A 57,671-nucleotide genomic window follows, 5' to 3' on the forward strand; every position below is an offset into this window, starting at 1 on the left:
GTCTCCTATCGGCGGGCGGGGCGCCTGGCCGAGGCGATTGACCTCCTAACGAAGGTGGTCGACGACTTCGTGCGACTCCTCGGTGAGGAGCACCCAAGCACCCTGATCGCCCGCACGAATCTCGCTGTCTCCTATCGGCGGGCGGGGCGCCTGGCCGAGGCGATTGACCTCCTAACGAAGGTGGTCGACGACTTCGTGCGACTCCTCGGTGAGGAGCACCCGAGCACATTGACCGCCCGGGCAAACCTGGCGGCCTCCTATCGCCAGGCGGGGCGCACTGCCGAGGCGATTGATCTCCTCACCAGAGTGACTGCCGACAGTACTCGGCTGCTGGGCGGTGACCACCCCAACACGGTGGCGGCGGCTGGCGCTCTGCGGGAATGGAGAGGCGAGGCCTGACGCCTGCTGTTCATTCAAAGGATACGGGCTCCTCAGCCGGAGGCCGTTGTGCGCATTGGTTGTGCTCGACTGGCACTAATCTCTACGCTGCCACGGTTCGTTCAGAGGCAGATAGCTAATCGGATGTCGACGACCGTTGCAGCACAGCGGGTACAAAAACAGCAGGCCGGGCGGATCGTTTCCAGCCGCTCGATCCTCGGTCGAGATCCGGCCCGCCGGTGAGGGCAGCCGCCTGCTCAGGACCAACGCACTGGCCCTGCCCGGCATCGCGGCACCAGTGTGGTTGCTCGATCCGGTCGTCGCCGCCTGGAAACGTGACGAGGAGGAACGCGTTTTCGGCTCGGGCTTCTATCACGTACTCCCGCAGGTACCAGTCTCCAAACAAGGCGTTGCAGGAAGGGCAACTAAAGGCGGTGTAGGAACCTCTGGCGGTCGCGCTGTAGCGGGATCCGAGGTTAGCGAGCGGCACGCCCACACGATCCGCCTCCATCGCCACGCGACGACGCACGTCGGGCCGGGCTTCCGGGCGGTCCTGTGCCCAGATCAACGCATGGCGTGTCTCGGCTCTCGTTCCGCACGGTCCGTCGATGACCTCCCGTTCCACCTCCCAGAACAGCGAGACACCGCTGCACCGATAGCAGGGATACTCGAAACAGGACACCTGCGTGATGGCCGGCTGGCCGGTCGCCACGTGGATACGAAAATCGATCCGGCCGGTGAGCAGACCGATGACGGCGTCGGCCAACGGCATCGCGGTGCCGTTGACGACTGTGGTGACGCTGTCGGCAGCGAAGGCGGTGTGGAACACGGGCAGGCCACGTCGTGGAAGCGGGACGCTGCGCTCGTACCGGGTAAACCACACGCCGTGGACGCCGTCGGCGGCATACCGTTCCTGACGGTGTTCGAACTGGTCCCCGGTCTGCGCGCTCCACTGGACTTCGAAGGCGAACTTACTGATTCCCCTGCTGGCCAGAACGTCGGCGACCCAACCGTTCCCGCGCGCCTCCGGTTCGGCGTCCCACTCGGCTGTTCGAGCGGCCTGCACGATGATGTTCTTGGCGCAAAGGTGCTGACCGGTTTCGACTGGATGGCTCGCGCAGTCGCTCGCTGCCCTGTGCGCAAAATGCCGCACACCGAGCTTGCTCGTGCGCAGGTACGCCACAGCGCCACAGTGCGGCAGCCGCACGGAACACCGGCCCGCCCGAACGTCCGTTCGTAGCGACTGCCATTGCTCGTCGGAGAGCAACGTGCTGACTGTCCGTACGCCATCGACCATCGCGAGAAGAGGCACAGGTACATGCTCAGTGCCGGGTGCGACAGTTCGGTAATGCTGTGCCCAGCGGTTGTGGTAGCCCTCACCGGCAACCATTGGCAGGGCACGGGCGGCGTCTGGAGCCCCGCTCGCCGCGACCACGTCCTGTCACGACGACCCAACGGCAACCCTCGGGATGGCCGATCCCTCGGCTCGTCAGCGTTGGTTGATGAGCAGGGACGGACCGAGGGCGTGGGCAACTTGAAGCGCTTGACACAGCTCTCTCGCGACTCCCCAAGCACCTATGGAAGCGGCGACGACCGCGGAGTGCCACACCGCAACGCATCGGACGCCAATAGCGGCGCGACAGGCTCGCCGCTGTCGACGCTCTTCTGGACATCGCCGTGATGTCACTGGCCGCGGGTCGCTTCCGGCGCGGGCAAAGTGTCGCCGGCGCTACGCAGCGGCGAACTCGTTTGCCGATACGGTGAGCTGTCCGGATGATGCGACTGCCAACCCGTCAGCAGTGCAGGAGGCACGGTGCGCGCCACGCTGATGGATCGTGCGGACGGCGATCAGATCGACCTCATCCTGACGCATCCGGCGCACCAGGAGACCCTGCGCGCATTGATCGATCTGATCCGGACATTACGCGCCTGCCGCTCTGCCGAGGAGTTGTACCACTTCCAGAGTCGGCTCCGTGGCATGGTCCTCGACACCGAGCAGCGTCGTTCCGCGATCAGCCGGCAGATCAAACGACTGGATAGGCACCGCAACCTCACCGCTGACGCACCCGAACTCGGCACAGCCCTCGACCGCACCGACCGGGAATCCTGGATATTGGAGAGCGACGTCTACGAGCGGATCTGGCGCCAGTTCAAGTCGATCGCGGACGCACTCGCCTGGAAAGTCTTCGGCTACCAGCGCAACATCATCGTGGCGCTGTCGCGCGCCGACGCCCCCGGCCCGATGTACGGCAAGACCGGCCTGGCCGCAGAGCTGGAGGTCATCGAGACCGCGTGGCGCGAGAGCCAAGAGTTCGTGCTGCACCACGACCTGACCAACGTCATCCGTGTCGGCGACGTCACCGTCCTCGACCGTGACGGCTGGGCCTGGCTCCGCGAGATCAAGACCAACCAGCGGTATCGAGTTCCTGCCCAGGAGCGGCTGCTGGCCGACACCTCGCAGGTCCTCGCCGACGAGACCGGCAAGTTGCCCAGCGGCTACACACCGGTGCGCACCACCATCGACTACCGCACCGACCTGGCGGGCCTGCATGACATCCTCGACTTGGCGCATGCGCGGACGGGTATCGCCGGAGGCGTGGTCTCGTCCGGCCGCGCGGTCGTGGCGGCCAGTCAGTTCACCGCCGCCGGCCGGTACACCGCTGAGGAGTTCGGCACCCGATTCAGCGCCGAACTCGCCCGGGTCCGCCGCCGTATCGGCGCCGACGACCCTGGGCACACGCTGACACTGCTGAGTATAGACCAAGCCGGTCGTACTCTCGTGCGTCCACCCTGGGCGATCTACCCGATCAAAGCCGAGGTCGCGGCCAGCCTCATCGCCGACGGCATGTTCTTCGCCGTCTGCATGAACCCAAACAAGATCATCGAATCGCTGGCCAAGGCTGGTGTCGAAGCGTCCTGGCTACAACGCCTCGACGGCACCGAGGACCCCTCGAAGCCGTTGTTGAACGTCGCCGTACGGTCGGGCAACCGGCTCTGGTCGACATCCCTGAACTTCGCCGCGATCGCGGAGCTGATGCTCGAGCTGATCAATCTCCGCACCTGGAGCCAGCAGGTCGCCGCGATGCTCAACGGCGAGTTCGCTGCCGGCACGCGGCCCTGGCCGTGCTTCGCCAGGGAGGCCAGAGTCTGGGCCTGATTGCCCGGACGCCAGCTGTTTCGCTCGGTGCCATCGCCCGGCGGATCGGATCGGCTCGCGAGATGGCAATGGCACCGTCAGACAAGGTTAGGCCGTAGTGATCAACTCTGAGCGTCTGTTCTCGGCGCTGCCGGTCAGCAGGGTGAACTCGTACTCTCCCTCGCCCTCGGGCGTCATCGCGTAGCCGGAGTACGCGCCGGTGAGCGCGGGTGGGGGCGGGTGGGGGCGTCGCAACGGTGTGACGTGAGATGTACGTCCAGGCGTTGTCGACCAGCCGTACGCAGGCGACGTCGTGGGCCTTGGCGCAGTTATCGGCACCACTCTGGCGTCCGCTGGCGACCACCCCCACCCCCTTCCAGGCGCCGGTGGACTGGACTGAAGCTTGGCGAGAAGCACCCGAACATCGGACCGTTTGTGCGACGGTTGTTTACCACCAGCGGTGCCTGACCTTGATCTCGCGTACGGGTATCTCGGAGGGGTGTAGGGGGCGTTCGACGACGGGGCGGGTCGTGTGGGGTGTGATGCGGTCGCGTTCGTGTTCCTCGGCGAAGCGGGCGGCCTGTTCGTGTTCGCCGAGGTTGTCCAGGGCCTTGAGGAGGTCGGTTACCAGGATGTCGAGGCGGTGGGTTTCGGCTTCGGCGGCGAGGAACCGTTCGTGGTGGGTGACTGCCCGGTGGCCGCACCACTGGCGTAGTAGTTCGTGGCGGGGCCGGTCGTGGCGACGGTACCAGTCGTACTCCCATTGCGGTAAGGTCGACCGGTTGTCGCGGCCGAGTTGGTGGGCGCCGCCGAACTTGCACTTGTTGCGGGACTGGGCTTCCTGCTCGATGACGAGGTCGAGGACCTGGGTCGGACGGGCGTGGCAGGCGGCCTCGACCAGTTGGAGGGTGCCGGCCGGTGAGAGGATGGTCCGGCCGTCGTGGTCGAACCATTCAGCTGAGGCGAGGATGTCGTCGACCGGGCCGCCGATGATCTCGCTCAGCCGGGCCCTGTCGCGGATATCGGTGGCGCATGACACCGGGGACCAGAGCAGCTCGGCTACGTCATCGCTGATCAAGAGGCCGAAGATCTCCTCGACGCAGGCTTCCTCTGTGTGATCGAGGCTCAGGTCGTCGATGCGTTGCCAGTTCGCCATCAGCGCGTCGAAGGTTCCGACCTCGTTCCACGGCACCCGCAGCCGCGAACCGGGGACCTTCTCCACCCGTTCGTCGGGGTCGTCGAGGAATCTGATCTCGAGGCGGGCGCTGGTCTTCTTCGGCTCGACGGCCAGGATGCGGACGCGTTCGGACGGTCCGTGGTCCGACTGCCGGTACGCCCATTCGTCGCCGACGGTGAAGCGGGAGGGGTCGATTCTCATCCAGCCGTCCTTCGGGTAAGCGTCGCTTGTTGCGTGATACGGGGTCGTGGTGGCGGTTCGCGCCGCGATGGGGCAGGTTCCGGCGCAGCTCGTGCGCATCCGGCCGGTGTGTGGTGGTGGTTGAGGTATGGACGCACTTCAGGCGCCGCGGTCGAGCAGCCCGTGGTGCCACGATTCGGCCTGTCGGCGGATGCCGGCGTGGGCCCGCCGGTCGTGATCAGGGCGGTGCTCCTTGCGTGGTCCGTGAGGGCTCCAGTCACTGAGGAACGGGCGCAGGTCGTCGGGTCCGGGTTCGGGGTTGTAGTTGATGTCAGCTAGCACGCGGGGATTGCGGATGGGGTCGATCCGGTCGGCGGCGGCCCTGCCCCACGCGGCCCAGCTGGCGAGGTACCCGCCGGTGCCGGTCCGCCCCTCGGCCGTTTGTTCAAGGGCGGTGCAGAACGCGCGGATGTCAGCTGCGGTGGTCCATGCCTGGTAGGCGTTGCGGAAGGTTTCCGCGCGGATGGTGTCGGCGGCCCGGACGCGGGCGTCGGCCATCGCGGCGTGCCATTGCGCGAGGGTGGCCTCCTCCTGCCGTCTGCGCTCGGCCGCGGCTTCCTCCTGCCGCCGCCGGTGTTCGGCCGCGGCTTTCTCCCGCGCGGCTTCGGCTGCCCGTCGTTGCTGTTCGTCGGCGGTGACGCCAGCCTCGAACCCTTGGATGATCTGCGTTACGCGCTGTTCCAGACGTACGCGTGCGGTGTCGGTCCAGGTGTCCCGGTTGTCGTGTCCGGCCCGGGCGATCTCCAAGCGGAGCCTGCCGGAGCCGACGAAGTCGAACTCCGCGGGTTTCATCCACGGCCGCAGGCGCATCACTTTCAGCTCCTCGGCTGTGGGTTCGTGCGGGACCTGGTCGCGTTCCTCGGTCAGGGTGACCGTGCGTCGGACCTGCCCGGCCTGGAGGAACACCCGCGGGTGTTTCGCCTTGGTGTTGACCCCGAGCCGGTGCCCACGCCGGGCCGCCTCGCCGGCGAAGTGCCGGATCAGCAGCAACGCCCGGGGCAGTAGGTCCGGGCTGACGGCGAGGTTGGTGGGATCGGCTTCGAGGGCGCTGAACGCTAGGTGGGGGTCGGTGGTGACACGTCGGGTGTTGAGCCGGATCCGGTTCCAGTCGGTTTCGTCCGGACCGGCATCGGTGTACAGGCGGATGACGATGTCGCCGACGTCGCGGCCAGTGTGGCGCAGATGGTGACCCGATGGCACAAGTCCCTGCTGCTTGACCGCGTGAATGATCCGGCGGTACTGGGCACGCGTTCCAGTGTCGGGACTCTCGATACGAACCGTGCCGCCCTCGTGCTGTAGGCGGTCGAGCAGTTCGCGAGCCGATCGCAGCAGGTCCTCCGACGAAGCGCCGCCGGAGATGCCGCCAGGTGCCGGCGTCTCGGACCGCGGGAGGGAAGCACGGTGGTCGGGATGATCGGGATGGTGGCCATGCTCAAGGTAGAAGCGACCGGCATCGGTCGAGCACGCCCTCCACACCCCTGCCTTGCGTGTCACCGTCACCAGATTCCGGTCCTGCAGCGCACGCGCCGACCGCCGGTACTCGACGCCGTCCGGGCCGCTGAGGTCATCACCGCCGTGGATCCGGCGAAGCAGGTCGAGCTGCCGCTCATTGAGCGAATCCCATCGCTGCACCACGCAACAGTAAGGGGGCACGGCGTACTCGACGGAGCTGGACACGGCCGTAGGTGGCAGCCCGGCCAAAAATGGATCGAAGTGTCGGCTCCGCCTGAAAGCTGACCCGTGGTTTCGGAACCCGCCTGGAACAGAGGGGGGCCAAGTTTGAGCCAGCGTTCGCACCGCTATTGGACGTAGTGGGTTCGGACGATGAACGGACGTCCCTTGATCTCGAAGTTGACGGCGGAGCACGCGAATGCTTGGAGGCGCTCGAGTTCCCCGAGTCTCGCGACGTCCACGAGGGCAGCGGCGGTGACGACCTTCATCTCAAGGTGGTCAGCAACAGCCGCCATGTCGAGCGGGTCGGTGGGGGTGAGGCCGAGTTGGGCTCGCAGCTCGAGCGCGCGCCGCTCGGCGGCGGCCTTGAATCCCCAGGGCAGTGTCACAGTTCCCCTGCGTCCACCTGTCGTTCAAGTTCTCGCGCATGTCGGTCAGGAGGGAGGCCAGGCGGTGCGGGACTTTGGTCTATGAACTCAGTCAACGCCAGCTGCTGACCGTTGTGATGGCAACCACCCGTTGACGTCCACGACCATCTCAGGGTCACTCAACTCGCGACACCTCGCCCTCAACCGCGCCCGCAGTTGAGGCGGTTGAGGTATGTCGACGCGTCGGGGCCTCGGCCATTGTCGGCACCCTCCCCTATCTTGAGTCTCACAGGACGTAAGGAGCCCAAATGTCGATCTCCGCGGTAGAGCGCCGCAACTGGACAAATCAAGGCGCGCAAGACGCGGCCCAGCGGACGTACAGCTCGGTCAAGGCAGCACTCGATCGCTCTCCTGCTCTCTCCCGTCTTGACTGGGAGGCCTTCCTCCAGGGCTCCTATGCCAACCACACCAACACCCGCGGTGACTCTGACGTCGACGTGGTGGTCATGCTCAAGTCGAGCTTCACGCCCGACACTCGTCGACTGCCGCCAGCAGACCAGGTCCGCTACGAGCAACATAGAGTGGCGGCGACTGTCACCTCCGACGACTTCCGCGGCCTCGTCCATCAAGCGTTAGACGACTATTACGGCTCCCAGCGGGTCCAGCCGAAGGACAAGTGCCTACGGGTCGACAAGGCCCCCGGCTACGTTGACGCCGACGTCGTGCCCGCGCTCCAGCACCGGTTGTACAACTCATACCCGCAGTTCGGTCAAGCCTCGTGGATCGAAGGCATCGCAATCCACCCCCTCAGTGGCGGGCGGATCGTCAACTTCCCCAAGCAACATCGCCTGAACGGGGAAGCAAAGAATGGGCGCTGCAGCAGCAGGTACAAGCCGACTGTGCGGCAGATCAAGCGACTGCGCCGCCGCGCGGTAGACCTTGGCCTGATCAGCAAGGACATCGCCCCTGGTTATCTCATCGAATGCTTGGTCTACAACGTGCCCGACAACCTCTTCGGGTACGACGACTCGGCCCGGATGTCTACCGTCCTGAAATGGCTGCACGCCCTCACCCCGGAGGACCTTCGGACGCAGTGCAAGTCCTGCGACGAGGTACACCACTTGTTCATCGACGACCCCGGCGATCACGACGAGTACAGTACCGAGAGGATGCTCGACGCCCTGTGGAAGCTGCTGTAGCCATGCACGCATACAGCAGCAGTGACAGCCGAACCTCGGCACTTGGCACCATCGCCTTTTGGGCCGTTCTTACGGCCATGGCAACTAACGCGACGGGCGCTGCGCTCGGCCTCGGCCCCCCGTGGCTCATCAGCGCTCCAACAATCGCGGCGGCGTACGGGCTGTTATACCGGGCGGTAGATACTCATGCCTGGCGATGGCCAGTCTTACACCGACTCGGTGTCATCCAAGTGCCCATCTTGCAGGGCGTATACGAAGGCCACCTTGTCTCATCGTATAAGCAGACCACCTTGCCGGTACGGGTCTGCATCGACCAAACCTGGACTCGCATAGCTGTCCGCTTCGACGTTCTTGAACCCGCCTCGTCTACTTCCTACTCCATCACGGCAGGCCTCGGCATGGACGGGCATAACCATGCTCGCCTCACCTACACATACCGCAATCAGACACGGCCTGGTGTCGCGGAGGCAGACATGAATGACCACGATGGCACCGCCGAGGTCGTTCTCGACACCTCGACCGGCAAGATGGCCGGTAGGTACTTCAACTTCCGAGGCCGTCAGGGAACATTGGCTCTCGCCCGCGTCTAAGAAGGTGCTCGTAACTGAGTGAAAGCCTTTCCCGAGATCCACCACCTGACGAGCTGCGCGAGGGCAGAGCAGCGTCGGAGGAAAGACGCGCCTGAGGCATGCGGAATGCGATCGAAAAATACGGACACAATTGACGGGCCCGCCGGCGCCTGACTGTGAGCCAAACGACTGGGCGGCCATTCGATTCACGCCGCGGGCGCTACTCGCTCCCGGCCCCCTAGGGCAAGCCATGTCGTCCCCGGAAATGGCCAGGCGGCCCGCCCCCTCGCGAACGACCTTAACTCTCGACTCCTTGCTAACCCTATCACTGTCTAGTCGCTCGCTCCACCCCTCCTACATTCATAGACATCGAGCTCCCAGAGTCGGAACCGATCGTTAATGCCTACGAATTGGATCACGATCGATTCAGGAAAACATCCAACTCTCCTAAGGAATAGACCGGCGGAAGATCGAACGCAGCATCCGAAAAGAAGTTGTCGGACAGATATGGCGCGAAGGGTAGCACCACAGCCCCCATAATATTCGAGTACTTGGAAAAGTTGAAGTTGTCTCCCACTGGATCCGACCTAAACTGGTTGATCAGCAACCCCCATTCCTTCGCGGCCTTGAGAACGTTGCTTTCCACATTGCGAACAGCGTTGTATCCACCCCGGGCGTATTCCCATGTGAATGGAAAGCTTTTTACGCTCACCAGTAGCAAGCTGCTGCCATTCTCTCCCAATGCATCGACGTCTGTCACGGCTCGCCCTGAACGGGTCAGGGTTCGCCCTCTGGCACTCTTTGCATCCGGCGAGGGCGCCCAGGGTGACGCGCTAATCACGGATTGGACGGCGTCTTCAAAGTGGCTTGCCCGGACATTCACGACTGGCCCATCCTTTTGCGTTAGGCCGAAATCTGAATACAAGTCCAAGAGGACGTAACACGATTCGAGGTCAATATAAACGGCGTCAGATGTAAATCGGAGAGGAGACCCAGTGCTCGTCGGCCACGTGCTGCCGAACTGGCACATGAGGGAGATTCCCTCAACTGGACTTAGGGGCCAGTCTTCCAGATTGAACAACCTGGCGAGAAAGTCCCGGTCCAATTCAATCGATCGCCCGAACATCTCGGTGAAGCCCTTGCGCTTCCCCACCACGTATCCTGTCCGCAGAAGTGTGGGAAAAAATCCGTCCGTCACCTCCTGACTGGCAATCCTCCGCGCCAAACGCATCAGCAACACCAAGTAAAGGTACTCAGGGCGCCACCAGTCTGGCCGTCTGCCGTAAAGCTCGGCTACACGTTCAATTGATAGCTCAACCGGCACCCACCTTGCAAACACCCACAGGCCGGCACTAGCCTTCATCGGTTCCGCTCCGCTTGCGGCAACCGCAGGGCTATTGCTGCTTAGTTGGACCCAACGTCCGCCAGGCAGGACTCTGGCACCTATTACAGTGCCTGCGCCTACCTTTTCAACCTCCTCGACCAATACTGTGCCGGCCCTGCCAGCGGAGCGGGGCGTCGGCAAACTGCGGCGTTCCTCGTAACGCTTTACGGATGCGTTGATCTCCGGGGAGGCCTTGATCAAGGGCATCTGTTCCTTGCGAAGTAGAACAGCGGCTCCCTTGCCGCACATTCGATACATGGCATGCAACCTTGAGAGAATAATTGCAGCTGCAATAAATCGAGCCACTGACTCAACTTGCCCTTTTTCCAGCACTGGCGGCGAGAGGGCTCGGCCGAAGCTTGGCGTTACCGGCGCCCCATACTTGCTGCTGAATACCTCAGCGAGGTGCCTTCGCTCATGACAGGAGCCTAGGCTTGACCCCAGAAAGCAGTGCTCTGGAACTCGCCGGAGAGCCCAGAGCCACGAGGCGGCCGACAAGGCTTCTGCGTACCGCATGACTGCTTTCTCATGACAGTTGATGGCGGCGCGAAGAACGACCTCCGCCCGAGGCCCCGCCACTTCCCTTTCTCCCTCACGCCAGAAGGCACCCCTCCATAGATCAGCTTCTGCAGTCTGCGTCGTTTGCTCATAACACGCAGGGCGCACCTCCTCGAAGCGACTGACGAAGAGTTCGGTATCCGAGTCGAAAAGGATGCCTGGCGAGTCCATGCTTGACACCTAACGGGAGGGAATTGGCTTTTGTGAGTTATGCGCGGGTGCTGGTGTGGCCGGCTGCCAGGAGAAAGGTACCCGGTCGCGCTGGATCGGGCCGGCCCCCGGCAGAGCGGTCAGGGAAAGCCGAAGTGAGCAGTTGGGGAATCTCGAAGGCCGGGTGTCATTGGGGGTGGCGAGGTGTCAGAGGTTACGGTCGAGGCCAATTGGGAGGCCGCTGCCACGGACTGAGCGAGACATGGCCGGTGTCGATGCCGAGCCGCAGGCGCCCGTCCTGAGGGAGGCCGAGTAGCCGCGTGTGGACTGCCTCGCCGGTCGTCCGATTTCATCAATACCTCATTGGGCGAGTTCTCTGGGCGGGCCATCACCACTCGGCACGCGCAGCCAAACTCGCCACGCTGCTGGTCCAAGCTCTCCCGGCACCGTAAGCAAGCACGGCAACTTCGCCGGATCCCGGCAAGGACGCGTCGGACCGACGGAGCCCAGCCTTAGCAGGACTTACGCCCGGTCTGCTGATCTCCGGCAAGCGAGCACAGCAACGCGCCTATACGACCCACTAATGTGAAAGCAGAATAGGAACCCGCAGGTAGTGGGCCTCTGCGTACAGATAGAGCGTCGTCTTAGGAAACCGATGCTCTATCCCCTGAGCTACGGGGGCGCGAGCGCCTAGTCTAGCGACCTTGAGTTCACCTGGGGTGGCAGGGAGTGGCCCGCGTTCAGCCACGTTCCCCGGACCGCCGTTCTCCCAGCCCAGGGCCACAGATCGAGTCTCCATGTGACTTCGGATGATCTTGGTGGGCAGGGTGGAGCGGCCGGCGCGATGGGCCGCGTCGGTGGATAACGTGCTGGTTCAGGCTGCGGTGCGGATCGCTGATCCCGGTCGGGTGAAGGTCTTGCCGTCGCGGATGAGCGCCCAGAGGACGTCGACGCGGCGTCGGGCGAGGGCGAGTATGGCTTGCCGGTGGTTCTTTCCTTCGGCGCGTTTCTTCTCGTAGTAGGCGCGGAATATGGGGCGTTCTCTGGCGGCGTTGAACGCGGCCATCCACGAGGTCTGAGCGGTAGCCGGTCAGCACGGTCAGCTCGGCCAGGAGCCGGTCAGACGGTTCCAGGACGGGGATGTCGGGGCGCATGCGGATGGTCTGGGCGATGACGACCGCGTCGCGGGCGTCGGTCTTGTTCTCGCCGGCGAACGCGGCGGCCATGCGGAACGCGACGGTGCCGGAGACGTAGCGGACCTGCACCTGGCGCCACCACAGCAGGGTCAGCAGCAGCGCCGACAGGCCGGTGGTGACATCCACCGCCCAGCACACCGGCCGGCTATACGTCGACACCTCGGCCATGACGGTGAGGAGGGGTCTCGTCGTTGGCGACCCGGCGGGAGTAGACCAGCCGGCCGTCGCCATCGACGGTGGCGACGTGGTGGTGGGTTTTGCCGATGTCCACGCCGATCCACAGCCTTGCCACCCTCGCGCTCCCCTTCGTTGATGAGTTCTCTCTGTCGGGCCGTCGTCTGTGGGGTCGGGTTTGCCGGCACCTTCTCACGAGGCGAACGCACGTCGCGGGTCTCCATCAGTGGTCTACCGAATCTCGCAGACGACGAAGCGGTGGGTGGCATCTCCTACCGTGAGCCAAGCGATCTCGACGAAACACACGCAGCCATCCCCACTCCCGGCCCCGCGGGCACGGCGACCCCAGCCTCCCCCTGTCGCGGGCCAGCGCCCCGGACACGATGTGCGAGGCCTGGGCGGCATCTGGTTCACGCGACATCGTGACGACCACCACGTTCGGACAACTCTCCTCTGACGGAAGAGTAGGGTCGGTGCCGGTCGTCCCGGTGGTGGCCGGGTGGCTGCTGCGGCAGCCCAGACCGAGTCCAAGTGATGAGGTCTTCAGCAGGCAGGACCGCTGTTGCTGGTCGTGGTAGCCGCGCCCCGTTGGTGTGGGGCTGGACCTGTGCGCGTCCGCGTGACGCCCCGAGTGGAAATGGCTGTATGTCTTCTGTGCTGTCCGCGGTCTCCCGGCCGCGTCTGTCCCGTCCGTCCTGGCTGTCGCCGAGGGTGTTCCGCACCGAGGTCCTGGCTGGCCTGGTCGTCGCCCTGGCGTTGATCCCGGAAGCGATCTCCTTCTCGATCCTGGCGGGAGTCGACCCGCGGGTGGGGCTGTTCGCCTCGTTCACCATGGCCGTCACGATCGCGATCTGCGGTGGCCGGCCGGCGATGATCTCCGCCGCGACCGGGGCCATTGCCCTGGTGGTGGCGCCGCTGACCAAGGAGCACGGACTGGACTACCTGATCGCGGCGGTGATCCTCGGCGGCGCGATCCAGGTCCTGCTGGCGGTGCTCGGGGTGGCGAAGCTGATGCGGTTCATCCCGCGCAGCGTCATGGTCGGCTTCGTCAACGCCCTGGCAATCCTGATCTTCGCCGCCCAGGTTCCGCACCTGCTCGGCGTGCCGTGGCTGGTCTACCCGCTGGTCGCCGTCGCTCTGGCGATCATGGTGGGTCTTCCTCGGCTTACCCGCGCGGTTCCGGCGCCGCTGGTCGCAATCGTGGTGCTGACCGTGGTCACCGTCTTCGCCAGCGTGGCGGTGCCGACCGTCGGCGACGAGGGTGCCCTGCCGGACAGCCTGCCCACCATGGGCCTGCCGCAGATTCCGTGGACCCTGGACACCCTCACCCTGATCGCCCCCTACGCCCTGGGGATCGCGCTGGTCGGGCTGATGGAGTCGCTGATGACCGCAAAGCTGGTCGACGACATCACCGACACGCCCTCCAGCAAAACCCGCGAGTCCTGGGGGCAGGGTGTCGCCAACATCGTCACCGGGTTCTTCGGCGGCATGGGCGGCTGCGCGATGATCGGCCAGACGATGATCAACGTGAAGGCGTCTGGCGCCCGCACCCGGCTGTCGACGTTCCTCGCGGGTGTGTTCCTGCTGGTCCTGGTCGTGGCGCTCGGCGGCGTGGTCGCGGTGATCCCGATGGCCGCGCTGGTCGCCGTGATGATCATCGTGGCGGTGTCCACGTTCGACTGGCACTCCGTCGCCCCGGCCACCCTCAAGCGGATGCCGTACGGCGAGACGATCGTCATGCTTGCCACCGTCGCCACCACCCTGGCCACCCACAACCTGGCCATCGGCGTCGTCGCCGGCGTACTCACCGCCATGGTGATCTTCGCCCGGCGGGTCGCCCACCTGGTCGAGGTCACCAGCGTCCTCGACCCTGACGGCGGCACCCGCATCTACTCCGTACACGGGGAGCTCTTCTTCGCCTCCAGCAACGACCTCGTCGGGCAGTTCGACTACGCGAACGACCCGAAGAACGTGGTCATCGACATGACCCACGCCCACGTCTGGGACGCCTCCTCCGTCGCCGCCCTCGACGCCATCACCACCAAGTACGCCAGCCGGGGCAAAACCGTCGAGATCATCGAACTCAACCCGCCCAGCGCCCGCATCCACGACACCCTCGCCGGGCAACTCGGCGTCGGCCACTGATGGCCGCCGCCACCAGCCGGGACACCGGGCCGGAGCAGCACGCCTGCGGCGCGGTCACCGGCCGCCTCATGCAGATCGGCGAAGCCGCCGAACGGGTCGGACTCAGCATCCGCACGATCCGCCACTACGAAGAAGCCGGCCTGATCGTCCCCTCCGCCCGCAGCGAGGGCGGCTTCCGCCTCTACACCGAACCCGACCTCGACCGCCTCGCCGTCGTCAAACGCATGAAACCCCTCGGATTCACCCTCGACGAGATGCGCGACCTGCTCGCCGTCCTCGACGCCCTCGACACCGCCACCGGCACCGACCGCGCTGAACTGCTCGACCGGCTCGCCATGTTCCACACCGCCGCCACCACCCGCGTCACCGCACTGCGCGACCAACTCGCCATGGCCGAGGGCTTCGCTGACACCCTCTGCAGCAAACTCGACCACCACGGCGGCCCGGCGGGCTGACCACCGCCCCGGCCGACCACTCCTGAGCCGCGGTCCCGCGGTGCGGGGTCATCGGTCGGCGTCGGCGACCGTGCTGAGGCCGGGGTGGGCGGCGGTACGTGTCATGACCGCAATCAGCACGGTCGCCACCGCTACGTGCAGGGCACCGAGGATGACCCGGGTCGCGACGTCCATACCGGGAGTCGCGAGCGGCGCGAAGGACACCAGCAGGACCCCGAGCGCGGTGATTGTCCAGACGAGCCGGGCGGACCGGGGCAGCACCCGCTCCAGGAGTGCGAGCAGCGCCCAGCCGGCCAGGGCGGCGGCAAGAGCGACGATCACGACGGGAGCGAGACCGATCTCCAGCCTTTCCCGCCCGGGTGGCCCACCGGTGACGGTGAGGCGGTGCCCCAGCAGCGGGACGGCGACTGTCCAGAGGGCGGCAGCCACGCCAACGGCCCCGGCAACACCCCAGATCCGGCGGCTGCGGTTCATGTGGCAGCCGACGCCGGACCGACCACGCCATGCAGGAACACGTCAACCAGCGTCTCGACCGGAATCTCCGCACTGCCGTGCCCTCCTCGACGGGCCATGAGAATGCCGAGGAAAATGACGGCGAGCTGTTCGATCGGCAGTCGCAGCGCGGCCCGGTCGGGTTCGAGCAGCCGGATCACCGCTTGGTGAGTGCGCTCGGCCGCCGCTGCCCGACCGCCAGTCGCACTGCTGCCAGCCGACCCACGCCGCCCTCCTCGGCGGCCACTGGTTTGCAGCGCCCCAATCACCGCGCCCATCCGATCCAGGTAGGCATGCAGGGTCGCTGCCGCCTCGGTCAACCTGGCGGCCAAGGGCTGATCCAACGGCACCGCGTCGAGTTCGGCCAGAACGTGTTTGTTACGCAGGGCAGCCGACACACACGCGTCCAACAGCTCGTCTTTGTCGGCGAAGGCCCGAAAGACGGTCGCCTCACCGATCCCGGCCGCTTTCGCTATCTGCAGGGTGGTCACCGCCGAGCCGTGCTCGACCAGCAGCGGCAGCGCCGCAGCCACGATCATCTCGCGTCGATCTTCCGCACTCATCCCCGGCGCTCTGCGCCGGCTGGGCGTCTCAGTCATGCTAATCAACCTACGGAGTGAGTACTCACTCCGTCAACGGGGTTATTGCAAGAGATCGAGCGCGAGGCCACCGACTACTGGCACCCTCCTCGCCGGATCGGCCGCTCAGGCCCGCCAAGCCGCCTCGACGAAGTCCCCCGCCCAACTGGCGAGCCAGATGACGGCGCGCCAGGGACCGAGCGAGGTGTCCATACGTCCGCTACCGCACCTTGGACTCAGGCCGAGCCTCATGACTGAGAGATCCGATCAGACACACCTCTGCCGCACCGCCCCCTGGCACCTGCCTGCGGTCGGCACCAAAGGCCCACTCGGGCAGTCTCGACTCGTCGCCCGAGTAGGCACGATGCCGCACCTGCTGATCTTCAACAAGCGATCACACCGACAGCGCGGTGCGACCAGGACGCGAAGATATAAAATGGAGAACCGCAGGTCGTCGGCCTTTGGATACGGGCGGAGCGTCCGGTTAGGAAGCCGGTGCTCTATCCCCTGAGCTACGAGGGCGCGAGGGGACAGTCTCGCGACCTTGGGGTTCACCTGGGGTGGCAGGGAGTGGCCCACGTGCACCCGCGTTCCTGGGACCACCGTTCTCCCAGCCCAGAACCACAGCGCGAGCACACGGACCCCGGTTTGCGACCGGCGGTCGGCCACGCGACCCCGCATTGGCATGGGTTGGCCTGGGCTGGCACCCACCGGGAGAGCGCACCGCGCACACCATCGAAGATCACGGTGTCGCGTCCCCGGGTCCAGCACCCACCGGCCGGCGGTAGCGCGGTTCGACGGCATCCCGATCATCAGCCGGTTTAATGACGTTCATTTTCGACTCGAACCCACGACACGAGGGGGGTCAACATTCGGCTGGAAATGTGGCGAAGTTGACCGGCGTTGATATTGGCGTCACCGCCGGATATAATCTGCTTCGGGCATGGAATTACTAAGGTAAGCCTCCCCTTACTTCGAAGTTCCTCTTTCGTCCGGCGGCTCGTCTGTCTATGATGGTGCCAGCCGACGGGGGATCAGGTCGGTTGATATGGACGCCGCCAGCCACGGCGGCAAGGATGCCATAGGAGACCTGAATGCTAAGCGGGGTGACCTATCCGCGATCGCGCGTATGGGATCAGCAAAGTATCGAAGAAGACGACTGGCTTGTGTCCGTACCCTCTGCAATTGTCGATGATCTGCTCGACATTCAGAAAGAGGTCGAAGCTCACGGCGTCGACGCGGCGCGTGTTCCGGAAGACAAGTTGCAGCGCGTTGGAAGCTTCCTACGCGGGGTCGCAGACGAACGGGTGCTCTCGGGACGTGGTTTTGCCGTTCTCCGAGGATGGCCGATTTCCGGAATCGAGGACATCGACGCGGGCGTCATCAAAACGGTCAGTCCATTGTTGGGCCCGGTTTTCGAACAGCCGACGGCCCGGGACGGGGCCATTGGCACGATCTCGCAAGCGATGACCGCGAAAGTCTTGGCCACCGTTCGTAGTGGCGCTGAGCCCGCACCCGAGCCAAGCCTCTCTGTCGAAGCGCAGCCCATGCACACGGACAATGCCAGCGCGCAGGAAGGCGAGGTGCCCGGCGGTCGGCCGGACATCGGCATCCTCGGGCTGCTCTGCATGAAGCAGGCGCCAGACGGCGGCAGGTCGGTACTTGCCAGCGCACCCGCCGTCTACGAATGGCTGGCAGCTAACCGCCCCGATTATCTCCGCATTCTGTGCGAGAAGAGGTGGTGGGGCGGCCGGCCGACGGCAGCCCTGAAAGACGGCCCGTTCGTCGAAGACTCCGTCTTCAGAAGCTATTCCGGCAAACTGGTGGCTCGCTTCAGCATCGGGGCGCTCGACCGTGGGCGAGACTTCCACCCCGGGTCCGTGACGGCGGGGGATCAGGAACTGATCCGCGGCCTCCCCAAGGTGATCGAGGACGCCGGGCTCGCGACGGAACTGAGACTTCAGGCAGGGGACCTGTTCCTCCTCGACAACACGTCGATCTTCCACGGCCGGACAGGCTTCGTCGACAGCCCCAACCCCGAAGAGCGGCGCCATCTCCTGCGGTTGTGGATCAAGCACCAGGAGTGACGCACGGTCGGTGCGCTGTCCAATGTCGCCGCACCCTCCGGGGATGGCTTCACCCACCGACGCCCTCGGGCTGAGGCTGCCGGGCCCGTCAACGCAAGGGCCCGGTCTCATCTCAGGTTGATCCAAGGGCCGTCGAGCCGCTCACGCGAAGTCGCCGACAAGATCGCGCAGGAAGTGGCATCGGCCAACTCGCCTTGGCGGGTCAGCGCGAATTGGACGTGCCACCCACCTGGTGGGGCCGAGCCTGCCTTATCAGCGGCCGGTGATCCGGCGCCTACGTCTGCCCAGACGTTTTCATAGCGTTCCTGCCGAAGATTGGCAGGAGGTGTACCACCGTACAGTCCGGCCAGTGCGACGACGACGTCGCCGCAATTCCCGAAACCACCGAAGGATGGAGATTTTGGTGACCTTCGAGAATATGACCAAGGTGCTTGCAATCTGCAAGCCCCAGCTTCCGCAGGGGCTCCGGCGCCCGCAGTCCGGGAGAATCTGACATGACCGACGAAAACATCACCCCTCCCCGCACCTGGGAGGACTCGGAGACCCATTACCTAAAGGCGCTCCAAGGCGAATGGTACCGCCTCGTCGTCAAACTCCAGGACTGCGTCACCTCAGCCACGGTTGAATTCTGGAGTGCGCGCGGAGTCCGTTTCGGGCACCTCCCGGTCACGACCGGGTCGATCTCGTCACCGATGGGCCTGGGTAGTGATTCGACCCCCGTGTCGGTGTCGATGTTCGATGTGCGTACGTACCTCGCCGATTCCATGCAGTTCGGGCTCGAATACCTCTGCCGCCTCAGCGAGGCGGGTGCCTATTACATGATGCCGTCCTTCCGGGGGGAGGCCTCCGACTCGACCCACCTGTGCCAGTTCTTCCACAGCGAGGCGGAGATTCCCGGAACCCTCGCCGACACTCAGGTTCTCGTCGAGGAATACATTCGGCACATCCTCCTGCGCCTTCGCAGCGAGTGCGGCCCGGATATCGCTAGGGCCAGCGGATCTCTGGACCACTTCGCCCGTCTCGATGATCCAACGCCTTTCCGCAGTCTCACCCTCGATCAGGCGATCGACATGCTCGACGGCGACCCGGAACTGGTCAAAACCGATCCGGACCTTGGCTTCCGGGGGCTCACCCGCGCCGGCGAGCGCAAGCTCATGGAACTGTGTGGCGAGTTCGTCTGGATCACCCATTTCGACGAGCGCTCCGTGCCGTTCTACCAGGCGAACGACGGCGAGGGACACGCGCTCAACGGCGATCTGCTCTTCGGCCCCGGCGAAGTCGTCGGTGCCGGTGAGCGCCACGTCGACGGCGAATCGGTACGGGCGGCGCTGCGCCTGCACGAGGTACCTGAGACCGAGTACGGGTGGTATGTCGCGATGAAGGACACCGCGCCGATGCTGACCAGCGGCTTCGGCCTCGGGGTCGAACGACTGCTCATGTGGGTCACCCAGCAGACGGACATCCGCGACTTCCAGGTATTCGTCCGTGAGAACGGCGTTGCCATCCTCCCCTGACTGTCCCCAGCCGACCAACCACCATCGAGGATGAATCGAGGTGCCGCCGTGGCCACGCTGAACACTTCCGGGTCGGCCGGCGATCGAGCACGCGCACGGACTCCAGAGTGGATGGCGCAGTGAAGCTTCCTCATCTGGTGGTCGTCTTCGACGGCGGATCCGCATCGCCTCTCGAGCTCCTGTCGAACGCCGAGGGTACGGCGGAGCTGTCGTTCGCGGTGCCGAAGGGCTCCGACGAGGTCGCGGCTCATCTCGACCTGCTACACGAGATCGCTCTGGTTCACGAGTTCACCCCGGGTGACCCGCTCGCCCTGCTGGATGTGATCGGCCAGCCGGACGGCGTCGTGTCGTTCGCCGACCCCGGCATCGCTCCGGCGGCCCAGCTGGCCGAGGCGCTGTCGCTCCCTTCGGTCGGGACGTCGGCCGCGCGGCTCCTGCGGGACAAGTTCCTGCAGCGCTCACGCCTGCGCGCAAAGGGCGCGCGTGGTCCCGATTTTCTTGTCCCGGTCGACGGCGTCTCGTCGCCAGGACTCGACAGCATCGGGTTCCCGGCCATCATCAAGCCGAGGGCCGGCTACGGCAGCCGGCACACCTATCGGGTCGCGGACCCGGGCTCACTGCGTCCGCTCCTCGACAGTCTGGCCGCCCAGGGGCTGCCCGGTGAGTCCTTCATCCTGGAATCGATCCTCCAGGGTGACACCACGGTCGCCGGAGCGGAGTGGGGCGACTACATCTCCGTCGAGTCGGCCGTGATCGAAGGCTCGCCGACGCACGTGGGCGTCTCCGGGCGGTTCCCCATCACGCCCCCGTTCCGGGAGACGGGCATGGTCTTCCCCGACAATCTCCCCGACACCGTCAGGGCCGACGCGTACGCCGAGGCGACGAAGGCGATCGAAGCCCTCGGTGTGGAGAACGGTCTCTGCCACACCGAACTCAAGCTCACGCCCGATGGCCCCGTCATCATCGAGGTCAACGGCCGGCTGGGCGGACTCGTCGACAGCCTGCTCTGTCAGCGCAGTCCCGGAGCGCTCGTCCGGGCCGGGTATGCCATCGCGCTGGGCCGCTCCGACGAGGCGCGGAACGAACTGGCATCGATCGGCTCCGACTCCGTCAGCTATCACATCTCCCTCTATCCCGAGTTGGAGGGGACCATCGCCGGCATCCGGGGGATCGAGGAGATGGCGCGGCACCCCGGAGTCGAATCGATCCGGGTGCTCAAACATCCGGGAGATGTCGTGTCGGTCGGCATGGGGACCTTTGGCGAGACCGTCCTCCTGCTCGGCGCTGCGGCAACCCACGACGACGTACTGCGGATTCTTCAGGCGTCGCGCACGACGATCCGGATCGCGACGGCATGACCGGCCCGGAGCGAGAGCCAGAAGAGGCCGACGTCGCCAAGGAGATCTCAGAGGCTGCAGGTCGACGCCAATCCGACCTTGACGGATTTCGGCGAGGCGACCGAGGCGCCGCAGTACTCCGGCTGGATTCCCCCGGACTGGCAGCCCACCAGCACCGATCACATCGCCTTTCAACCAGACATTCCTGAGATCGAAACGAGGGAGCGCCCGTGGTAGACCACAGATCGACACGCCCGGCCGTTGACACAGCGCCACCGCCGTCACCGCAGACCCTTGTCGAGCTCGTGTCCGCGACCGCCGCTGCCTATCCCGACCACAGCGCGTGCCGAGACGACCAGATGGATTTCACCTACCGCGAGCTCGACCGGCTCTCGACCGACCTCGCGCTGGCCCTCGTGGAGGCCGGCGCCGAGCCGGGCGATCGTATCGGTCTGCTTCTCGAGCGTTCGGCCATCGTTCCGGTCGCGCTGCTCGCCGTCCTCAAGGCCCGAGGCGTCTACGTGTGCGCAGACCCACGGGACCCCGACCAACGTCGCAAGGAGATGTTCTCCCGGGCCGGGGTGGCCCTCGTCATGGTGTCGAGTTCGTTCGTCCACCGCGTCGACGGCGACGCGAAGCTTCTCGTACTCGATGCCGGCGACCTTCCGGCGGCGTCCGGGGCTGTCGACGACCTCACCCCGCCGTCGCCGTCGGACGCGGCCGGCCTGGTCTTCACCTCCGGATCGACAGGTCAGCCCAAGGCCATCGTGCTCGGGCATTCGGGCCTGACCTGGTTCGCCCTGAACGACGCGCTGCCCGACCTGAGCACCGACGACTGCATGGGCCAGATCTCCAGCCTGTCCTTCGACGCCTTTCACTACGAGATCTGGCGTGCCCTGGCGACCGGCGCGACGCTGGTCACGCTGCCGCACATTCCCCAGATGCTCGCCACCGGCATCGAGCGGCAGCTGACCTCGCGAAGGATCACCGCTCTTCTGGTGCCGACGATGGCGTTCAACCACATCATCGAGGCGGATCCCCGGGCGTTCAGCGGAGTGCGGGTGCTGGGTGTCGGTGGGGACGTGCTCGCCGTCTCCGCGGTGCGCAAGCTGTACGACGGAGGCTTCGCTGGGGCGTTGTACAACCTGTACGGCCCCGCCGAGATCACCACCGCGTGCACGATCCACGCCGTCCGCCCGGCCGATGCGGACGAGCCGAGCATCCCCCTGGGTCGCACCCTGGACGGCTGCTCCATCGAACTGGTGGACGAGGCGGGTCGCCCCGTGCCCCCCGGCACGCCCGGCGAGGCCGTCATCGCCGGGCCCGGCGTGAGCCTGGGCTACCAGGACAGCCCGGTTGAGAACGCTGCCGTCTTCGGGACGGCCGTGATCGGGGACGCCGAGGTGGCGACGTACCGCTCCGGAGACATCCTCGTGCAGCACGATGACTGGCTCGAGTTCGTGGGCCGGCGCGATCGGATGGTCAAGGTCAGCGGGCACCGGGTGGACCCGATCGAGATCGAGCGTGTTCTGCTCGATCACGAGTCCGTCGACGACGCTGTGCTGATCGTGGAACGGCAGTCGGTGGAGCCGTCCCTGGTCGCCATCGTCGTACTGCGCTCGGGGGCGAGCGTCGCCGAACTGCGGGAGTTCGCCGAGTCGCGGCTCCCCGCGCACCTGGTTCCGCACTCGTTGGTCACCGTGGATCGACTCCCTTCCACCGACCACGGCAAGCGCGACGTGAGTGAGATGCGCATGCTCGCTCTCGCCGAGAGCGCACGCCTGTCGGCCTTCACTCCCCCTGTCACCGAGACGCAGAAGCGGGTCGGGGCCATGTGGAGCACGCTCCTGCGGGTCTCCCCCGTGGGTCTCGATGACGACTTCTTCCGGCTCGGCGGCAACTCGATCCTGCTGTTCCGCCTGAACAAGATGATCAAAGCCGAGCTCTCGGTCGACCTCGGCTTCAAGGATCTACTCCAGGAGAAGACGCTCACCGCGCTGTCCGAACTGATCGATGAGCGGGCCACGAGATGACGCAGTCCTTTCCCGACCTGCGCGACGCAAATCTCTTTCGCACCAACGCCCCCGAAGCGATGTTCGCGCAGCTGCGGAAAGAGCAGCCTGTCTACTGGAATGACGGTGGGTCGGAAGAGGGCTTCTGGAACCTCTCCCGCTACGCGGACGTCTCCGCCTGCTACCGCGACCATGACTGGCTGAGCTCGCTGAGCGGGGCCATCATGGGCAGCTCCTTCCACTCGGACCAGGACTCCGCCAGGAGCAAGATGCTCGTCGCGAGCGACCTGCCTGAGCATCGGAACTTCCGCCGGGTGTTCCTCGGAGCTCTCGGCCCCGCGATGGCGCAGCGAATCCGCCAGCAGCTCCAGGCCCTGCTCGATCGCGAACTCGGCATCCTCCTGGCCGACGGCGGTGGCGACTTCGCGCGTTCCATCTCGCGTCAACTTCCGGTCGCCGCGCTGATGACGCTGCTCGGCATCGACGAGTCCGCCGCCAATCACGTCGTCGACCTCACCGACGCCGTGGTCGGCTACCGGGACGAGACGCTGTCCGACCTCTCCGTGCCCGAGGAGACCCGACGGGCCGTGGCACAGATAGAGCTGCTCGGGTTCCTCGACGAAATTCTCGAGGAACGACACGCCACGCAGCCCCGTGACGACGCCCTCAGCCACTTCCTCGCCGCCGAACGCACCGGCACGCTCACCCGCGACGAGGTGATCTACAACCTCGTCAATCTCGTCTTCGGTGGCAATGAGACGTCCGCCCACACGGCGTCCGGGTCGTTGCTGCTCATGATGCAGGAGCCGTGGTCGTACACCGCGCTGGTCGAGAACCCCGATCTGGTGCCCAACGCACTCACGGAGATGCTGCGGCTCACCTCCGTCGCCGCCTACGTCAAGCGGGTGGCCACCAGTGACAGGACGATGCACGGCACGACGATCAAGGCTGGGCAGACCGTGCTGCTCTGGATCTACTCCGCCAACCGTGATCCTTCAGAATTCGAGAATCCCTTGGAACTACGCCTCGACCGAAAGGCAACGAACCACCTGGCCTTCGGCGTCGGCATTCACCGCTGCGTAGGGGCGACGCCGGCGCTGGTCGAGCTCGAAACGCTCCTTCACGCGGTCGCAGCGCTGAAGGACGTGCGATTGATCCCGGACGGTGAGCCCGTGCGACTGCAGTCCAACTTCATCCGCGGCTTCACCTCCCTCCCGGTGCGGGTCAAGTGACCGACGAGATGGAGCAGACCCCGAGCCGTCCGGGGCTGAAGCGCGAGTTCCGCCTCCTGCTGACCTCCCAGGGCGTCAGCGGCTTCGGCGATGTCCTCGCCCTCGTGGCAATTCCGTTCGCGATGCTCGCGCTGGACAAGAGTGGATTCCTCACCGGGCTCGTCCTCGCCGCACGCACGATCGCCCAGGTGGCGGTGCTGCTGCTCGGCAGCGTCGCGGTCGACCGCTTCCCGCCTCGGCCGCTCATGATCGCCGCGGATCTCGTGGCCTTCGGAACCCAGGCCTCGATCGGCATGTTGATCGTCTTCGGCAACCCCTCGGCGTGGCAGCTCGTGGCGTTGTTCGCGGTCAACGGGGCAGCCGCGGCGCTCTACATACCGGCGACGAGCAAGATCCTGGCCGGACTCGCCACCGGCCGCGACCTGCAGACCGCCAACGCCGGTCTGTCCATGACCTTCACGTCGGTCGGCATCCTCGGGTTCCCACTGGCGGGCCTCCTGGTGTCCGTGACCTCGCCCGGTGTCGCGTTACTGGCCGATGCCCTGACGTTCCTCACCAGTGCCCTGCTCCTGACGCGCATCCGTGGGATCCCGGCAACTGTCGCCCAGTCGGACAGCTCCTGGGCCGCCGACTTTGTGACCGGGGTCAGAGAGGTGGCACGGACGCCATGGCTGACCGCCGGGCTCGCCAACGCCGGAATGTTCCAGATGCTCGTGCTCGGCATGCTGCCGGTGCTGGGCCCGCTCCTGGCGATCAAGCACTACGACGGCGTCGCCGGCTGGTCCGCGCTGCTACTCGCGAGCTCGCTCGGGATGTTGGCCGGCGGATTCGCCTCCACCCGCTTCGTTCCGAAGCGCCCGCTGCTGGCCGCGTACACGGCGACCGCGCTCGGGGTCGCGCCCGGCCTGATCCTGCTCGCGACGGGTGCCCCCCTGCCGATCACCCTGGCCGGCATGTTCGTCTACGGCGTAGCTCTCGCGATCTTCAACACCCTCTGGGGCACCACCGTTCAGCAGCGCGTGCCCGGCAAGATGCTGGGGCGGGTGTCGGCGCTCGACGGGTTCGTCTCGTACGGTTGCCGGCCTCTCGGCCTGCTGCTGGCCGTTCCGGTGGCTGCCGCCACGAGCCCGCTCCTCGTCGTGGTCATATCCGCCGTCGCGGTGGCGCTGCTCGCCGCGACCGTCTGTGCCGTGCCGGTGTTCCGAGGAGAGGAAGCCTCGCGACGTCTCCGCGAACGGCCCGACGTGAGTGACCCGGCCGCCCCGCAGCATGAAAGGCCGGTCGCCCGATGACACAGACCAGCATGCTCTCGCAACACCACGACCTCGACACGTACGTGCGCGAGCTCGCGGACCCCGACTCGTTCCCGGTGCTGCGGAGCAGGAGTGCACCGGTCGACGTCACGTCGCTGGGAACGCCGGACAGGTCCCGACCGGTCGCCGACCTTCGCGTCGTGTGCGTCTCAGCTTCGCCTGTCGCCCGCGTCGCCGAGGCGCTGGCGGCCCGCTTCGGTGGAACGGTCATCGCGCTGCCGGCCGGCGGCCTCGGCGAGCATCTCGTCCTCGACGATCAGGCCGCCCACGTACTCGTCATCGCCCTCGCCGACGAGGTGTCCGTCGATGACGCCCTCGCCGTCGTCGATCGGGTCAACGCGTACCGGGACCGGCCGGGCGGGCGGGTACCCCGGCTCGGGTTCCTGACGGCGGGCGACCTGGACCAGCTTTCCTGGCTGATCCTGAAGAACCTGGCGTCGGGGCATCGTGAACCGGCCTCTCGGAAACACGTGTTCCTGAGCCCCTTCCCCAATGGTCCGCTGCTGAGCGCCGGCGCCTTGGTCCTCAGCGGGGCGCAGGTCACCCGCGAATCGGTCCACCAGGCAGTCGTCGCCGGCAGCGCGACCTTCCTGTCGATCACGTCGTCCGGGCGGGAGCACGCGGTACTGCTCAACGACACCGTCCTGTGCGGCAGCGATCACGAGTCCCGCCGACAGTGGCTCGAGCTCGGTACGGGTGGTGGGGCTCCGCACTGCGCGTTCGAGGGCACGTGCTTCCTGCCCGGAGTGAGCCTGGACGACGTGATCGAGGCGAGATCGGTCCGAGCCGAGGTCGTCTTCACCAACTCCTGCCTCAGCTGGCGCCCGCACAGCGGCCGGGCGCCCCGTCAGTTCCTCCTGACCAACGCGCTCAGCTCCGGCTACGCCGCGGCGGCCATCGGCCCCATGTTCCCCTCCCACACGACGGACTGGGCCACCGAGACGTTCCACCGTCTGTGCGACGCGGGAGTCCCGCTGGGTGAGGTGGTCGCAGCCCTCAACGGCAGGGCGAGGGAGACCGGGACGGAACTGCCCTACTTCGCCCTGCTCGGGTTCCCGTGGTTGGTGGCCGGTGGAGTCGCACCGGCCGACGAGGCCACCTTGAGGCGTTGGGAGGCCGACGCCGCACGCTCGGCCGATCCCGACGTCGCGCCCGCTACGACAGCCCCGACATCCGGTTACGGCACGGCAGCGACCCCGCAACAGCTGCTGCGGAGCCTGCTCGATCTCGGCCTGAACTCGACGGCCCTCGAAACCTGCGTGGCCGAGTTGGAAGCCCGGTCCGTACCCGACCCGGACCTTCTGGCCCGGGCACAGATGGCGGCGGCCGCCGAACTCATCGACTACACATCGGCCACCTACTCCGGGTTCGACAGCATCTGGGAGCCCGTGTTGGCCACCCGGACCCACGCGTCGCGGACGCCGTGCCCCTACTGCGACGCCACCGTCGAGGAGCTGGTCGGCACCAGCCCGGACCGACCCTGGACCTCCCGCACGGCCGCGTTCTGCCATCGATGCAGCCACGTGTGGGACGCCCCCGCCGATCCTCAGCTACAGGTGCCGCTGATCGACATACCCGAGGTCTGGCATCGCGGGGAGGACGTTCGCGGGACGGTTCGACTGCTTCCGGGCGCCGACGGCTGGAGGACCGACCGACTCACCGTCGGCTGGTTCCTGCACGGGCAGTACTTCCAGGGCGTCGACGTTCCGGACCCCGGTGAGGTACGGGTGACGCCCGGGAGCACCGACGATGTCCTGCTGTCGGCGCAGATGCACGTCAACAACGACGCCTTCCCCTATCACCAGCATTTCTGTCGCGTAATCGTGATCGCGTCCGGCGCCGTCCACCTCGGCGGGCGAGCGTTCGCGATCGTTCCCGAGGAACGGTGAGACCGAAGATGAGTGTCCCCCGCCAAGTCCAACCGCAGGTCCTAATCCTTTCCGAGCTGAACGCCGGCGGAGTGCGCTACATCGTGCACGCCCTCCGGGAGCGGGCGTACTCGCCCGTACTCGTGTCCAACGAGCCCGACGACCTCAACCGAGGACTGTGCGACGGCCACGTCCTGGTCGATTGGGCGCACGACTCGGAGTCTCAGCTTGCCGCCAAGGTGGCTGCCCTGGCCCCGGCGCCGGTTGCCCTCATCAATCTCGTCGAAGCCCTGATCCCGTGGCAGATCCACCTCGTGGAGCACTTCGGCGTGCATGGGGCTTCGCCCGGTCTGGCCACACTTCTCAGCAAGGCGAAGGTCAGGTCGGCGATGCGTGAGCACGGCCTCTCCGACCTGCGGTTCACGGCCGGGCCGGCCGCGTCGTTCCCACTCGACGACGTGCCGGGCTTCCCGGTAATCGGCAAACCGTCGCAACGCAGCGGCGCGTCCCGGAGCGTACGGCTGCTGCACGACCGTGCGGAGGCGACTGCCTTCCTGCTCGAAGCGGCCCACGATTTCGGCGCGGACTGCGAGATGATCCTTGAGGAGTTCGTCCCCGGCACCGAGTTCTCGATGGACGGTCCGGTGACCGGTTCCCGGTTCACCCCGGTGGTCATCTTCGAGAAGGACGCGCACGTCGGGCAGCGCTTTCACGACACCGGGCTACTCGTCTCCCCGCCCACGTCCGACGGGGTCGACGAGGCCGCCCGGCGCCTGGCCGACCGGGTGTCGCAGCTCTGCGCGGCCATCGGTGTCGACGAGGCCTGGTTCCACGTCGAGGGCCGGGCCGCCGGCGGCGTCGCGGAGCTGATCGAGATCAACCCGCGCGTGGGCGGCGGCGTGAACCTGCACGCCGTCACGCAACTCACCGGGCTGAACCCGATCGACACCCTGATCGACATGGCGCTCTTCCACCCCGACGAGCGCAAGCCGAGGGAGCCCGCTCGACAACCTCATCCGGTCGAGGCCCAGCTGTGGGGCGCGCTTCCGATCCAGGCGGACGAGGCAGGAATCGTCACGTGCCACAGTGCGGTGGCCGACCTGCTGGGCCTGCCGGGCGTCGTCGACGGTCTCGTCCTCTCCCCCTACCGGGCCGAGTCGATCGACCAGGAGAACTTCTTCGCTCACTTTCTCCTGGCCGCACCGGACGTGGCGACCCTGCGGGCTCGCGCTGCCGCAGTGCGCGACGCCCTGGTCTACACGGTCAGTCCGCTTCCGGAGCACACCGCCGCCGGATGACCGTCTGCCGATTTTTCCGCCAATGCCCAGCAAGGTGACGGTGATCCCGAACAACGTGTCGGCACGGGCTGTCAGACGGGGTTGAATCCGCTTTCTGACGCACTCCGCACTTCATGCCACGACCGCACTCCTACCCCACGCACAAAAGGCATACCAGCCAATGATCAGCCACCGAACCGGGTGCGAAACACCGAGTTCAGCGGGCGTGCACTTGGCTGCCCAAGACCCTGAAGAAACCGTCGATCAATTGATCAGAAGCCCCTTGTCGCACGTCACTGTCGTCCGGTAGGTTTCCTAGATATCGAGAACAGCCGCTCCAACCCCACCGAGGTGACGCAACGAGTTCCTACGCGCCGAGATGCCCGGTAATGACCGAACCAAACATTTGTCTCAAGCATCCGCGACTATGCGCATTCTTCGTTGATCAATGCCCTTTTACTCTCGACCAGTGAGGCCGCGTAGCTATGTCACTCATGAGTACTGAGCAGTTCGAAAAGTTCTTCGAGCCCTACGCCCCCAATGTGCAAGGATTCTACGAGGCACCTTTCTGGGCCTTCTCCGACGCGCTGGTGCGTGCGCTCATGGACAAACATCTGGGCATCCAGGCCGGTCAGCACATCCTCGACGCCGGAGGTGGCACCGCCCGTTGGGCGCTCTGGGCCGCCGAGCACTTCGACGTGGACGTCACCGTCGCCGACAAGTCGGAGAAGATGGTCGAGGAAGCGCTCCAGAACGTCGCCAAGTCGCCCTTCGGCGAACGCGTCACCGTGGTGCTGTGCGACCTCGAGGACGCTCCCATGCTGGCGGACGAGTCGTTCGACGCCGCCATCTCGACCTACGGGGTACTCAGCTTCCTGGACCAGCCGGCGGCGGCCTTCGACACCCTGGCACGCGTGCTCAAGCCGGGCGCCCAGGGCATGTTCATGTCCCACTCGCTCTCCAACGCGCTGCACTCCAAGCTGAGCCGGGACGGCGTCACCCCGGAGGAACTCGACACCCTCCTGAACGACCAGATCGTGCGCTGGGCCGAGCACGTTCCGCCGCTGCGCGTGTACTCCGCGTCCGACCTGCGGGAGCTCGGCGAAAGGGCCGGCTTCGAGGTTCCCCGCGTGTACGGTGTCCCGCTGCTCACCTACCCGGGCCCCGAGGACTTCGGCTACCCGTACGAGAAGCTCGGCTTCGTGTCGAACGCGCTTCAGGACCAGGAGTTCTTCAACGCGGCGCTGGCGGCGGAGCTGAAGGCGTCGGAACGCCCGGAGTGGGCCGACCGCGGGGTCAACCTGATGGTCCACGTCCGGAAGCCCGCCGATGACTGACGTAGGGGCCGGTGTCGAGATGCCGTACGCGCAACTGGCTCCCATCTACGACCGGTGGACGGCCGAGAACCCGTACGACCGGTGGGCCGACTTCGTGGAGCGACGGCTGAAGCAGCACGACGCCCGGCGCGTCGTGGACCTGTGCTGCGGCACCGGACGCCTGACGCGGCTGCTTCGCGGGCGAGGCTTCGACGTCACGGGGATCGACGGGTCCGAGGAGATGCTCGCGCAGGCCCGTGCGATCGACGGCGAGGGGGCGGACTACCTACTGCGTACCCTCCCGTCCGCCGATCTCGGCGGCACGTACGACGCCGCGTTGTGCACGTTCGACAGCGTCAACTACATGGCTGCGGACGGCGCGCTCGCCGAGCTGCTTCGCGGCGTGGCTACCGCCCTGCGGCCCGGGGGTGTCTTCATCTTCGACGTGAACACCCAGCGGAAGATCGAGCAGGTTTTCGGCTCCTCGCACTTCGGCGACGATCTCGATGATTTCGCCTATGTCTGGCGCAATCGTTACGATGCGGCGACCCGGAGCATCGAGTTCCTGATCACCTTGTTCACGCGCGGCGATGGCGCGAGCTTCAGCCGGGCGACCGAGTATCACCGGCAACGGTGGTTCACCGAGGACGAACTCGAGACAGCCTGTGCGGAGTCGGGATTTCGGGTTCTGGAGGATCTCGACGACTACACCGACAACGCCGTGACGCCGGACACCATGCGACGCTGCCTCGTTCTGGTCAAGGAATGACCCAGAAGCTGCTCTACCCTTCGCCACTGCGGCCCGGTGACACGGTTGCCATCGCTTCTCCGTCGAGCCAACCGCCACCAACCCCTGCGCGGTTTCGTCGTGGTGTCGCCTTTCTCCGTGCGTCGGGGTTCGAGGTTCGTGTGCCTGAAGGAGCAGCCAGGCCAGAGCCTCGATCCCCGGCGCAACGCGCGGAAGAGCTCAACGCTCTGCTCATTGATTCCTCCGTGCGCGCGATCATCGCCAGCATCGGTGGCTACAACAGCAACGCCCTCCTACCGATGCTGGATTTCGACGCGCTGCGTCGAGACCCGAAGTTCCTCGTCGGCTACAGCGACATCACGGCTCTTCACCTGGGGATCCTCAGCCGGGCCGGAGTTGTCTCGTTGCATGGGCCGACCCTGCTGCCGGAGTTGGCGGAATTCCCGGCGCCGCAACCCGTTTCGGAACAGGAACTGCTGCGGTTCTTCTCCGGGGCCTGGGCGGGCCCTCTTCCGCACGTGCCCGCGTGGACGGATGAATTCCTCCAGTGGGATCAGGACGATGTCCGGCCCCGCACGAAGACGTCCGGGCCGGAGCAGCGTTGGCTTGGCGCCGGGAGCGTCTCCGGGCCGCTGATCGGCGGCAACCTCGAGACCCTCGAGGCACTGCTCGGCACCGCCTATTTCCCGAGTCTGAACGGTGCGATCCTGTTCTGGGAGACCTGTAACACGTCGCTCGGCCCCATCGAGCGCTCGCTGGATCATCTGGAACAGGCCGGCACGCTCGACGACCTCGCCGGCGTGGTCGTCGGCCGCACCTTCCGTGCACCGCCCGAGCTCTCCGCCGAGATCGAGAAGGCGATGGTCCGCCGACACGGCGGCAGCGGGATGCCGGTCGTCCTCAACGTCGACATCGGGCACACCGATCCGATGCTGACCCTGCCGATCGGCCATCAGGCATCGCTGGACGCGGACGCGCGGGAACTCGTGCTGGCACCCCGACCCGGCGAGGAGCTGCGATGAGTTCCGCGCTCGTCGTGGGCGGCCGGCGCGGACTCGGCCGGGAGGTGGCCGAGCAGCTGGAGCAGGCAGGTTGGTCCGTTCTGCGCACCGGCCGTTCACGGGCGGACCTCGAATCCGCGGACGGTCGTGCTCGCGACTACGAGCCGCTCGATCTCCGTGACGACAGCTCGGTGGCGCGTCTCGCCCACACCCAGGCGTCGCGTGGCAGGACGTTGGATCTCCTCGTGATCAGTGCCGGGAGCGCGTCGCTGGGTGGCATGACCGAGCTGGAGCCAACCACGTTTCTCACGATGCTCGACGAGCACGTGGTCGGGACCTATCGACTGGTCCGGCAGTTCCGTCCGCAGCTGGCCGCCGCTCGCGGCCACGTGATTGTGGTCCTGTCCCGGATGGGCAGCCGCCCACGACCGCACGGCTACGGGTACGGAACGGCGAAGGCCGCAACGGGGTTCCTCACGCAATGCCTGGCCATGGAGCTGGAACCAGACGGGATCCGATTGAACTACGTCAGTCCTGGGGCGATGGACACCGACATGTTCCGCACCGCATTCCCTGGCCGAGATCCCGCGACCGCCCTGGACGTGGGGGATGTCGCCCGGACGATCGTCGCGCTGACGACGCCGGAGTTTCACCATCTGTCGGGCGCGGTCATCGAGCTCCCCAGACCTCGATGACGAGATGGGTCGACGTCGCCCGCGGGCTGATCCTTGAGCCGCACGAATTCCAGTCCGGAAATCACATCCTCCCGAGGGGGTAGGGCCGGTGACAGAAGACAGGCACCAGATCACCGCTTTCCATGACTCCACCCCGGATCTCGACGATCCTGGGGCGCTGCTCGGCAGACTGCGCAGGGACGGCTACCTCTTCCTCCGTCAGGTCGTGGATCCCGAGCTGCTCGAACGCGTACTCGCCGACTTCACCCGACCGATCGGCGAGAACGGCTGGTTCCTCGGTGATCCGGCCGACCGGCGAGCCGATCCGGCCAAGTTCACCGTCGAGCCGCAGGAGAACTACCGACGCGTCTACCACCAGGCGTACCGGTCGGAGGCGTTCCACAGCGTGGGCCACTCGATACGGGACAGTCTCCTGGAGCCGCTCCTGGGCGAGGCCGCGCTCATTCATCCTCGCCCCATCGGCCGCATCGTCTTTCCGGCCTCCAGCGCTCCTCGCAACATGGACTTCACCACGCCAGCGCATCAGGACTTCGTGTCCGTGCAGGGCACGACCAACGCGTACACCTGTTGGGTGCCCCTGCACGACGTCTCCTGGGAGGACGGGCCGTTGGCCGTCGCCGAGGGCTCGCACCTTTGCGGCGTACGACCGAGTGTCCCTGCCCGCGGCACCGGCGGCACAGTGATCGAGGATGTCCCGGACGAGGACTGGCGCAGCGGCGAGTTCACCCGCGGCGACGTCGTCATCTTCAATTCGCTGACGGTCCACCGCGGCTTGCCGAATCGCTCCGATCGGTTCCGGATATCGACCGACTTCAGGTTCCAGCCGCTCACGGAGCCCATCTGCGACCGTAGCCTCGCACCGTCGACCTCCGCGCTCGCCTGGGACGCGCTCTACTCCGCCTGGGAGAACGAGTCGTTGAAGTACCACTGGGATCGGCCGGAGCTACGGACCGTTTCGTTCGACTTCCGCTACGAGGAAGAGCGCAACCGACAGGCGATCGAGTACGCGAGGCGCGGCGACACGCGAGCGATCTCGTCCCTCCAACGGATGGCTGTGCACGACCCGGACCCCGCTCGTCGCCAGCTCGCCGGTGAGCTGCTCGCGTCGTTGAACGCGGTCGTGTAGTGCCGGAGACCGACAAGGATCGACATGAGAAGTGAACTGGCCCAGGACCGCCCACCGGCTGATCTGGTACGCCGGGTGGAGCTGCTCCTCGGTCCCGTCCGGGACTGGCAGAAGGTGGTGCGCGGCTTCACCGGGGCCGAACGATGGCTGGTGGTCGGCGACGACGGCGGCCCCCGGTTCGTCAAGGCGGCCACGGACGAGCTCACGGCCCGATGGCTCCGGGACGAGGCGGTGATCTACGAACGCGTCGATGCGCCGTGGTTGCCGGAGGCGATCGCCTGGGACGCGGGCGGAAGCCGTCACCCGGTCCTCGTTCTCGAAGGACTGCACGACGCGCAGTGGCCCCCACCCTGGGACGCCACCATGATCAGCCTGGTATTGGAAACGCTCGACGCGGTCCATGCCATCGAACCTGACTTCCCGCTTCCGCTCCTGCGGGACGACGTCGAACTGCTTGGTGGTTGGGACGTGGTGGCTGAGGACAGGAACCCGTTCCTCGCGACCGGGCTGGTGTCGGCCGGCTGGCTGGACCGGGCCCTACCTGCACTGAGCAAGGCGTCGGCCGCGGCGTCGGTCGACGGAACCTCTCTGCTGCACCTCGACATCCGCAGCGACAACCTGTGCTTCACGTCGGCGGGTGTCCGGATCGTCGACTGGAACTGGGCCGCGATCGGCAATCCGGTCTTCGACATCTGTGCCTGGCTGCCGAGCCTGCGAAGGGAAGGCGGCCCGTTGCCGGACCAGGTGCTGGCCGGGCAGGGCGAGTTCGCTGCCGTGCTCGCCGGCTACTGGTGCTCCCAGATGGGCCTTCCCGACACGGGCCCGCCCTCGGGTCGTCGGCTGCTCCAGCGCGATCTCGGGAAGATCTCACTCGACTGGGCCGCGCGGGAACTCGGGCTCGACGCACCGGACGGCACGGCCGACCCGAGGCAGCCGTGAACCGGCCCGCCCCATACGCCGAAGCCCGTGCGATGGGCCTGCGACGGGTCGATCCGCGGGAGTGGGCGAGCCTGCGGGGTATGCACGAGACGCTCAGGTCGGCGAACTGGGACCGCCTGTCGGCTCCGCTGATCGCGCCATGGTCCGACAACCGGTGCACCTTCGTCGGCATCCCGGTCTCGGCGGGCTCACGCCTGGGGCCCCGTCGACACTTCACGACCGCGGCCGGCGCCACCGGTGCCTTCTCGGTGCGCACCGTGGGTCTCGACTTCCAGCTCGTGCCCGGGGAGCGCCTGCGCCGACAGCGGCTCCCCCTGGCGGTGTACTCCGTGGGCGATGCTCTCGGGACCGACGGGAGCATCGAGCACGACGTGCTGCTCGCCGAGGAATGGTCGCGGCCCGAGCACTCGACGAGCGATGACCTTATGACCGTTCTCGCCTCCTCCGGATGGCAGGTCGCGCACGAGACCACCGACCTGACGTCGGTGTTGCGGCGGGTCCGGACATGCGCAGTGAGGATTGCCCGATGATCCCCGACGTGAGCCGGAAGATCCCCGCCTACCGGCGACGACTGATCGCGGCCGGTTATCTCAGCCGCCATCACATCGGCGCCGGCTACACCAATCTCACCGGCGACGGTCTCGACCTGGCCGAGCGCCTGATGGCGACCTTCCATGACCTCGTCGCCGCGCACTGGTCCGTGGACTGGGTGGCGCACGACGCGGTGATGAGCGACCGGACGAGACTCGACACCGCCCGTGCAATGTCCGAGAACTTCGACTGTTACCTGCTGGAGGACGGCCGACCCGTACTCTTCGATCTCAACCTCGCGCACCTGCGCTGGCTTCGGGCGGCAGCGCTGGATCGGACCGCCCGTGCCGTCGTGTCCGCGAGTGGGATCTACCGACCGGTCGCGCGCACCGAGCCCCTGATCCGCGACGAGTACATCGCGCCGTTCATGGCAATGCACGTCGTCGTGCCTCGCGGCCAGTTGGCCGAGGGCTGGGCGGCCGTCGAGGACATCCTGGCGGGCATCGCTGCCGCGGTCGGCGCTCCCCTGCTGCTCGTCGAGCAGCCTCCGCCGCCTCACTACGCCGATCGGTGCCTCGCGGCCCTCATGCCCGATCCGCGGGACTCGCTCGAGCCGTGGTCGCTGGCCTACGAGCTCGGGCCGGAGTTCCTCGCTCACCTCGACGCCCCGGACACCGCAGTCCTCGAGATTGGGATTTCGGGACGTCTGCTGGCCTTCCTGGCCCAGCTTCAGACCGGACTCGCCGCGGCCTTCGGAAGTACGGTCGCGCCCCTTCACGTCCATGTTCGTGGCGAAGACCCCCGCGCGGAGAGCATGGACACCGGGCTGCGCTGCCGGGTGGAACGCAGGCCGGTCCCCGCCGGCGCGTTGGCACCGGTGCTCTGGGTGCCGGGGCAGGCCAGGGCGGCGCTTCTCGTGGAGGACTACTCCCGCTGGTACCCGGTCGACGACCCTCACCAGGACCTGCCTGAGCTGCTCGGCCGAGCCGACAGGTTGCTCGCCGACGGCGCGACGCGACGGCTGACCGACATCATCCACGGCGCGCACGCCGTACATGGTCGCCCGACTCGCGGGTCGCTGCGGGTCCTGCGCGCCCCCGCCCCGGATCTCGTCGGCCAGCACCTCGTACGACGGTCCTACCAACCTGCGTGACTCGCCGTGGCCTCGGGACCATCCATGCTCGACAGTCGGCGTCCTGGTCCGCGCAACGCATCGGGCCGGCAGATCAGCCAACGTCGACGACTCGGGCTGAGGTACTAGGCTAGTCTCTCCAGATGGATACGTCGCGACTGCGTCTTCCCGAGCAGCGCCGAGCAGTCCCGGAGCAATTGAATGACAGCCCCCGGAGCAGGTGCGGCTAGGCCTCCGGGCACCGGGGCTTGCTCTTCTCCTTTTCCGAGCGCAGCCCGCACGCGTTTCCGCGTCCACGCGAGTCGGGGCCAGGCCCGACCGGACCAGATGGAGATACAGGACGATGAGCGACATGACTTCGAACAGTCATGAGCACCCGGAGAACGACGGTACGCCGCCGTTCCGCTATTCGGCCGCATTGGCCGGCCGTATCGAGCTGGAATGGCAGCAGCGCTGGGAGAAGGAAGGCACCTTTTACGCCGCCAACCCCACCGGGAACCTAGCAGGTCTTGCCGGTCCCAAGCGCAGCTTCGTCATGGACATGTTCCCGTACCCGTCCGGTTCGGGGCTGCATGTCGGGCACCCTCTCGGGTTCATCGCGACCGACATCTACGCGCGCTTCATGCGGATGAACGGCCACAACGTCCTGTACACCATGGGGTACGACGCCTTCGGGCTGCCCGCCGAACAGCATGCCATTCAGACGGGCACCCATCCGCGGGTGACGACCGAAGCCAATATCGAGCGCTACCGCGACCAGCTTCGTTCGCTGGGCATGTCCTACGACTACCGACGCTCGATCACGACGATCGAACCGGATTACTACCGCTGGACGCAGTGGCTCTTCCTGCAGATCTTCAATTCGTGGTACGACCCTGAGCTCGATCGGGCGAGGCCCATCGACACCCTGGTGGAGCAGTTCGAGCGCGGTGAGCGCGCGGTGCCGGGCGGTCAGGCGTGGGCGGAGTTGTCCCCGCTCGACAAGGATGAGGTGCTCAGCGAGTACCGGCTCGCCTACTCCAAGGAAGCGCCCGTCAACTGGTGTCCGGGGCTGGGCACCGTGCTGTCGAACGAGGAGGTCACCGCCGACGGGCGTTCCGAGCGTGGCAACTTCCCGGTCTTCCGCACCCGGCTGCGTCAGTGGATGATGCGCATCACCGCGTACGGTAATCGCCTCTTGGACGACCTGGAGGGGCTGGACTGGCCCGAAGCGATCAAGCTGCAGCAGCGCAACTGGATCGGTCGTTCCGAGGGCGCACGCGTCGAGTTCGCCGTCGACGGCGTCGAGCGATCGATCGACGTCTTCACCACCCGTCCCGACACCCTGTTCGGCGCCACGTATCTGGTGCTGGCGCCCGAGCACGACATGGTGGACGAACTGGTGACCGCGACGTGGCCGGAACAGTCGTCGCTTCCGGAAACCTGGACCGGCGGGTACGCCACACCCGCCGAGGCTGTCGCTGCGTACCGGAGGCAGGCCGCCAGCAGGTCGGAACTGGAGCGGATGGCTGAGGATCGCGCCAAGACCGGCGTGTTCGTCGGCAAATATGCTCGTAACCCGGTAAACGGGGAACTGCTGCCCATTTTCGTGGCCGACTACGTACTCATGGGGTACGGCACCGGCGCCATCATGGCCGTACCGGCCCATGACCAGCGTGACTTCGAGTTCGCCCGCGCCTTCACACTGCCGATCCGCTGCGTGGTGGAGCCCAAGGACGGACGCGGCACGGACCCGGCCGAGTGGCCCGATGCCATGGCCTCCCATGACGCACGACTCGTGAACTCCGCCAACACGTCGGTGTCCCTGGACGGGCTCACCGTCGCCGAGGCCAAGAAGCGCATCACGGCCTGGCTGACGGAGCATGGTCCGGGCGAAGGCATGGTCAACTTCCGGTTGCGGGACTGGCTGTTCAGCCGGCAGCGGTACTGGGGGGAGCCTTTCCCGATCGTCTACGACGAGGACGGCGTCGCCCATGCGCTGCCGGAATCGATGCTGCCCGTCCGGCTGCCCGAGATCGACGACTACGCTCCGCGCACCTATGACCCCCAGGACCTGAGCAGCACCCCGGAGACGCCACTGTCCCGGTCCGTCGGGTGGGTCGAGGTCGAGCTTGATCTGGGCCGAGGGGACGGGCCGCGACGCTATCGGCGTGAGACCAACACCATGCCGAACTGGGCGGGCTCGAGCTGGTACCAGTTCCGTTACATCGATCCGGACAACCAGCAGGCGATGGTCGACCCCGCGAACGACCGCTACTGGATGGAGCCGACGGAGCACAAGCCGCACGGCGGAGTTGATCTGTACGTGGGCGGATCAGAGCAGGCCGTCCTGCATCTGCTGTACGCGCGCTTCTGGCAGAAGATCCTCTTCGACCTCGGGCACGTCTCGTCCGACGAGCCGTTCCACCGGCTCTACAACCAGGGCATGGTCACCGCCCACGTCTACCGGGACAGCCGGGGCTTTCCGGTGCCGGCCGCGGAGGTAGAGGAGCGCGACGGCGGCTGGTACTGGAAGGGCGAACGGGTCAGCCGAGAAGCTGGCAAGATGGGCAAGTCGCTGCGGAACGCGGTCTCGCCGGATGAGATCCGCGAGGAGTACGGCGCCGACACGCTGCGGCTGTACGAGATGGCGACCGGCCCCCTGGACGCGTCCCGCCCCTGGGACTCCCGAGCCATCGTCGGCTCCCACCGGTTCCTCCAGCGGCTGTGGCGCACCATCGTCGACGAGCACACCGGCGATCTCGTGGTCACCGACGAGGAGCCCGATACCGAGACCCTGCGGGCCCTGCACCGGGCCATCAACGGGATCGCGGCCGACCTGTCCGGGCTGCGCTTCAACACCGCGGTCGCCAAGGCCATCGAACTGGTCAACTTCCTGGTCAAGCGGGGCAGCACGCCGCGCACGGTGGCCGAGCAGGCGGTGCTGCTCGTGGCTCCGCTGGCCCCGCACATCGCCGAGGAGATGTGGCAGCGGCTGGGATACCCCACGTCGTTGGCTCGTCAGCCGTTCCCCGTGGCCGACCCGGCATACCTGCGCCAGCCCACGGTCACCTGTGTGGTGCAGATCCGGGGCAAGGTCAAGGCCCGGCTCGAGGTGGCCCCCGAGATCGGCGAGGACGAGCTGCGCAGTCTCGCCCTCGCCGAGGCGGCGGTGGTCTCCTCGCTCGGGGACGCCGAGGTGCGCAAGGTCGTTGTGCGCGCACCGAAGCTGGTGAACATCGTCATCTGACGGGTGGTGGGTGGCCGGGCAGCACTCCGGCCACCCACGTCCGGCAAGGAGCGCGACCCGAGCGGTGACCACAGCTACTCCTTGCCCTTCGGGCAATTACACCCGGCACCTGCACCTGTCGACGATCATCGTCTCCACCGGCCGCGGACGATAGGCTGCGGTCGGCGTCCGACTGACCTAAGGGGAACGGGTGATAGGCGGAACAGTTCACGTGGTGGTCGCGGTCTGCGGGCATCGGGCGTGAACAACGGGCTGCGTCCCGGTGACCCGGCCCGCCTCGGCGGATACGACGTGTTGGACCGGCTCGGCGACGGTGGCATGGGAACTGTCTTCCTGGCCCGCTCGGCGCAGGGACGGCGGGTGGCGGTCAAGGTCGTCCGTCCGGAACTCTCGCACGACGAGGAGTTCCGGGGCCGATTCCGTAGCGAGGTGAACCGCGCGCGCCAGGTCCCACCGTTCTGCACCGCCGAGGTTCTGGACGCCGACCCGGACCACGACCCGCCGTATTTGGTGGTGGAGTACGTCGAGGGCCCCAGCCTGGCCCAGGTGCTCCGGGAGCGGGGGCCGCTGGGGGCGGCGCAGCTACACAGCATCGCGGTCGGGGTGGCTACCGCGCTCACCGCCATCCACCGCGCCGGGGTCATCCACCGGGACCTGAAGCCGGCGAACGTCCTGGTGGCGCCGGGCGGGATCAAGGTCATCGACTTCGGTATCGCCCGAGCGTTCGAAGCGACGAGCCAGCACACCCGGACCGACCAGATGGTTGGAACCGTCTCGTACATGGCTCCCGAGCGGTTGGACACCGCGTCCGGTTATCCGGTGGGCCCGGCTGCGGACATCTTCGCCTGGGGTGCCCTGGTCGCCCATGCCGCGACCGGCCGCAACCCGTTCGGAGGCGACTCCGCTACCGCCACCGCGATGCGGATCCTGACTCAACCGCCGGATCTGACCGGGCTCGATGGGCCGTTGCGGGAGTTGGTCTCCCGGGCGTTGGAGAAGAATCCCGCTGCTCGTCCCAGCGCCCGCGACCTGCTCGATGGGTTGTTGACGGCAGGGTACGCGGGAGGTGCTGGAGAGTCGGCCCAGCTTCCGGGCGCGGGTGGTGCTGACCAGAACGGGCGGTCGATGCCACCCGGTCTCGTCGCTGCCGGTCGCCCGGGCTGGGGCCGGCGTCGCTGGCTCACGGCGGGCGGAGCAGCCGCGGCGGTGATCGCGGTGTTGGTGTCCGCCACACTGTTCGGCCCGCGACTGCTCAACAGCGGGTCCGGACCGGATCACGTTGGCTCGACGCCGACCGGCAGCCCGCTAGCGAGCGCACCGGCGACCTCCGTGTCCGCGGCCACATCGGGTACGCCCACCGCGTCACCGTCGAGGAGCACGGACCCGACCCGGGCGATACTGACCGGTCAGCGGCGGATCCTGCTGCACCTGGTGGAGATCGACCGTGACCTCAAGCTGCCGTTCCACGGCGAGCTGGAGGCCGGCGACGGCACCGGCAAGGACGCGCTCTTCGTGCTCGAGCCGGTCGGCGTCGACTTCATGATCAAATCGTTGAATCCGGACGTCGACCACCGACCGTGCCTCGGAGTCAAGATCGATTCAGAGCAGTACGCGTCGTTGGTGGGAGCCGAGTGTTACGCCTCCGCCGCAACCGTGTTCGCGCTGTCCCGGGAGGGCAAGGACGACAAGGGACGCACGTCCTACTCGATCATCAGCGACGAGTACGGGGTGGTGCAGTGGAGCCCGACGAAGAAAGCGATCTACGTCGAGCATCTCGGTGACGCCCCGATCGACACGACGTTCAGCCTGGTCGACCGGGGCGCGGTCTGACCGACGGGGACAGCTCAGCGGCGCGGCAGGGTTGCCAGGGCCAGGTTCGGGTCGACGCCCGTGGTGTACGCGGCGCTGAGCACGTAGAGAGTACGACCGCGCAGGGCCACCGAGGTCGGGTTCTGCAGCCCGTCGCCGGCCGTCAGCAACGTTCGCGCCCGACCGGCCGCGTCGATGCTCACCACCGTGTTCGGTCCGTTCAGCGTGGCGATGACCCGTTGGTCACCGACACCGACGAACGCGAAGTCGTCGATACCGACCAGCCCGGTCGCGACCACCTGGACAGGTCCGGGCCGACCGTGCCGCGACGGGATGCGCAGCAGCGTGCCCTGGTCGAGGTTGGTCGCCCACACCGCGTCAGCGCGTACCTTGATGCCGTTGGCACCCAGGAACCCTGCCGCAGCCAGCTCGGGTGCCGACGACCACACCTCGACACGGCCGCCTCCCAGCGCGACCGTCGAGATCGTCCCGAGCACCGAGTCGGTGAGGTAGAACCTCTTCGCCACCGCGTCGAACGCCAGACCGTTGGGAAGCCCGCCGGCCGGCAGGGCGGCGATGCGCTGCGGGACGCTTCCGGGACGTAGTCGGTACAGGCCGGTGGAGGCGGCATCGCCGCTCGCGTACAGGAAATAGAGGGTGCCGTCCGTCATCCGGACGATGCCCGTCGTGAGCGCGAATTTGAGCACGGGTGTGTTGACGCCGCCGTCGGCCGGGGCGGGCAGAGTCGCCAGGATTCGCGTCCCGCCGGACGGGGTGACCGCGGCGACCTGTCGAGCGGCCGCGAAGGTGACGTAAGCCGTGCCGTCCGGGCCGACCGCGATGTTCTCCGGCATCTGCCCCTTGGCCAGGTCGAAGTGGACCGCGATCCGCGAGGACGCCGGCGGGGCGGATGGTCGGGCCAGCCCCGCGGGCGGGGCCGGCGCGGTCGCAGCCTTCGTCGCGCTCGGCGGGAAGACGGTCACGACGCCGGTCACGGCCGCCGCGAGAGCGACTGCGATGGTCATCGTTCTTGGGCGCATTTCTCTCCCCTACTCATGCTGTTCGTGATTGGCCTGGTGCGGGCACGACGCGTCCGGCGCTCCTGTCGGAGCACCTCTTGTCGGCCGGTGGGGTGGTGTTAGTCGCGCAGGGCAGCCGGCTGGACAGCGCCGGCACGGGTGGTGACGGCACCGTGGACGAGCAACGTCATCGCGGCGTGGGACGCGGAGCCGGGCTCGGTGGTGGCGACCACGACGCTCTGGCCGTCCTCGGTACGAAGGGTCTGCTGCGTCACGTCCATCGCGCCAACCAGCGGGTGACGCATCTGGTAGACGGTGTCGCCGCCGGCTTTCACCCGGTGGTCGGCCCACCTGGCGGCGAACTCCGGACTCCGTACCGTCAACTCGCCGACCAGCGCGGCCATCAGCGGATCGTCCGGGTTCTGCCCGGAGGCCATCCGGAGCGTCGCCACCACCGCGCGGGCCTTGGTGGGCCAGTCCGCATACAGGTCGCGGGTGTGCGCGTCCAGGAACACCAGCCGCGCCATGTTCACGTACCGGCCCGGCCGCTCGGGGATCTCCGGAGGCAGATGGCCGGCGAAGAGGGCATGGCCTGCGGTGTTCCAGGCCAGCACGTCGGCCCGGCGGCCGAGCACCACCACCGGTACGTCCCCGAGCACCGCGACGAGCTGGCGGACCGCTGGGCTCACCCGCTCCGGAGTCGGGCGACGCGCGGCGGGCCGACGGCGGGTGCCCGCCGCGAGCTCGCCGAGGTGGCGGCGTTCCGCGTCGTCGAGCCGCAACGCCCGGGCGAGCGCGTCGAGCACTTCAGGAGAGGCGTTCACCGCCTGACCCTGCTCCAACCGGGAGTAGTACGAAACGCTCACTCCGGCCAACAGGGCCAGTTCCTCCCGGCGCAGTCCTCGAACGCGCCGCCGCTCACCGTAGGTCGGCACGCCAGTGTCCTCCGGGCGCAGCTGAGAGCGCCGGGCCTGGAGGAAGTCGCCGAGCTGTCCTCTCGCGTTCATGACTCGAAGTATCGCCAGCCCTGCCTGTGCCAACCACTCCCTGCCAGGGCTAGGCACCGCAGGGCGAGGCCGACCAGGAAACCGTGCGGCTGCGGCGCACGGCCCGTCAAGGTCGCCCGATGTCTACGAGGGCGAGGATCGGGCTGCCCGGCGGCGTTCGGTGAGCCGTCGCGCCTTCACCACGTTGCCGCAGTCAGCCATCCGGCACCAGCGACGGGAACCGTTGCGGCTCTGATCGAGGAACAGCCAGCCACAGCCACCGTCGCGCACCGGGCAGCGGCGCACCCGGGTCGGATCGGCGGTCAGCATGATGTCGAAGGCGGCCTCGGCGGTCCGGTCGGGCACCAACATGGCTGGCACCGTGCCGTAGGCCAGCCGCACCCGCGACGAGCCGAGCACCAATCTCGCGCGAGCGGCCGCGCCCGACCAACGCTCGTGCAGTCCGACCAGCGCGGCACCGGCCGCGACGGTGTCACCGTCCGGGTCGGTGATGACCGCGAGCAGCACGAGGTGGAGCCCCGCACGGATGTCCCGCACGGCGGTGAGCCCCGCGTGCGCCGCCGCCGGCTCGTCGTGCCACGCCCGGTCGACCTGGTCGGCCTCCGCGTCGCTGATCACTCCCACCCGGACCGACCAGCTCAGCAGGGCGGAGCTGTCGGACAGGAAGTCGTGGGGCGGCGAGTTGCCGCCTCGTTCGAGGGTGTTGACCAGGTCGAGCGCCGGGTGCCCGCCAACCAACGGCAGCTCGGACACATCGAGGGGCATATCGACGAGGCTACCACCTATACCGCTGAAGGCGGTTGCCCTGCGCGCGGCCCTGGCCCGGCACTCCGCGACAACAAAGAGCATCTATGGCTTCACGCTACCGTCTAATCATGGTTAGGTGGAATCACATAACGACCTGTGAGGATTGGGAGGTAGCCGATGGCGCACCCTCGACGCGCGGTCCATGCCCTCGTCGCCTTGTCCGCCGCCACGTTCTGTTACGTCACCACCGAGGTGCTGCCGATCGGTCTGCTCACGCTGATCGCGCCAGACCTGGGACGCTCCAGGTCCGAGGCCGGCCTGCTGGTGACCGGGTACGCCGTCGTGGTCATGATCGTGGCCCTGCCGCTGACCCGGGTCACCCGGCGAGTGCCACGGCGTCCACTACTCGCCGGCACCCTGGGTGTCTTCGCCGCCGCGACGACGGTGTCGGCCTTCGCCGACTCCTACCAGGTGCTGCTCGCCGCACGACTGGTGTCCGCCACCACCAACGGCGTCTTCTGGGCAGTGGTGTTTCCCGTAGCGATCTCGATGTTTCCGGCGAACGTTCGAGGCCGCATCGTGGCTCGACTCTCGATCGGCAACGCGCTCGGACCGGTCCTCGGCGTACCGCTGGGCACCTGGTTGGGCGGGGAGTTCGGGTGGCGGGCCGCCTTCGCCGCGATGGCCGTCCTCGGCTTCGCCATCTGCCTTGCGATCGCCCTGCTCCTGCCGAGTGTCACACCGCGCCAGAGTGCGGGAGACATCGGGCCGATGCCGGACCGACAGCGCTTCGTCGTGCTCCTCGTCGCCACCACTCTCGCGGTCACCGGCGCCATGGGCGCGTTCACGTACATGACCGTCTTCCTCCTCGACGTGAGCGGGTTCGCCGCGGCGTCTCTCGGCTTGTTGCTCTTCGTCCAGGGCTCGTTCGGCGTCGTCGGCACCTGGGCGGTCGGTCGGGTCCTGGACCGGTTTCCGCTCGGTGTCGTGCTGGGCCTGCTCGGGCTCCTAACGGCCGCGATGCTCGGCCTCTACGGGATCGGCGCGAGCAAGGTGGCGGCGATACCGTTGCTCGCCGTGGCGGGGATGTCGTTCAGTTCACTGATCGCGGGGATCCAGCACCGCATCATGCAGGTCGCCCCCTCGACCACCGACATGGCGTCGGCCAGCCTCAGCGTCGCGTTCAACGTCGGCCTCGCGGCCGGCTCGCTCATCGGGGCGGGCCTGCTCGCGACGGCCGGGGTACGCGTCGTCCCGTTGTTCGGTGGACTGCTGACGGCCGTCGCGTTGGCGTTGCTCGCCGGCCACGAGATGTCCCGTGGGCGAAGACGAGCGAACGGAACGGCCCGTCGTGATCCCGACCCGCAACCGATCGGACAATCCGCAGTTCACGCTTGAGTCTCCGCGCACAGGCCGCCGTACGGTGGCGATCGCTGACTCGTCACCTTGACGCTGGCCGGTCCGGCCCGTACCCCCCGATGGTGCTGGCCCGGCGCGGAGGCGGTCCTCCGCGCCGGGCCATGACTTCGGTCGGGGTCAGGCGGCGGCGCAGCTGGCCGTCGCCCCCGGGCCGGTGCCGGTGCCCTGGAAGCCGAAGTTGGTCGACTGCCCGGCGCCCACGCGTCCGTTGTAGCCCACGTTGGTGTACCGGACGGTTCCGCTCGTGCCGCTGGCCTGCGCGTTCCAGACCCCGGTGACCGCGGCGCCGCTGGGCAGCGTGATGGTCACGGTCCAGCCGTTGATGTCCGCGGACCCGGCCGTGACCGTCACGCTCGCGGTGAAGCCACCGGACCACTGGTTGAGCGCCACCGACGCGGAGCAGCCGTTACCGGTCGGCGGAGGCGTGGTGGGCGGGGGCGTGGTGGGCGGCGGGGTCGTCGGCGGAGGCGTGGTCGGGGGCGGCGTGGTCGGCGGGGCGGACGTCGGCGGCGGAGTCGTCGGCGGGGCCGTCGTGGGCGGGTTGGGCACGCCGTTGGCCAGGCTGTAGGCCAGGTCGGGCTGGAACGAACCGGCGGTGTAGCGGCAGCCGTCCGCCTCGCCCGGAGGCTTCACCCAGAGGTACGCGTCGATGTTGCTGTCGCCGGTGTTCGTCGTCGGGTACATCCCGATACGGCGGTCGGTGTTGTCGTCGCCGCACCAGTCTCCGCTGGCGCCGCCGTTGCGGCTGGTGTCGATCACCTGGCGCTTGCCCGAGAGGCCCATGCCGTTGAGGGAGGAGATGACCGCCCGACCGAAGTTGGCCTCGCTGGAGGTCGAGTTGTAGTTCGACACGTTGCTGAAGAAACCGTCGGCGTACTGCACGCCGGCTGCCCGGAGCCGGTTGGCGGTCTCACCCGCGCTGTTCCAGGTGGAGTGGCCGGCGTCGAGGTAGACCTTGGCGTTGGGGTTGGCCGACTTGATGGTGCGGGTGGCCGTCGAGATCGCCTGGTTACGGGCGTTGATCTCGTTGCTGTTCAGGCAGGTCAGCAGGGCGAGCGAGTCGGTCTCCAGGATGATGATGACCGTCTGGTTGCCCAGTCCCCGGGAGAAGTTGGACACCCAGCTCTGGTACTGGTTGAGGTCCGGCGCACCACCGGCGCTGGCACCGCCGCAATCCCGGTTGGTGATCTGGTACACCGCGATCACCGGGATCTGCTGCGCGGCATTGGCGGCGCCCACGTACGCGGCGGCCTCGGACTGCGCCGTCGAGATGTTGAAGTTGGCGAACCAGCGGGCCTGCGGCTGGCTCGCGATCTTGTCGCGGATGACGCCGGCGCGCGAGTCGCCGGGGTTTGCGGCGACCCAGCGTACGACCGCCGAACTCGGGTCGCGATAGAGCGGGCCGGAGATCGTGCCGGCGGACGCGCTGCTGACGGCGAGGCACACGCCGGCCGCGGCAGCGCCCGCGACCGCGGCCACGCTGAGGGCCGTGGATCTGCGTCGCCGGAGGGAGAGGATAGCCACGTCGTGTTTCCTCCTGATCACATTGATGTATCTAAGTTCATGGGAGCGTTCCCATGAAGGTAGCGGAGGCGCGCGCCGCTGCCAAGGTGCGCGAAACTTCCGGTGTACGGCCGCCGCCGGGCGTTCCTGGCCCGGACCCGGATGCCGCCGCACGCCTCTCGGCGCAGCAGGACGGTGACGGTGACCCCGGCGGCGACCAGCCTCGGGTGGCGGCAGAGGAGGAAGACATGGCGACGTTCGTGCTCGTGCCGGGCGGCTGGAAGGGTGGCTGGGCGTTCGAGGCGGTGGTTCCGCTCCTGGAGGGCGCCGGCCACCGGGTGCACGCCCTGACGCTGTCGGGCCTGCGGCCAGACGACGACATCGCGACGGTGGCGACCGCCAACCTCGACACACACGCCGACGACGTACTACGGCACCTCGATCGACACCAGGTCACCAACGCGACGCTGGTCGGCCACAGCTACGCCGGAATGGTGATCGCCGCCGCCGCCGACCGCGCCGAGGGCCGCGTCTCACGGCTGGTGCATCTCGACGCCTACGTACCGCGCGATGGCGAGTCGTGCTGGTCGGCGACCAGTGACCACTTCCGGGACGTGTTCGCCGCTGGCGCGGCCGCCACCGGATACGCCGTCCGACCGCCGGACGGCGGTGACCCCCGCCGTCGGCCGCACCCCCTCGCCTCGCTCCTGCAGACGATCCGACTCACCGGCGCCGTCAGCCAGGTCCCGCGCCGCGAGTTCGTCTACTGCTCCGGCTGGGACCGCACGCCCTTCGCCGAACTCCGCGCACGGCTGGACGCCCAACCCGACTGGCAGGTCCACGACCTCCCCACCGGCCACGACGCGATGCGCGAAGCGCCGGAGGCCGTCGCCGCCCTGTTGCTCGACGAGTGACCCACGGACCACGTCGCCAGGGGTCACCGCCGGGGCGCAGTGGAGCCGCGGTTACGGGCGGAGCGCTGTCGCGGCGGGCGTCCAGCTCGACTCGTTGCGGACGTCGGCCACCGTGATCCCCTTGGCGATCTTCTTCAGCTCGGCCTGGGACAGCTGGTCACCGAGACCCGCGGAGCTGACCTGGAGGACGACCCTGCCGTCGGCGCTCCAGATGTTGCAGAAGCCGCCGTCGGCGTTCCGGCCACTCTCTTCGGATGCGTCGTAGCACCTGGTGGCACCGGGCTCGGGCGACTGGTTCGAGCTGGTGTTCGGGGTGACGAAGATGTTGAACCCGTTCTCGATGCCGTCCTCGGCCGAGTCGTAGGGCGCGGTCAGACCCGAGGTGGGCGCGGCGGGCTTGGTGTACGTCGCGCCCCCGTAGTCACCGGCGCGGGCCGCCGCGATGCCGCTGAGGCCGGGCATCGCGTGCGTGCCGATCTGCAGCGGCTGGTAGCCGGCCGGGACGTAGCCCATCGTGAACGGCACCAGGGCCGGCGTCGGCCGGCTGGGCTTCAGGCCCTCGACCAGGCCGCTCAGGTCCTCGAAGGTCGGCGTGGCCTCGTCCGAGGAGACCGACGTGACAGCGGCCCAGGCGTTGTCGGTGTACTCCCAGGCGAACAGCTTGTTGCGGGTGTCCGGCTCATTGCGCGGGTCGAGACCGACCGGCAGGGTCGCCCGCACGGCCTTGCGCCCCGCCACGGTGACGCTCTTACCACCCTTGATGCCGGTGGCGTCGAAGGCGCCCGGTCGGTAGACGGTCAGGTAGGCCCACAGGTTCGGCTTGTCGTCGGCGGCCCCCTTCTTGCTCTCCATCTCGGTGCCGACGCCCGGGGCATCAGCCTCCCCCTCGCTCACCGGCCTGTCGTTCGAGTCGTGACGGTCGGAGTAGACGGAGGCGATCTGGTAAGCGGTGGACGCGACGATCGGGTCCTGCACGTGCAGCGTGCCGGCGTCGTACCCGGTGAAGGTGAAGGTGAACGGCTCGGCGTCGGACCACGCGGCCTGGCCGGGCTTGGACGTCGTTGCGCCGGCCGGGGCCGGGGCCGGAGTGGTGTTCTGTTCGGCGCCCAGGGCGGGCAGGACGAGCACGCCGGCGACCGCGACCGCGACCAGGCCCGCCGCACCGGCCGACGTGAACCCCACGCGGCGACGCCGCTCGGCACGCCGCCCCAACGCGATGATGTCGTCGACGGTACGGGCCATCGGCGGTTCGTCACCCGTCACCGTGTCCACCAGGTCACGCAACTGCATTGGTCCACTCCTCCATCGGCTTCCCGCTGAGATTGACGCGTTCGGCGGCGAGCGACTCGCGCAGTTTCGCCAGGCCCCGCGAGGCCTGGCTCTTGGCCGCGCCGACCGTGCAGTTGAGGACGCCGGCCGTGTCCTCCAGGCTCAGACCCAGGTAGTGCCGAAGCACGACCGCGGCCCGCTGCCGGGCCGGCACCGCGTCGAGCGCCACCCGCAGGCGCATCCGCTCGTCGGTCGCGACGGCCGGATCCCGCACCACCACGTCCGGCAGGGCATCACCGGTCGGTCGCTCGCGCCGCCACGGCCGACGGGTCTCGTCGATCGCGGCCCGATAGACCATGGTCTTGACGTACAGATCGGGTCGGTCCAACTTGCGCCACCGCGGGTAGAGCTTGATCAGCGCGTTGGCGACGGCGTCCTCTGCCGTGTGCCAGTCGCCGCAGGTCACGTACGCCAGCTTGCGCAATGACGCCATCTCTGACGTCACAAACTCGCGGAATGCCTGCTCGTCTTCGGCTTTCACGTCGACTGCCTCCTCGTGACTGAGGTAGAACGGAACCGCCGTACCGGGAAGTTGCATCGGCCGGACAAGTAGTTGTGTGACTACTCAGCGATGAACACGTCCGACTGCCCCGACTCGGGCATGACGAGGCGGTGCGCTGGGCCTGAACGGCACCGGCGAGGGCCGAGGCAGCGCACCCGGCCCGACGAGCGGGTGCCTATGCTCGACGGGTGGACGAGAGCGGGCAGGCGGTGCTGACCGGGGTGTTGCAGGCGGCCGAGGACGCCGCCCCGGTGGAGGCGGTCGAGGCGGTCACGGGCACCATCGCCGCCGCGCTGCACGCGTCCAGTGTCTCGCTGCTGATCGCCGACCTCAGCGGCCGCGCGCTGGTCCGGCTGACCCACCAACCGACCCCCGGCGGTCCGGGCCGTCGCCACGACGAGGAGGCCGCCGAGGTCCTGCCGTTCGACGGCGGCCCCCGCGAGCAGGTCCTTCGTCAGCAGGGCACCCAGGTGCTCACGGGCGACGGCCGGTGGACCGTGTTGGCGCCGGTCACCGAACGCGGCGAGGCCATCGGTCTGCTGGAGATCGACCTTCCGCAGGAGCCGGACGAGTCGATCATCGCGCAGATCGCCCGGACCGCGCACGCGCTGGCGTTCGTGGTCATCGCCAACCGCCGGCACACCGACCTGTTCGAGTGGGGTCAGCGCAGCAGCCCGTTCACCCTCTCCGCGGAGATCCAGCGCCGGCTGCTGCCCGCCGCGTTCACCTGCGAGGCCGGCGCCTTCGCGCTGTCCGGATGGCTGGAACCGGCGGCCAGTGTCGGCGGGGACACCTTCGACTACAGCCTCGCCCGGGACCTGCTGCACGTCAGCGTCACCGACGCGATGGGGCACGGCGTGGCCAGCGCGCTGACCGCCACCCTCGGGGTGGGCAGCCTGCGGAACACCCGCCGTCGCGGCGACAGCCTCGTCGCGCAGGCCGACCAGGCCAGCCGGGCCGTCGCCGAGCACGCCAACGTGCCCGGCGCGTACGTGACCGCCGTGCTGGGCCGGATGGACCTGCGTACCGGTCGCTGCGAACTGCTCAACGCCGGGCACGTCCCGCCGCTGCTGGTCCGGGGCGACCGGGTCGTACCGGTGGAGCTGCCCAGCAACTTCCCGCTGGGCATGTTTCCCGAGGAGCGCTACCGCAGCGGGGACATCTCCCTGCTTCCCGGCGACCGGCTGGTGATCGTCACCGACGGGATGCGCGAACGCAATGCCGCCGACCTGGACCTGGCCGCAGCGCTGCTCGAGATCGCCCACCTGCACCCGCGCGAGGCGGTCCGGGCGCTCTCGGACAAGGTGCTGGCGACGGCCGGCCCGGTGCTGGCCGACGACGCGACCCTGCTCATCATCGACTGGTACGACAGCCACGGGCCACGCCGTACCGCCGCCGGCGCTGACATCGCCCGCGCCAGCACCCGCTGAACCACGCTCAGGACGCCGCCGGGGACGCCGCCTCGGCGTCCTGCACGGTGTCGAAGGATTCGATGACCCGATCCACCGATGTGATCGACAGCACCTTGCGTACCGAAGGCTGGACTCCAGCCAGGCAGAGCCAGCCGTCCCGCGCCCGCATCGCCTTGTAGGCGATCACGAGCGCGCCCAGGCCGCTGGAGTCCATGAACCCGACGGCAGCGAGGTCGACCACCACCACCCGGGTTCCGCTCTCGACCGCCTCCAGCAGCCCGTCACGCAGACGCGGTGTGGTGCTCATGTCCAGATCGCCGGCGACCTCCACCACCGTGCCGACGCGCCCTCGCCGGGTTGCCAACGCGAAATCCACCACTCCCCCTCACGTGCGCTGCGCCGATCCGCTGTGCGGTGCCTGCTCGCCCCCTACCGTGCCAGATGCCGAGACCGAACGCCTTCCGAAGGTTCCCGATCCGTCGTGGCGGCACGGGTATCGGGGCACCCGGCCGTGGGTATGACAGGGTGATCCGGGCTGGCGACGCACGGGTCTGGAAGGGGGCTGAGCGATGCGGGTGGACATGACTGCGTCGCTCCCGCGCCAGCCGTCGGCGGTGGCCCGAGCCCGGCACATACTCGCCACCCTGCTGAGCCTGACCGACATCGGCGACGACGTTCGCGCCAACCTGGCGGTCCTGATCAGCGAGGCGTGCTCCAACGCGGTGATCCACGCCGATCCCAGCGGCGCTGTCGACCTCACGATCAGCATCGACGACGACGTCTGTGTCCTCGAGGTCGGCAACCGGGGCAGCACCCCGGACGCCGCCAAGCTCGACGCCGACCTTCCCGCGCCGCTGACCATCGGCGGCCGTGGACTACCGCTGATCGCCGCGCTCTCGGACGTGGCCGCGTTCGTCGACGGGCCACCGGACCAGGTGCTGCTGCGCATCACCAAGAACCTCAGCGGGGTACGAGCAGCGCCGTAGCGCCGACCCTCGCGTCGGGTCGCAACCCACTCGACACAGCATTGACATATTTCACTGCCAGATCTAGCGTCGGGGCCGAATCGATTCGGCCGTGGACCGGGTGCTCCGATCGACGGCCGGGCGTGGCGTTCGGGCGTACGACGTGGCCGCCGACGATTCGACGACCCTCTGGTCCCGCTTGGGCGGCGGAACCAGCGGTGCAGACCCATGGCGACGAGCCGGTCGGTCCGTGGGCACACCGCGTCGGGGTTTCGTCCGCGCCGAGCGGCGTCGGCAGCGGTGAGCGGTGGCGTGTCGTGGTCGCCGTGGATCCCCTCACCTATCACTTCGTGCCGATTGGCGGGAGCCCATCATGACAGGACGTAGACCCATCCTCGGTTCTCTTGCGACGGCGGCGCTCGTCGTCGCGACCGTGGGTGCGGCGATAGTGACCGGTGGCGTGAGCACCACCGCGTCGGCCGCGAACGTCGCAGCGGCCGCAGCAACCGCCGGGTGCGGCAAGGCGCCCACGCTGACCAGCGGTCAACGGTCCATCCAGAGCAGCGGTCAGAACCGTAGTTTCATCCTGCGGATCCCTGACAACTACGACCGGAACCACCCGTACCGGCTGATCTTCGGATTCCACTGGAACGGCGGCACCATGAACGACGTCGACGGCGGCGGGTCCGACGGTGCGGCCTGGTCCTACTACGGCCTGCGCCAGCAGGCCAACAACAGCACCATCTTCGTCGCCCCCCAGGGCAACGGAAACGGCTGGGCCAACCCCGGCGGCCAGGACGTCACCTTCGTCGACAACATGATCAGCCTGATCGAGGCCGACCTCTGCGTCGACACGTCGCAACTCTTCGCGCTCGGCTTCAGCTACGGCGGCGGCATGAGCTACTCGCTGGCCTGCTCCCGCGCCAACGTCTTCCGCGCCGTCGCCGTCTACTCCGGCGGCCAGCTCAGCGGTTGCGGCGGCGGCACCCAGCCGATCGCGTACATGGGCATCCACGGCATCGGGGACCCGGTGCTCAACATCTCCGCCGGGCGGTCCCTGCGGGACACGTTCGTGCGGAACAACGGATGCACGGCACAGAGCCCTCCCGAGCCGAGAGCGGGCAGCCTGACCCACATCACCACCACGTACTCCGGCTGCCGGTCCGGCTATCCGGTGGTCTGGGCCGCCTTCGACGGCGGGCACACCCCCGGCCCGGTGGACGGCGGCGGGGACAGCGGCGCGCGGACCTGGACCAAGGGCGAGGTGTGGCGGTTCTTCACGCAGTTCAGCAGCACCGACCCGACGCCGAGCCCGACCGTGTCGCCCACCGGCAACCCGACCACCCCGCCACCGAGCAGCACGTCGGCGGTGCGCAACACCGCCTCCGGCCGCTGCCTGGACGTCAACGGCGCCTCGCAGACGAACGGCTCGGCGGCGATCATCTGGGACTGCCACGGCCAGAGCAACCAGAGCTGGACCTCGACGGCGTCGCAGGAACTGCGGGTGTTCGGCGGCAAGTGTCTCGACGTCAACGGCGCCGCCACGGCGAACGGCAGCTCGGTGATCATCTGGGACTGCAATGGCCAGTCCAACCAGCGGTGGCGGTTCAACTCCGACGGCTCGATCACCGGGGTCGGGTCCGGTCGGTGCCTCGCCCTGGTCAACAACGGGACCGCCAACGGCACCCGCGCCGAGATCCGGGACTGCAGCGGCGCCGCCAACCAGCGGTGGACCCGAAGCTGAGCCCGGCGGTCGCCTCCAGCGCGCAAGGGTAGGGATCGCGCTCGGCGGCGGAACCGTCAGGTTCCGCCGCCGAGCCACTCGGCCGTACTCCGACAGGCCACATTCATCAAATCTTTTTAGGTCTCTGCGCGAAGTCCGTCGATGCAAATGGCGGTAATTGAGCGTAGTAGTGGCATTGACCGGCGATCCATGCGGTGCTTAACATACGACGTCTGCTCATCAACGATCTTCGATCATCGGCCCCAGCGCCTTGCGACAGCTCGACAACCTGCCGTACGGCTTCGGGTGTCGGGACGGTCCGGGAGGCGAATCAGATGTTCGGTAGAGAGAGTCGGCGGCGCGGTGCCGGCGAGGCGGCACGACGCCGGTCATGGCGACACACGCGACGTCCACGTCGGTTAACGGCCGCCCTGGTGGGGGCGCTCGTCGGGGCGGCAGCCGTACTGACCGTCGTCGCCTCCCCCGCTCAGGCGGCGACCGCCATCACGATCAACGGCGGGTCCGGTGGACGGGCGCTCGACGGGATCGGCGCGGTCAGTGGCGGCGGTGGCAACAGCAGACTTCTGATCGACTACCCGGAACCGCAGCGCAGTGACATCCTGGACTACCTGTTCAAGCCGGGCCGTGGCGCTGCGATGCAGCTGCTGAAGACGGAGATCGGCGGCGACACGAACTCGACCTCCGGCGCGGAGCCCAGTCACGAGCACACCCGGGGCAGCATCAACTGCAACCGGGGCTACGAGTGGTGGCTGATGGAGCAGGCGCGGACGCGCAACCCCAACATCGCCCTGGCGGGCCTGGCGTGGGGAGCACCGGGCTGGATCGGCAACGGCAACTTCTGGTCCAACGACTCGATCGAGTACCTGGTCGCCTGGCTGGACTGCGCGGGCACCCACGGGCTGACCATCAACTACCTCGGCGGATGGAACGAGAAGGGCTACAACGCCACCTGGTACAAGAACCTGCGGTCCACCCTGAACTCCCGCGGCTACAGCAACGTCAAGATCGTTGCCTCGGACGACTTCGGCTGGGGCGCCGCCGACGAGTCGCTGCGCGATCCGGCGTTCGCCAACGCCGTACAGGTCTTCGGCAGCCACTACGTCTGCGGCTACCGCAGCGCCCAGAGCAGCTGCCCCAGCTCCAACAACGCGATATCCACCGGCAAGGCGCTCTGGGCCAGCGAGAACGGCTCCGACGACTACAACGCCGGCGCGCAGGCGCTCGCCCGGGGCATCAACCGTGGCTACATCGACGGCAAGATGACCGGCTACATCAACTGGCCCGCCATCGCCGCCATCACCCCCAACATCCCGTGGGCGACCACGGGCGTGGCGGTGGCCCAGCAGCCCTGGTCCGGCGCCTACTCGATCGGCAAGAGCACCTGGGTGATGGCACAGACGACGCAGTTCACCGCCCCGGGCTGGCGCTACCTCGACTCTTCGAGCGGCTACCTCGGCGGCAACCGCAACAACGGCAGCTACGTGTCGCTGAAGTCCACCAACAACAGCGACTACAGCACCATCATCGAGACGATGGACGCCGGATCGGCGCAGACCCTCGACTTCACCGTCACCGGCGGACTGTCCACCGGCACCGTCCACGTCTGGGCCACGAACGTCAGGTCGAACAACAGCGCCGACCACTTCGTGCGGGGCAGCGACCTCACGCCGAGCGGCGGGCGTTTCTCGCTCACCGTCCAGCCCGGCTACGTCTACAGCATCACCACCACCAGCGGGCAGGGCAAGAGCACGGCGACCAGCCCCGCGCAGGGCACCCTGAAGCTGCCGTACAGCGACACGTTCGACAGCTACGACGTCGGGCGTGAGGCCAAGTACCTGATGGACCAGCAGGGTTCGTTCGAGATCGCGGCCTGCGGGGGCGGCCACTCGGGCCGGTGCGTCCGGCAGATGTCGGAGCAGACGCCGATCTTCTGGACGTCCGGCCAGGCCGAGCCGTACACGCTGTTGGGTGACCTGAGCTGGCGTAACTACACGCTCTCCTCCGACGTCATGCTGGAGAAGTCCGGCTACGCGCAGCTCATCGGGCGGGCGAACACGTACAACCACCAGGGGCCGCAGAACCTGAACGGCTACTACTTCCGGGTGACCGACGGTGGCGCGTGGTCGATCCGGAGCAACAACACCAGCGGCAACTGGCGCACGCTGGCCAGCGGGAACACCTCGGCGCTGGGCACCGGGCGCTGGCACACCCTGGCGTTGACGCTCAACGGGAGCACCCTCACGGCGAGCATCGACGGCACCACCGTCGGCACGGCCTCCGACTCGACCTGGGTCGCCGGCCAGATCGGTTACGGCACGGGTCAGGGAGTCAGCGCCCAGTTCGACAACCTCTCCGTCACGCCGGTCGGCAACTCCGGTGAACCGGGTGCGACCGGCACGATCCGGGGCGCGGGCTCCAACCGGTGCCTGGACGTCAACGGCCAGAGCCAGGCCGACGGCGCGGTCGTGCAGATCTGGGACTGCAACAGCGGCGCGAACCAGCAGTGGACGCTCACCAGCAGCAACCAGCTCACCGTCTACGGCAACAAGTGCCTCGACGTGGCCAGCAGCTCGACGGGGAGCCGCGCGCGGATCATGACCTGCAACGGCGGCGGCGGCCAGCAGTGGCGCGTCAACGGCGACGGCACGATCACCGGCGTCGCCTCGGGGCTCTGCCTGGACGTCAACGGCGCGGGCACGGCCAACGGCACCGCCGTGCAGATCTGGACGTGCACCGGCGGCAGCAACCAGCAGTGGATCCGCGGCTGAGCGGGTAGCGGGTCCACGCCAGACCCGTACCCCCGATCGATGGCTCCCGGCCGCTCACCCGAGCGGCCGGGAGTCGCCGTTCGGGCGGACGGCGCGGGCTCCACGTCGGAGAGTGAGGGCGTATCGTGTGCTGGCTGCGCCGCCTCGGGCCGACCCCGGGTGCGGCCGGCGGTGGTCACCCGGGGGAGGTCTGATGGCGCAGTTCCCGAACGCGGACTTCGGCGCGGCGACCGAAGACTTCGTCGCTTCCTGGGCGGCGGGCATCTCCGAGCGGGCCGCCCGTGCGCACGAGTTGTCGGAGCGCGTGGCGGCGATGTCGGCGACCGCCGAGGGCGCGGACGGCGCGGTCCAGGTCACCGTCGCCGCGTCCGGCGCCATGACCGACCTGCGGCTCGACGACCGGGTGCTGCGCTGGCGGGCGGACGAGATCGCCGCCGAGGTGCTGGCCGTGATGCGCCGGGCGCAGGGCCGGTTGACGCCGCAGGTGGCCGAGGCGGCCGCCGAGACCGTCGGCGCCGACTCCGAGACCGCCCGCGCCGTCGTGGGCAGCTACGAGTCGCGCTTCCCGGAGGTGCCCGAGGAGGACGAGCAGGGGTACGGCCCGTGGGGTGACCGTGGGCGCTGAGGCAGCCGGCTTCGAGGTCACCACGGCGGCGGTGAGCACACACGCCCGTTCCGTCGACCGGATCTCCACGGGAATCGGCATCGCACACGACGCGGCCGCGTACGTGCGGATGGGTGCCGACGCGTACGGGCACCTGCCCGTCTGTCAGGCGCTCCCCTTCCTGCTGGACTTCCTCCAGGGCCCGGCCGCCGAGGCGCTCGCGGCGGCGCAGGAGGCGTTGCACAGCGCGGCCGGGGCGCTCGACGAGACGGTGGACGCCTACCACGACACCGACGCGACGATCTCCGCCTCCCTCGGGCGGATGCACCGGTGAGCACCGACGTCGCGAACCCGCTGATCGCTGCCCGGCAGGACACCACCACCTCGTACAGCGGCCTCGGGCTCGTCGAGAGCCTGGTCGACCTGCGCAACGGCATCGAGAGCGGCTCCTGGGTCGACCTGACCATCGGCGGCTTCGGTACGTCGATGGAGGTGCTGGCGACCTGCGTCGACCCGATCGGTTCGATCGTCTCGTGGGGGGTGGCCTGGCTCATCGAGCACGTCAAGCCACTCTCCGACGCCCTCGACTGGCTGGCCGGCGACCCGGACCAGATCACCGCGTACGCGCAGACGTGGCACAACGTCTCCCGGCAGGTCAGCGACCAGGCCACCGCCCTGTCCGAGGCGGTCCGGACCGAGATC

Annotated in this window: 50 protein-coding genes (1 of these 50 only partly in view); 33 read left to right on the forward strand and 17 right to left on the reverse strand. The window is 67.8% G+C overall.

The features are described 5' to 3' along the window. On the forward strand, positions 1-399 hold a 399-nt coding region (locus tag AB0B55_RS14575; RefSeq protein ID WP_357171909.1), incomplete at its 5' end, for a tetratricopeptide repeat protein. Positions 400-514: 115 nt separating this feature from the next. Here AB0B55_RS14575 and AB0B55_RS14580 read toward each other — a convergent pair. Further along, positions 515-1,561, reverse strand: a complete 1,047-nt coding sequence (locus AB0B55_RS14580; RefSeq protein ID WP_357171910.1) for a hypothetical protein — start codon at positions 1,559-1,561, stop codon at positions 515-517. A gap of 630 nt (positions 1,562-2,191) precedes the next feature. On the opposite strand from AB0B55_RS14580, the gene AB0B55_RS14585 reads away from it, so the two are divergent. Beyond that, positions 2,192-3,535, forward strand: a complete 1,344-nt coding sequence (locus tag AB0B55_RS14585) for a hypothetical protein (protein ID WP_357171911.1) — start codon at positions 2,192-2,194, stop codon at positions 3,533-3,535. 87 nt (positions 3,536-3,622) lie between these two features. Here AB0B55_RS14585 and AB0B55_RS14590 read toward each other — a convergent pair whose 3' ends face one another. The 4 genes from AB0B55_RS14590 to AB0B55_RS14605 all read right to left on the reverse strand — a co-directional run bounded on the left by AB0B55_RS14590 (position 3,623) and on the right by AB0B55_RS14605 (position 6,991). Next, positions 3,623-3,769, reverse strand: a complete 147-nt coding sequence (locus AB0B55_RS14590; RefSeq protein ID WP_357171912.1) for a hypothetical protein — start codon at positions 3,767-3,769, stop codon at positions 3,623-3,625. 193 nt (positions 3,770-3,962) lie between these two features. Beyond that, positions 3,963-4,892: a hypothetical protein gene (locus tag AB0B55_RS14595; RefSeq protein ID WP_357171913.1), complete on the reverse strand. Its 930-nt coding sequence runs from the start codon at positions 4,890-4,892 to the stop codon at positions 3,963-3,965. Positions 4,893-5,030: 138 nt separating this feature from the next. Continuing rightward, positions 5,031-6,563, reverse strand: a complete 1,533-nt coding sequence (locus AB0B55_RS14600; protein WP_357171914.1) for a hypothetical protein — start codon at positions 6,561-6,563, stop codon at positions 5,031-5,033. Between the two features lie 167 nt (positions 6,564-6,730). After that, positions 6,731-6,991, reverse strand: coding sequence for a hypothetical protein (locus AB0B55_RS14605; RefSeq protein ID WP_357171915.1), 261 nt, complete (start codon positions 6,989-6,991; stop codon positions 6,731-6,733). A gap of 287 nt (positions 6,992-7,278) precedes the next feature. Between AB0B55_RS14605 and AB0B55_RS14610 the strand changes: the two genes are divergently transcribed. Together AB0B55_RS14610 and AB0B55_RS14615 are read left to right on the forward strand one after the other, a co-directional pair. Then, positions 7,279-8,169 (forward strand): nucleotidyltransferase, encoded by an 891-nt coding sequence (locus AB0B55_RS14610; protein ID WP_357171916.1) that lies wholly within the window; start codon positions 7,279-7,281, stop codon positions 8,167-8,169. A 2-nt stretch (positions 8,170-8,171) separates the two neighbouring features. Then, a complete protein-coding gene (locus tag AB0B55_RS14615) occupies positions 8,172-8,759 on the forward strand; it encodes a hypothetical protein (RefSeq protein ID WP_357171917.1) in 588 nt (195 codons plus the stop codon). 394 nt (positions 8,760-9,153) lie between these two features. On the opposite strand, the gene AB0B55_RS14620 is transcribed toward AB0B55_RS14615, so the two are convergent. The 3 genes from AB0B55_RS14620 to AB0B55_RS14630 form a co-directional block, all read right to left on the reverse strand. Continuing rightward, the gene (locus AB0B55_RS14620; RefSeq protein ID WP_357171918.1) at positions 9,154-9,978 is read right to left on the reverse strand and encodes a hypothetical protein; all 825 of its coding nucleotides are present in this window, start codon (positions 9,976-9,978) and stop codon (positions 9,154-9,156) included. 1,592 nt (positions 9,979-11,570) lie between these two features. After that, entirely contained in the window at positions 11,571-12,194 is a 624-nt protein-coding gene (locus tag AB0B55_RS14625; protein ID WP_357124324.1) for a transposase, read from the reverse strand. Continuing rightward, positions 12,172-12,318 (reverse strand): transposase, encoded by a 147-nt coding sequence (locus tag AB0B55_RS14630; RefSeq protein WP_357124321.1) that lies wholly within the window; start codon positions 12,316-12,318, stop codon positions 12,172-12,174. Before AB0B55_RS14630 ends, AB0B55_RS14625 begins: the two co-directional genes overlap by 23 nt. Positions 12,319-12,845: 527 nt before the next feature. Here AB0B55_RS14630 and AB0B55_RS14635 point away from each other — a divergent pair. Both AB0B55_RS14635 and AB0B55_RS14640 read left to right on the forward strand, forming a co-directional pair. After that, a complete protein-coding gene (locus tag AB0B55_RS14635) occupies positions 12,846-14,345 on the forward strand; it encodes a SulP family inorganic anion transporter (RefSeq protein ID WP_357124318.1) in 1,500 nt (499 codons plus the stop codon). A gap of 68 nt (positions 14,346-14,413) precedes the next feature. Next, positions 14,414-14,800 (forward strand): MerR family transcriptional regulator, encoded by a 387-nt coding sequence (locus tag AB0B55_RS14640; RefSeq protein ID WP_357124682.1) that lies wholly within the window; start codon positions 14,414-14,416, stop codon positions 14,798-14,800. A 48-nt stretch (positions 14,801-14,848) separates the two neighbouring features. Here AB0B55_RS14640 and AB0B55_RS14645 read toward each other — a convergent pair whose 3' ends face one another. After that, positions 14,849-15,274, reverse strand: a complete 426-nt coding sequence (locus AB0B55_RS14645; RefSeq protein ID WP_357124315.1) for a DUF6069 family protein — start codon at positions 15,272-15,274, stop codon at positions 14,849-14,851. Beyond that, positions 15,271-15,891 carry a TetR/AcrR family transcriptional regulator gene (locus tag AB0B55_RS14650; RefSeq protein WP_357124312.1) on the reverse strand — a complete coding sequence of 207 codons (621 nt, stop codon included), beginning with the start codon at positions 15,889-15,891 and terminating at the stop codon, positions 15,271-15,273. Before AB0B55_RS14650 ends, AB0B55_RS14645 begins: the two co-directional genes overlap by 4 nt. A 1,085-nt stretch (positions 15,892-16,976) precedes the next feature. On the opposite strand from AB0B55_RS14650, the gene AB0B55_RS14655 reads away from it, so the two are divergent. The 18 genes from AB0B55_RS14655 to AB0B55_RS14740 all read left to right on the forward strand — a co-directional run bounded on the left by AB0B55_RS14655 (position 16,977) and on the right by AB0B55_RS14740 (position 41,057). Further along, entirely contained in the window at positions 16,977-17,957 is a 981-nt protein-coding gene (locus AB0B55_RS14655) for a TauD/TfdA family dioxygenase (protein ID WP_357124309.1), read from the forward strand. 494 nt (positions 17,958-18,451) lie between these two features. After that, on the forward strand, positions 18,452-19,471 hold the full coding sequence (locus AB0B55_RS14660; protein ID WP_357124306.1) for an asparagine synthetase A: 1,020 nt from the start codon (positions 18,452-18,454) through the stop codon (positions 19,469-19,471). A gap of 137 nt (positions 19,472-19,608) precedes the next feature. Next, entirely contained in the window at positions 19,609-20,829 is a 1,221-nt protein-coding gene (locus tag AB0B55_RS14665) for an ATP-grasp domain-containing protein (protein WP_357124303.1), read from the forward strand. A 284-nt stretch (positions 20,830-21,113) separates the two neighbouring features. Continuing rightward, complete coding sequence (locus tag AB0B55_RS14670; RefSeq protein WP_357171919.1) at positions 21,114-22,841, forward strand: non-ribosomal peptide synthetase; 1,728 nt, start codon at positions 21,114-21,116, stop codon at positions 22,839-22,841. Beyond that, entirely contained in the window at positions 22,838-24,052 is a 1,215-nt protein-coding gene (locus AB0B55_RS14675) for a cytochrome P450 (protein WP_357124297.1), read from the forward strand. Before AB0B55_RS14670 ends, AB0B55_RS14675 begins: the two co-directional genes overlap by 4 nt. After that, a complete protein-coding gene (locus AB0B55_RS14680; protein ID WP_357171920.1) occupies positions 24,049-25,344 on the forward strand; it encodes an MFS transporter in 1,296 nt (431 codons plus the stop codon). The genes AB0B55_RS14675 and AB0B55_RS14680 overlap by 4 nt, the downstream gene beginning before the upstream one ends. Beyond that, on the forward strand, positions 25,341-27,254 hold the full coding sequence (locus tag AB0B55_RS14685) for a hypothetical protein (RefSeq protein ID WP_357171921.1): 1,914 nt from the start codon (positions 25,341-25,343) through the stop codon (positions 27,252-27,254). Before AB0B55_RS14680 ends, AB0B55_RS14685 begins: the two co-directional genes overlap by 4 nt. An 8-nt stretch (positions 27,255-27,262) precedes the next feature. Then, positions 27,263-28,531: an ATP-grasp domain-containing protein gene (locus AB0B55_RS14690; protein ID WP_357124287.1), complete on the forward strand. Its 1,269-nt coding sequence runs from the start codon at positions 27,263-27,265 to the stop codon at positions 28,529-28,531. A 473-nt stretch (positions 28,532-29,004) separates the two neighbouring features. Further along, positions 29,005-29,847: a methyltransferase domain-containing protein gene (locus tag AB0B55_RS14695; protein ID WP_357124284.1), complete on the forward strand. Its 843-nt coding sequence runs from the start codon at positions 29,005-29,007 to the stop codon at positions 29,845-29,847. 19 nt (positions 29,848-29,866) lie between these two features. Next, on the forward strand, positions 29,867-30,595 hold the full coding sequence (locus AB0B55_RS14700; RefSeq protein WP_357171922.1) for a class I SAM-dependent methyltransferase: 729 nt from the start codon (positions 29,867-29,869) through the stop codon (positions 30,593-30,595). After that, the gene (locus AB0B55_RS14705) at positions 30,592-31,596 is read left to right on the forward strand and encodes a S66 peptidase family protein (protein WP_357171923.1); all 1,005 of its coding nucleotides are present in this window, start codon (positions 30,592-30,594) and stop codon (positions 31,594-31,596) included. Before AB0B55_RS14700 ends, AB0B55_RS14705 begins: the two co-directional genes overlap by 4 nt. Next, positions 31,593-32,270 carry an SDR family oxidoreductase gene (locus AB0B55_RS14710; protein WP_357171924.1) on the forward strand — a complete coding sequence of 226 codons (678 nt, stop codon included), beginning with the start codon at positions 31,593-31,595 and terminating at the stop codon, positions 32,268-32,270. The genes AB0B55_RS14705 and AB0B55_RS14710 overlap by 4 nt, the downstream gene beginning before the upstream one ends. Positions 32,271-32,358: 88 nt before the next feature. Next, positions 32,359-33,396: a phytanoyl-CoA dioxygenase family protein gene (locus AB0B55_RS14715; RefSeq protein ID WP_357171925.1), complete on the forward strand. Its 1,038-nt coding sequence runs from the start codon at positions 32,359-32,361 to the stop codon at positions 33,394-33,396. Positions 33,397-33,420: 24 nt separating this feature from the next. Continuing rightward, positions 33,421-34,335, forward strand: coding sequence for a phosphotransferase (locus AB0B55_RS14720; protein ID WP_357124269.1), 915 nt, complete (start codon positions 33,421-33,423; stop codon positions 34,333-34,335). Positions 34,336-34,415: 80 nt separating this feature from the next. Continuing rightward, on the forward strand, positions 34,416-34,865 hold the full coding sequence (locus tag AB0B55_RS14725) for a hypothetical protein (RefSeq protein WP_357171926.1): 450 nt from the start codon (positions 34,416-34,418) through the stop codon (positions 34,863-34,865). Further along, on the forward strand, positions 34,862-36,019 hold the full coding sequence (locus AB0B55_RS14730) for a hypothetical protein (RefSeq protein ID WP_357124263.1): 1,158 nt from the start codon (positions 34,862-34,864) through the stop codon (positions 36,017-36,019). Before AB0B55_RS14725 ends, AB0B55_RS14730 begins: the two co-directional genes overlap by 4 nt. A gap of 331 nt (positions 36,020-36,350) precedes the next feature. Continuing rightward, positions 36,351-39,227 carry a leucine--tRNA ligase gene (gene leuS / locus AB0B55_RS14735; protein WP_357172032.1) on the forward strand — a complete coding sequence of 959 codons (2,877 nt, stop codon included), beginning with the start codon at positions 36,351-36,353 and terminating at the stop codon, positions 39,225-39,227. 240 nt (positions 39,228-39,467) lie between these two features. Next, a complete protein-coding gene (locus AB0B55_RS14740; protein WP_357124260.1) occupies positions 39,468-41,057 on the forward strand; it encodes a serine/threonine-protein kinase in 1,590 nt (529 codons plus the stop codon). Positions 41,058-41,071: 14 nt separating this feature from the next. On the opposite strand, the gene AB0B55_RS14745 is transcribed toward AB0B55_RS14740, so the two are convergent. The 3 genes from AB0B55_RS14745 to AB0B55_RS14755 all read right to left on the reverse strand — a co-directional run bounded on the left by AB0B55_RS14745 (position 41,072) and on the right by AB0B55_RS14755 (position 43,827). Next, positions 41,072-42,061 carry a hypothetical protein gene (locus AB0B55_RS14745; protein ID WP_357171927.1) on the reverse strand — a complete coding sequence of 330 codons (990 nt, stop codon included), beginning with the start codon at positions 42,059-42,061 and terminating at the stop codon, positions 41,072-41,074. A gap of 113 nt (positions 42,062-42,174) precedes the next feature. Further along, positions 42,175-43,062 carry a helix-turn-helix transcriptional regulator gene (locus AB0B55_RS14750; protein ID WP_357124254.1) on the reverse strand — a complete coding sequence of 296 codons (888 nt, stop codon included), beginning with the start codon at positions 43,060-43,062 and terminating at the stop codon, positions 42,175-42,177. A gap of 123 nt (positions 43,063-43,185) precedes the next feature. Beyond that, complete coding sequence (locus tag AB0B55_RS14755; RefSeq protein WP_357171928.1) at positions 43,186-43,827, reverse strand: CGNR zinc finger domain-containing protein; 642 nt, start codon at positions 43,825-43,827, stop codon at positions 43,186-43,188. Positions 43,828-43,986: 159 nt separating this feature from the next. Between AB0B55_RS14755 and AB0B55_RS14760 the strand changes: the two genes are divergently transcribed. Beyond that, positions 43,987-45,207 (forward strand): MFS transporter, encoded by a 1,221-nt coding sequence (locus AB0B55_RS14760; RefSeq protein WP_357171929.1) that lies wholly within the window; start codon positions 43,987-43,989, stop codon positions 45,205-45,207. Positions 45,208-45,345: 138 nt separating this feature from the next. Here the strand turns inward: AB0B55_RS14760 and AB0B55_RS14765 are convergent, their stop codons facing one another. Beyond that, positions 45,346-46,752, reverse strand: coding sequence for a glycoside hydrolase family 6 protein (locus AB0B55_RS14765; RefSeq protein WP_357124245.1), 1,407 nt, complete (start codon positions 46,750-46,752; stop codon positions 45,346-45,348). Positions 46,753-46,805: 53 nt separating this feature from the next. On the opposite strand from AB0B55_RS14765, the gene AB0B55_RS14770 reads away from it, so the two are divergent. Continuing rightward, positions 46,806-47,645: an alpha/beta hydrolase family protein gene (locus tag AB0B55_RS14770; protein ID WP_357171930.1), complete on the forward strand. Its 840-nt coding sequence runs from the start codon at positions 46,806-46,808 to the stop codon at positions 47,643-47,645. 51 nt (positions 47,646-47,696) lie between these two features. On the opposite strand, the gene AB0B55_RS14775 is transcribed toward AB0B55_RS14770, so the two are convergent. Both AB0B55_RS14775 and AB0B55_RS14780 read right to left on the reverse strand, forming a co-directional pair. Further along, positions 47,697-48,935, reverse strand: coding sequence for a hypothetical protein (locus AB0B55_RS14775; protein WP_357171931.1), 1,239 nt, complete (start codon positions 48,933-48,935; stop codon positions 47,697-47,699). Continuing rightward, on the reverse strand, positions 48,922-49,455 hold the full coding sequence (locus AB0B55_RS14780; protein WP_357124236.1) for a SigE family RNA polymerase sigma factor: 534 nt from the start codon (positions 49,453-49,455) through the stop codon (positions 48,922-48,924). The genes AB0B55_RS14775 and AB0B55_RS14780 overlap by 14 nt, the downstream gene beginning before the upstream one ends. Positions 49,456-49,664: 209 nt before the next feature. Here AB0B55_RS14780 and AB0B55_RS14785 point away from each other — a divergent pair, with 209 nt between their 5' ends. Then, positions 49,665-50,906 (forward strand): PP2C family protein-serine/threonine phosphatase, encoded by a 1,242-nt coding sequence (locus AB0B55_RS14785; protein WP_357171932.1) that lies wholly within the window; start codon positions 49,665-49,667, stop codon positions 50,904-50,906. Between the two features lie 7 nt (positions 50,907-50,913). Here the strand turns inward: AB0B55_RS14785 and AB0B55_RS14790 are convergent, their stop codons facing one another. Next, positions 50,914-51,264: an STAS domain-containing protein gene (locus AB0B55_RS14790; protein ID WP_357124229.1), complete on the reverse strand. Its 351-nt coding sequence runs from the start codon at positions 51,262-51,264 to the stop codon at positions 50,914-50,916. A gap of 205 nt (positions 51,265-51,469) precedes the next feature. On the opposite strand from AB0B55_RS14790, the gene AB0B55_RS14795 reads away from it, so the two are divergent. From AB0B55_RS14795 to AB0B55_RS14820, 6 genes are all read left to right on the forward strand, one after another. Beyond that, positions 51,470-51,874, forward strand: coding sequence for an ATP-binding protein (locus AB0B55_RS14795; protein WP_357124226.1), 405 nt, complete (start codon positions 51,470-51,472; stop codon positions 51,872-51,874). A 352-nt stretch (positions 51,875-52,226) separates the two neighbouring features. Continuing rightward, complete coding sequence (locus AB0B55_RS14800) at positions 52,227-53,597, forward strand: ricin-type beta-trefoil lectin domain protein (protein ID WP_357124223.1); 1,371 nt, start codon at positions 52,227-52,229, stop codon at positions 53,595-53,597. Between the two features lie 314 nt (positions 53,598-53,911). Beyond that, complete coding sequence (locus AB0B55_RS14805) at positions 53,912-56,365, forward strand: ricin-type beta-trefoil lectin domain protein (protein ID WP_357124220.1); 2,454 nt, start codon at positions 53,912-53,914, stop codon at positions 56,363-56,365. A 193-nt stretch (positions 56,366-56,558) separates the two neighbouring features. Further along, positions 56,559-56,990 carry a YbaB/EbfC family nucleoid-associated protein gene (locus tag AB0B55_RS14810; RefSeq protein ID WP_357124216.1) on the forward strand — a complete coding sequence of 144 codons (432 nt, stop codon included), beginning with the start codon at positions 56,559-56,561 and terminating at the stop codon, positions 56,988-56,990. Then, positions 56,980-57,303 carry a hypothetical protein gene (locus tag AB0B55_RS14815; protein ID WP_357124213.1) on the forward strand — a complete coding sequence of 108 codons (324 nt, stop codon included), beginning with the start codon at positions 56,980-56,982 and terminating at the stop codon, positions 57,301-57,303. Before AB0B55_RS14810 ends, AB0B55_RS14815 begins: the two co-directional genes overlap by 11 nt. Continuing rightward, a protein-coding gene (locus AB0B55_RS14820; RefSeq protein WP_357171933.1) for a hypothetical protein crosses the window boundary here: on the forward strand, positions 57,300-57,671 show its 5' portion. It continues 1,530 nt past the right edge of the window; 372 of the gene's 1,902 nt are visible here — the first part of the coding sequence; the start codon lies at positions 57,300-57,302; its stop codon lies beyond the right edge, outside the window. Before AB0B55_RS14815 ends, AB0B55_RS14820 begins: the two co-directional genes overlap by 4 nt.

Source organism: Micromonospora sp. NPDC049107, from assembly GCF_040648595.1.
In the GTDB taxonomy this organism is placed as follows: domain Bacteria; phylum Actinomycetota; class Actinomycetes; order Mycobacteriales; family Micromonosporaceae; genus Micromonospora.

Coding starts and splice junctions, on each gene's coding strand:
- AB0B55_RS14595 (WP_357171913.1), bottom strand. CDS start 4,892: ATGAGAATCGACCCCTCCCGCTTCACCGTCGGCGACGAATGGGCGTAC.
- AB0B55_RS14610 (WP_357171916.1), top strand. CDS start 7,279: ATGTCGATCTCCGCGGTAGAGCGCCGCAACTGGACAAATCAAGGCGCG.
- AB0B55_RS14615 (WP_357171917.1), top strand. CDS start 8,172: ATGCACGCATACAGCAGCAGTGACAGCCGAACCTCGGCACTTGGCACC.
- AB0B55_RS14625 (WP_357124324.1), bottom strand. CDS start 12,194: ATGGCCGAGGTGTCGACGTATAGCCGGCCGGTGTGCTGGGCGGTGGAT.
- AB0B55_RS14635 (WP_357124318.1), top strand. CDS start 12,846: ATGTCTTCTGTGCTGTCCGCGGTCTCCCGGCCGCGTCTGTCCCGTCCG.
- AB0B55_RS14640 (WP_357124682.1), top strand. CDS start 14,414: ATGCAGATCGGCGAAGCCGCCGAACGGGTCGGACTCAGCATCCGCACG.
- AB0B55_RS14645 (WP_357124315.1), bottom strand. CDS start 15,274: ATGAACCGCAGCCGCCGGATCTGGGGTGTTGCCGGGGCCGTTGGCGTG.
- AB0B55_RS14650 (WP_357124312.1), bottom strand. CDS start 15,891: ATGACTGAGACGCCCAGCCGGCGCAGAGCGCCGGGGATGAGTGCGGAA.
- AB0B55_RS14660 (WP_357124306.1), top strand. CDS start 18,452: ATGACCGACGAAAACATCACCCCTCCCCGCACCTGGGAGGACTCGGAG.
- AB0B55_RS14675 (WP_357124297.1), top strand. CDS start 22,838: ATGACGCAGTCCTTTCCCGACCTGCGCGACGCAAATCTCTTTCGCACC.
- AB0B55_RS14685 (WP_357171921.1), top strand. CDS start 25,341: ATGACACAGACCAGCATGCTCTCGCAACACCACGACCTCGACACGTAC.
- AB0B55_RS14690 (WP_357124287.1), top strand. CDS start 27,263: ATGAGTGTCCCCCGCCAAGTCCAACCGCAGGTCCTAATCCTTTCCGAG.
- AB0B55_RS14695 (WP_357124284.1), top strand. CDS start 29,005: ATGAGTACTGAGCAGTTCGAAAAGTTCTTCGAGCCCTACGCCCCCAAT.
- AB0B55_RS14700 (WP_357171922.1), top strand. CDS start 29,867: ATGCCGTACGCGCAACTGGCTCCCATCTACGACCGGTGGACGGCCGAG.
- AB0B55_RS14705 (WP_357171923.1), top strand. CDS start 30,592: ATGACCCAGAAGCTGCTCTACCCTTCGCCACTGCGGCCCGGTGACACG.
- AB0B55_RS14710 (WP_357171924.1), top strand. CDS start 31,593: ATGAGTTCCGCGCTCGTCGTGGGCGGCCGGCGCGGACTCGGCCGGGAG.
- AB0B55_RS14720 (WP_357124269.1), top strand. CDS start 33,421: ATGAGAAGTGAACTGGCCCAGGACCGCCCACCGGCTGATCTGGTACGC.
- AB0B55_RS14725 (WP_357171926.1), top strand. CDS start 34,416: ATGCACGAGACGCTCAGGTCGGCGAACTGGGACCGCCTGTCGGCTCCG.
- AB0B55_RS14730 (WP_357124263.1), top strand. CDS start 34,862: ATGATCCCCGACGTGAGCCGGAAGATCCCCGCCTACCGGCGACGACTG.
- leuS (WP_357172032.1), top strand. CDS start 36,351: ATGACTTCGAACAGTCATGAGCACCCGGAGAACGACGGTACGCCGCCG.
- AB0B55_RS14745 (WP_357171927.1), bottom strand. CDS start 42,061: ATGACCATCGCAGTCGCTCTCGCGGCGGCCGTGACCGGCGTCGTGACC.
- AB0B55_RS14750 (WP_357124254.1), bottom strand. CDS start 43,062: ATGAACGCGAGAGGACAGCTCGGCGACTTCCTCCAGGCCCGGCGCTCT.
- AB0B55_RS14755 (WP_357171928.1), bottom strand. CDS start 43,827: ATGCCCCTCGATGTGTCCGAGCTGCCGTTGGTTGGCGGGCACCCGGCG.
- AB0B55_RS14760 (WP_357171929.1), top strand. CDS start 43,987: ATGGCGCACCCTCGACGCGCGGTCCATGCCCTCGTCGCCTTGTCCGCC.
- AB0B55_RS14770 (WP_357171930.1), top strand. CDS start 46,806: ATGAAGGTAGCGGAGGCGCGCGCCGCTGCCAAGGTGCGCGAAACTTCC.
- AB0B55_RS14775 (WP_357171931.1), bottom strand. CDS start 48,935: ATGCAGTTGCGTGACCTGGTGGACACGGTGACGGGTGACGAACCGCCG.
- AB0B55_RS14795 (WP_357124226.1), top strand. CDS start 51,470: ATGACTGCGTCGCTCCCGCGCCAGCCGTCGGCGGTGGCCCGAGCCCGG.
- AB0B55_RS14800 (WP_357124223.1), top strand. CDS start 52,227: ATGACAGGACGTAGACCCATCCTCGGTTCTCTTGCGACGGCGGCGCTC.
- AB0B55_RS14805 (WP_357124220.1), top strand. CDS start 53,912: ATGTTCGGTAGAGAGAGTCGGCGGCGCGGTGCCGGCGAGGCGGCACGA.
- AB0B55_RS14810 (WP_357124216.1), top strand. CDS start 56,559: ATGGCGCAGTTCCCGAACGCGGACTTCGGCGCGGCGACCGAAGACTTC.